We start from the raw sequence: 53,831 nt of genomic DNA, 5'->3' as shown, positions 1-53,831 counted from the left end.
GGCAGCACCAAAGCCGCCACGCACACGAACTGCGCCCCGCGCCGCTCGTCGGGCACGTCGGAAAGCTGCCCCAGCACCAGGTCCAGGTTCGCCTCGTCGTCCCCGTGCTTGCCGGACCACCGGGCCGACAACACCCCGGGCATCCCGTTCAGCGCGTCGACCGCGATCCCCGAGTCGTCCGCAATGGCAGGCAGCCCCGTGGCCGCAACAGCGTCACGCGCCTTCGCCACGGCGTTGCCCTCGAAGTCCGGTGCCGTCTCCGGCGCCTCCGGGAACGAAGGCACGTCGGCGAGACCGATCACTTCGAGGCCCGAAAGCCCTTCCGCGGCAACGATCCGCCGCAGCTCACCCAGCTTCTTCGCGTTGCGCGTGGCCAGCAGCAGCTTCGTCACTTCGAGCCCTTCTTCTTGTCCGGGCGCGGCTCCGGCAGCTCGCCCGGGTACGGCAGGGCCAGCGCCTCGTTCTGCAAGCGGGTCAGCTCCGCGCACCCCGCCAGCGCCATGTCCAGCATCGTGTCCAAAGTGGACCTCGCGAACGTCGCGCCCTCGCCGGTGCCCTGGACCTCGATCAGCGTGCCCGCGTCGGTGGCCACCACGTTCATGTCGACCTCGGCGCGCGAGTCCTCTTCGTACGGCAGGTCCAGCCGGACGCGGCCGTCGACCACGCCCACGCTGACCGCCGCCACCGAGGACGACAGCGGCTGCGGGTCGTTGAGCCGGTTCGCCGCGCCCAGCCAGGTGATCGCGTCCGCCAGGGCCACGTAACCGCCGGTCACCGCCGCCGTGCGGGTGCCGCCGTCGGCCTGGATGACGTCGCAGTCGATGACGATCGTGTTCTCGCCCAGGGCCGCCAGGTCGATGCACGCCCGCAGCGACCGGCCGATCAGCCGGGAGATCTCGTGCGTGCGGCCGCCGATCCGGCCCTTCACCGACTCGCGGTCACCCCGGGTGTTGGTCGCGGACGGCAGCATCGCGTATTCCGCCGTCACCCAGCCGAGGCCGGAGCCGGCCCGCCAGCGCGGCACCCCTTCGGTGACGCTCGCCGCGCACAGCACCCGCGTGTTGCCGAATTCGATCAGCACCGACCCCGCCGGCCACTGCTGGAACCCCCGGGTGATCTTGATGTCACGGAGCTGGTCGTCGTTCCTGCCATCTTTACGAGCCACAGGTGCACTCTATGACCGCCCCGTCAGACGTCGTAGACGGCACCCTGCTTGACGACCTCCGCGCCGGGGAACCCAGCCGACGCCTCGGCCAGCACCGCCCCGGCGTCGGTCCACGGCGCGATGTGCGTCAGCAGCAGCCGCCCGACACCGGCGTCGCGCGCCAGCTCACCCGCCTGCTTGCCCGACAGGTGCACCCCGGCCGGCCGCTCCGCCGAGTCCGTCCAGGACGCCTCGGCGAGCAGCAGGTCGACGCCGTCGGCGAGCTCGTTCAGCGCCGCGCACGGCCCGGTGTCGCCGGTGAACGCCAGGATCCGGCCGCCGTAGGAGATGCGCAGGCCGTACGCCGGGGTCGGGTGGTCGACCTCGACCGCGACCACCTCGAACGGCCCGATCCGGAACGGCTCGGGCCGCAGCGGCCGGAAGTCGTAGACGTCGGAGAGGTCCGTGACGGCCCGCTCGGTCTCGTTGGGCGCGTACGCGTTGGCCAGCCGGACCGGCGCGTCCGGCGGGGCGTACAGCGGCAACAGCCGCGGCCGCGCCGGGTACGGCGGCGCCGGGTGGTAGCGCCGCAGGACGGTGAGCGCGCTGACGTCGGCGCAGTGGTCGGGGTGCAGGTGCGTGAGCACGAGCGCGTCCAGGTCGAACGGGTCGGCCACGGCCTGCAGCTGCGCGAGCGTGCCGTTGCCGAGTTCGAGGCCGAGCAGGAAGCCCTCGGCCTCGACCAGGTAACCGGACGCGGCGGCGTTCGGCCCGGGGATGCTGCCGGAGCACCCGAGGATGGTCAGTCGCACTTCGACACCCTAAGCGTCCACCGCCGCGATCACGCGGTGGTGGGAGCGAGGACACCCGGAGCGAATCCCATGAACCGCTGGGCGAGCCGGGTGAACGGCTCAGCGGAGCCGGTGGCGAGGAACTCGTGCCGCGGCGGGGTGTCCCGCGTGGTCAGCAGCTCCCCCTCGGTGAGCACGCGGACCAGGTCCTTCGCCGTCTCGTCGGCACTCGAGACCAGGGTCACTTCCTGGCCCATCACGATCTGCAGCACGCCCTGCAGCAGCGGGTAGTGCGTGCAGCCGAGCACGAGCGTGTCGACCTGCGCGTCGAGCAGCGGCTGCAGGTAGCCCTGCGCCAGGCCGAGCACCTGGCGCCCGGTCGTGATGCCGCGCTCGACGAAGTCGACGAACCGCGGGCAGGCGACGCTGGTCAGCGTGATGTCCGGCGCCGCGGCGAAGGCGTCCTCGTAGGCCCGCGACCGCACGGTGCCCTCGGTGCCGATCACGCCCACCCGGCCGGTGTGGGTCGCCACGACGGCGCGGCGCGCGGCGGGCAGGACGACCTCGATCACCGGGACGTCGTAGCGCTCCCGGGCGTCGCGAAGGCAGGCCGCGGACGCCGTGTTGCAGGCGATCACCAGTGCCTTGACGCCGCTTTCGACCAGCTCGTCGAGGGCCGCGAGGGCGTAGCTGCGGGCGGTGGCGATCGGGAGCGGGCCGTACGGGTTGTGCGCCGTGTCGCCGACGTAGCGGAGCTGCTCGGCGGGCAGCTGCTCGAGGATCGCCCTCGCGACCGTCAGCCCGCCGACGCCGGAATCGAACACGCCGATCGGGGCATCAGCGGGCGGAGACGTCACCCTTCGAGGTTACCCGGGGCGGCCTTGCGGGACCGCCGGGTGGTCAGCCACGCCGCGAGGACGCCGGCCAGCGCGCCGAACACGTGGCCCTGCCAGGAGACGCCGGGGTTGCCCGGCAGCAGCCCGGCCAGCATGCCGCTCCACACGCCGAGCAGGACGACGGCGACCAGGATCTGCCCGGCCGCGCGGTTGAACAGGCCGCGGACCAGCAGGTAGGCGAGCCAGCCGAAGGCCAGGCCGGACGCGCCGACGGTGACGCCGTCCGTGGGCCCGATCAGCCACACGCCGAGCCCGGAGACCACCCAGATGATGGCCGTGACCAGCGCGAACCGGCCGATGCCCGCCGCCATCGCGAGGAACGAGAACAGCAGCACCGGCACGGTGTTCGCGAACAGGTGCGACCAGCCGGCGTGCAGGACCGGCGCGAACAGCACGCCGTCCAGCCCGGACAGCGATCGCGAGTGGATGCCGCCCTGGTCGAGGTCACCGGGAAGGATGACGTCGACCAGCTCGACCAGGTACAGGAGCAGGGTGAACGACAGCGCGACGATCGCGGCCGCCATCGGTTTCGGCGGCAGCACGCGCTTGGCGGCGTCGGTTTCCGGGGCGGGTTGCAGAGTGCTCACGCCTTCGAGGCTACGTCCGGCCACGGCCCCTTCACCTCGGGTGAAATCCCTGATCCCGCGGTTTTGTCGGTGGTCGCCGCTAGCTTGTCGGGCATGGACGTCATCGGTTACCTCGCGCGGCTCGGCCTCGATCCCGAGCCGCCGAGCTTCGGTGCGCTGCGGCGGCTGCACGCGGCGCACGTCGAACGCGTGCCGTACGAGGCGCTGGAGGTGCAGCTCGGGCGGCCCACCCCGCTGGAGCCGTCGGCGTCGCTGGCGCGGATCCTGCGGGGCCGCGGCGGGTACTGCTATCACCTGAACGGGGCATTCTCGGCCCTGCTGGCGGCGCTCGGCTACCAGGTCACCCGGCACCTGGGCGGGGTGCAGGGCAGCCCGGCGGACGAGCCGAACGTCGGCCGCAACCACCTGGCGCTGACCGTCACCGGGCTGCCGGACGCCCCGGGAACGGCGTGGCTGGTCGACGTGGGGCTCGGGGACGGCCCGCACGAGCCGCTCCCCCTCCGGGAAGGCACCTACGTGCAGGGCCCGCACACCTACCGGCTGCGGCCGTCGGAGGTGGCGCCGGGCGGCTGGCGGTTCGACCACGACCCGTCGGGCAGCTTCACCGGCATGGACTTCGCGCCCGGCGTCGCGGAGATGGCGGACTTCGCGGAGAAGCACGCCTGGCTGTCGACGGCACCCGAGTCCGGGTTCGTGCGGGTGTGCGTGGTGCAGCGGCGGGACGAGGCGGGTGTCGACACCCTGCGTGCGCTCACCCTGGACCGCCACGGCGCCAAGGAGGTGGTCGAGTCACCCGGCGACTGGTGGGCGGCCGCGGGTGACGTGTTCGGCATCCCGGCGGCGCTGTTCACGGCGGAGGAGCGCGAGCGGCTGTGGCGGCAGTGCGTCGCCCAGCACGAGGCTCACGCCGGCGGCCGGGGCAGTGAGGTGGTGCCGAGCGCGTAGTCCACCGCTGCTTCGGCGTGCAGGCGGGTCGTGGGGAACGTCGGCACCGGGCTGTCCTCCGGGCCGACGAGCAGCTCGATCTCGGTGCAGCCGTAGATGACACCCTCGGCGCCCGCGTCGGCCAGCCGGGCGATCACGCCGCGGTAGGCCTCTCGCGAGCTGTCTTCGACGACGCCGAGCACCAGTTCGTCGTAGATGATCCGGTGCACGAGGTCGCGGTCTTCGGCGGCCGGCACAAGCACGTCGAGGCCGTGCGCGGCGAGGCGCTCGCGGTAGAAGGGCTGCCCCATGGTGAAACCGGTCCCGAGCAGCCCGACGCGGCGGACGCCGGCGGCTTCGACTGCCGCGGCGGTCGCGTCGGCGAGGTGCAGCAGCGGGATGCCGAGGCCGTCCTCGAGCCGGTCGGCGACCTTGTGCATGGTGTTGGTGCAGAGCACCACGAAGTCGGCCCCGGCCGCTTCGAGGGCCTTGGCGGCCCGGTTGAGCTCGGCACCGGCGTCGTCCCAGCGGCCGTCGGCCTGCATCCGCTCGATCGCGGCGAAGTCGACGGAGTAGAGCACGGTGTGCGCCGAGTGGAACCCGCCGAGGAGGGCCTTCACCCGTTCGTTGACGAGCCGGTAGTACTCGCTCGACGATTCCCAGCTCATCCCGCCGAGCAGTCCGATGACCTTCATGATGTCCAGCATGCCCCCACTGCGCACGGCGTTCGCCGGAGTGGCGAACGTCCTGGTCACCGACGGCACCTCGGCCGTCCTGGTCGACGGCTTCTTCTCGCGGCCGTGCCTGCTGAGGATGGCGACGCGCGTGGCGCCGGACCGCGCCCGGATCGAGGCGGCCCTGCGGCGCCTCGGTGTCACGGCGCTGGATGCGGTCCTGGTCGCGCATTCTCACGTCGATCACGTGCTGGACGCCCCGGTCGTCGCCGAGCTGACCGGCGCCACGCTCGCCGGCTCGCCGTCGACCCGGAAGGTCCAGGAGGGGTACGGCCTGGCCGCGGAGCCGTTCGCGGAACTGGTGCCGGGCAGGCCCGTCGAGTTCGGCGCCTTCACCGTGACGCCGGTCGGCGCCGTCCACAGCGCCGGCGACCGGGTGCCCGGCGAGATCACCGAGCCGGTCCGGCTGCCGGCCAGGGCGAAGGCGTTCAAGACCGGGCGGTGTTACTCGTTCCACATCGCGCACCCGGCCGGGAACGTGCTGGTGCACGCGTCGGCGAACTTCGTGCCCGGCGCGCTGGCCGGCTACCGGGCGGACACCGTCTACCTGGGCGCCGGAGCGGCCGGCAAGCAGACCGAAGAGTGGCGCGAGCGGTACTGGCGGGAGACCGTCGGCGCGCTCGGCGCCCGCGTCGTCCGCCCGATCCACTGGGACGCCTTCTGGCGCCCGCTGTCCAAGCCGCTCAAGCTGCTGCCCAAGCTCTTCGACGACTTCGGCGCGACGATGGCGACCTTCGAGCGGCTGGCCGAGGCCGACGGCGTCGACCTCGCCCTCCCCGAACTCTGGCGGCGGGAGTGACTCAGGCCCAGAGCTGCCCGTCGAGCCGTTCGGCGGCCTCGTCGAGCGACCCGGCGTAAGCCCCGGTGGACAGGTACTTCCACCCGGCGTCGGCGACGACGAACGCGACGTCCGCCTGCTCGCCCCGGGCCGCGGCCTTCTCGGCCACGGCCAGCGCCGCGTGCAGCACCGCGCCCGTCGAGATGCCCGCGAAGATGCCTTCGTGCTCCAGCAGCTCCCGGGTGCGCCGCAACGCGTCGTACGCCCCCACGGAGTAGCGCCCGTTGAGCACCGAAGCGTCGTACAGCTCCGGCACGAACCCCTCGTCGAGGTTGCGCAGGCCGTACACCAGCTCGCCGTAGCGCGGCTCGGCCGCGATGATCTGGACGTCCGGCTTGGCCTCGTGCAGGTAGCGCCCGACGCCCACCAGCGTGCCGGTCGTGCCGAGGCCGCCGACGAAGTGCGTCAGCGTCGGCAGGTCCTTGAGCAGCTCCGGGCCGGTGCCGCGGTAGTGCGCGTCGGCGTTGGCCGGGTTGCCGTACTGGTAGAGCATCACCCAGTCCGGGTTCGCCTCGGCCAGTTCTTTCGCCCGCCGGACGGCCTCGTTCGAGCCGCCCGCGGCCGGCGAGAAGACGATCCGCGCGCCGTAGGCCTGCAGCAGCTGCTTGCGCTCGGTGGAGGTGTTCTCCGGCATCACGCAGACCAGCCCGTAGCCCTTGAGCTTGGCGGCCATGGCCAGCGAGATGCCGGTGTTGCCCGAGGTCGGTTCCAGGATCGTGGAGCCGCGCCGGAGCTTGCCTTCACGCTCGGCGGCTTCGATCATGGCCAGCGCGGGCCGGTCCTTGATCGAGCCGGTCGGGTTGCGGTCCTCCAGCTTCGCCCACAGGCGCACGTCGTGCGTCGGGGAGAGCCGGGGCAGCCCGACCAGCGGGGTGCCGCCGAGCGCGTCGAGCAGGGACTCGAAGCGAGCCATCGATCAGCCACCGGCCACGGCGGGGAGGATGGTCAGGGTGTCGCCGTCCTTGACCTCGGCCTCGAGCCCGCCGGCGAAGCGCACGTCCTCGTCGTTGACGTAGACGTTGATGAAGCGGTGCAGCTTCTCCTCCTTGACCAGGCGCGCCTTGATGCCGGCGTGCCGGGCCTCGACGTCGTCGATGACCTCGAGGACGGTCGCGCCCTTCGCCTCGACGGACTTCTCGCCGCCGGTGTGGGTGCGCAGGATCGTCGGGATGGAGACGGTCACGGCCATGGGTTCTTACCTCCGGTGGGTTCTTACACGCAGACGCCGGTGGCGCGGCGGTTTATTCCGAGGGCTCAGTCGACGATCTCGACCGGCTCCTCGGTGATCTCGGCGTCCACGATCCGGTACGACCGGAACTCGTGCACTTCGGGGTCGCGGGTGGAGACGAGCACGTAGTGCGCGTCCGGCTCGGCGGCGATGTTCGCGTCGGTCCGCGACGGGTAGGCCTCGGTCGCGGTGTGCGAGTGGTAGATGACCACCGGCACCTCGTCGTTCGCGGCCATCTCGCGGTAGAGCTTCAGCAGGTCGCCGGAGTCGAACTCGTAGAACGTCGGTGACCGGGCCGCGTTCAGCATGGGGATGAACCGCTCGGGGGAATCCGAGCCTTCGGGCCCGGCGATCACCCCGCACGCCTCGTCGGGGTGGTCACGACGGGCGTGGGCGACGATCTCGTCGACGAGTTCACGGCGGATCCGGAGCACACCGCCATCTTAGGGGGTGGACAAGTCTCGTCCAGATGATGAGATACAGCCCTCACCAGGGCGTTTCAGGCGAAGGCCTCCGGCCAGACGTCCCGGTAGGCCGGCACGCCACCGGCCGTGGTCGCCGCCAGGAGCCCGTGCACCATCGCCCGCGCGAACACCTGCGCCGCCGCCGAGCACAGGGCGTCCAGCGCCGCCGGCCGGGCCGCCGCGCCGAACGGGCCGCTCGCGCCCGGCAGCTCGTGCGCCCCCGTGGCCAGCGCGAACACCGTGTCGCCGTCGAACATCGTGTGCGCCGGCCGCACCGCGCGCGCCAGCCCGTCCTGCGCCGCGACCGCGAGCCGCCGCGCTTCGGCCTTCGACAGCGCCGCGTCGACCGCGACCACGCCGATCGTCGTGTTGAGGTCCGTTCGCCGGGACGGCAGGTCGGCAGGACGCGAAGGCCACGTCACGCCGAAGTCGCCGTGGTCGGCCGCGTACGCCCGGCCGGTCGACAGGTCCACCGCCTCGCCGGCCGCGTTCACCGCCGCCAGCGCCCCGACCGTGAACTCGCCCACGACTTCGCTCGCCGACCCGATCCCGCCCTTCAGCGACCCGACGGCCGCCCCCGCGCCCGCCCCGACCGTTCCCTGCGGCACCGGACCGGCAGACGCCGTCGAGCAGGCCGCGTAGCCGAAGGACGCATCGGGCCGGTTGCCCCACTCGCTCCGCGGCAGGTCGAACAGCACGGCCGCGGGCACGATCGGCACCACCTCGTGCGGCTGCGCGCCCACCGGAAAGCCCAGGTTGCGCTCCGAAAGCCACCGCATCACGCCGTCGGCCGCGGCGAGGCCGTACGCCGAGCCGCCCGACAGGCACACCGCGTTGACCCGCTGGACCAGGTTCTCCGGTTCCAGGAGGTTCGTCTCCCGCGTGCCGGGCGCGCCGCCGCGCTGGTCCACCGCGCCCACCGCGCCCTCGGGCACCAGCACCACCGTCGTCCCGGTGGCCCAGCCGTCGCCGACCCGTTCGTGGTGCCCGACCAGGACACCCGGCACGTCGGTGATCATCCCGTGAGCGCCTGGATCAGCGTCTCCTGCACCCAGGTCAGCCAGTGGTAGACGCCGAGGTGCGGCGCCCGCGGGTCGTCCTCGGGCAGCTCGTCCGGCATGTCCTCGGTGACGTCGAGCGCGGTGCCGAGCGCCAGCCGGACGTCGTTGAGCGCGCCCAGCCAGGCGTCGGCCTGCTCCTCGGTCAGCCGGACGTGGCCGCCGTCGCGGGGCAGCGTGTCGAGCACGATCTTGGCCACGCCGACCTTGATGTCGAGCAGCTCCGGCTCGTGCAGCGAGCGCATCGCCGCGACCGAGTCGATGTCCTCGCGGGACGGGTTGTCCGGGTCGAGCTTGTGGAAGTCCGGGAGCAGCCGTGAGAGCACCGGGTCGTCCGGGGACTCCGTCGGCCCGGTCCGGATGCCGGTGAGCTCGGCGAGCTCGTCCTGGGGCGCCTCTTCGGCCCGCGCGGTGAGCATGTCCTCGAGCTGGCTGACCAGCCCGCGCAGCACGGCCGCCTCCTGCTGCTCGAACCCCGCGTGGATCACCGCGCCCTTGCGCCGCCAACCGTTCACGAGGGCTGCTCCATGGTGGCCCAGAGGCCCGCCGCGTGGAGTTTCGCCACGTCCGTCTCCACCTTCTCCTTGCTGCCGGACGAGACGATCGCCTTGCCCTTGTGGTGCACGTCCAGCATCAGCTTGGTGGCGTGGTCCCGGCTGTAGCCGAACAGCTTCTGGAAGACGTACGTCACGTACGACATCAGGTTGACCGGGTCGTTCCACACCACGGTCCGCCACGGTGTGTCCGACTCGGCGACCTCGGCACCGGCCGGTTCGACCTGCGTCTGTTCGGATGCGACAGGCGTGGACATGCACCCCATGGTGTCACGGAGGTCACCGGGTACGCCGCGCCAGGTCCGGCCATGTGGGTGAATAGGCTTACCCCATGGGTTCACCGGAGCCGGTCACGGCCAGCACTGCGCTGCTCACCGACCACTACGAGCTGACCATGCTGGGCAGCGCGCTCGCCGACGGGACCGCACAGCGGCCCTGCGTGTTCGAGGTCTTCGCCAGGAGGCTGCCGGACGGGCGGCGCTACGGCGTCGTCGCGGGCACCGCCCGGGTGCTCGACGCGATCGCGGACTTCCGGTTCACCGACGCCGAACTGGCGCAGCTGGAGGCCACCGCGGTCGTCGACGACGCGACGCTCGCCTGGCTGGCCGACTACGAGTTCTCCGGCGACATCGACGGCTATCCCGAGGGCGAGCTGTACTTCCCGGGCTCGCCGATCCTCACGGTCACCGGTTCGTTCGGCGAATGCGTGCTGCTGGAGACGCTGGTGCTGTCGATCCTCAACCACGACAGCGCCATCGCGTCGGCGGCGGCCCGGATGTCCGGCGCCGCGCACGGCCGCCCGATCATCGAGATGGGCGGCCGCCGCACGCACGAGTACGCCGCCGTCGCGGCCGCGCGCGCCGCCTACCTGGCCGGGTTCGCGACGACGTCCAACCTGGAAGCCGGGCGCCGCTACGGCATCCCGACCCGCGGCACCGTCGCGCACGCCTTCATGCTGCTGCACGACAGCGAGGAAGCCGCCTTCCGCGCCCAGGTGGACAAGATGGGCGCGGACACCACGCTGCTGGTCGACACCTACGACATCACCGCGGGCATCGAGACGGCCGTCCGCGTGGCCGGCCCCGAGCTCGGCGCGATCCGGATCGACTCCGGCGACGTCGGCCCGCTCGCCCGCCGCGCCCGCGAGCAGCTGGACTCCCTGGGCGCCAAGGACACCCGGATCGTGGTGTCCGGCGACCTGGACGAGCACGCCATCGCGGCGCTGCGCGCGGAGCCGGTGGACGCGTACGGCGTCGGCACCTCGGTCGTGACCGGTTCCGGCGCACCGACCGCCGGCATGGTCTACAAGCTGGTCGAAGTGGACGGCAAGCCGGTCGCCAAGCGCAGCGCGCACAAGGAGTCCCGCGGCGGCCGCAAGTCCGCGCTGCGGCGCCACCGCGGCACCGGCACGGCGGTCGAAGAAGTCGTCTGGGCGTCCGGTACGAGCGCGCCCGAGCCCGAGGCGAACGACCGGCCGCTGCAGATCCCCCTGATCCGCGGTGGCCGCCCGGAGCCGGACCTGCCTACGCTCGACGACGCGAGGCAGCGGCTGCGCCGCGGCCTGGTCAGCCTGCCGTGGGAGGGCCTCAAGCTCTCGCACGGCGAGCCCGCAATTCCCACGCTGTTTCTCTGAACGGAGTTCGACCATGGGGACCGCGCTGATCGTGGTGGACGTGCAGAACGACTTCTGCGAAGGGGGCTCACTCGGCCTGCCGGGCGGGGCCGCCGCGGCCGCCGCCATCTCCAAGCAGGCCGCCGAGGGCGGGTACAGCCACGTCGTGGCCACCCGCGACAACCACATCGACCCCGGCGACCACTTCAGCGAGACGCCGGACTTCAAGGACAGCTGGCCGGTGCACTGCGTCGCCGGTACCGCGGGCGCGTCGTTCCACGCCGCGCTCGACGTCGTCCCGATCGGCGAGGTGTTCTCCAAGGGCGAGTACAGCGCCGCGTACTCCGGCTTCGAAGGCGCGGCCCGCGACGGGAAGTCCCTCGAAGCCTGGCTGCGCGAGCACGACGTAACCGACGTCGACGTCGTCGGCATCGCGACGGACTTCTGCGTCCGGGCGACGGCCCTCGACGCGAAGAAGGCCGGCTTCGGCGTGCGGGTGCTGCTGGACCTCACCGTCGGCGGCTCGCAGCCCACGGTCGAGGCGACGCTGAAGGACTTCGACGAGGCGGGCGTCAGTTACACCGGCACCGCCGCCGTCGGCCCGGCCGCGTGAAGGACCTGCAGGCCGCGCTGGCGGAACACCGGCTCGTCGCGATCCTGCGTGCTTCGGACGCTTCCCGGTTCGCCGACGCGGCGATGGTGCTGCACGCGGCGGGCGTCCGCCTGCTCGAAGCGACGCTGACGACGCCGGGCGCGCCCGCGGCCATCACCGCGCTGCGGCTGGCGCTCGGCGAAGACGCGCTGATCGGTGCGGGCAGCGTCCGCGAGCCGTCCGATGTGGACGTCGCGGTCGACGCCGGTGCCGCGTACCTGATCACGCCGACGGTCAACCCCGCGGTCCTCGAGCGCGCCGCGGCGCTGGACACCCCGGTGATCTGCGGCGCGCTGACGCCGACGGAGATCGACCAGGCCTGGCGGCTCGGCGCGGCCGCGGTGAAGGTGTTCCCGGTCGCGGCCGTCGGCGGGGTCGCGTACCTGCGCGCGGTGCGGGCGCCGCTGCCGGACGTCCCCCTGGTGCCGACCGGCGGCGTCCACCTGGCCGACGTCGAGGGCTACCTGCGGGCGGGCGCGATCGCGGTCGCCGCGGCGACGCCGTTGCTGGGTGACGCGCTGTCCTCCGGCGGCAGCCTGCCGGACCTGGCCACCCGCGCGGGCGAGTTCGTCGCGGCGGCTTCCCGCCTGGGCTACTTCCCGAAGGGGTCGCAGGCGGCCGTGCCCAGGTAGAGGTCGCCGCCGGCCGGCCCGCCCTGCGGGAACAGCTTGATGTGCACCGCGTGCGTCACCAGGCTGCCGTCCGGTGGCTGGGGCGTCACGGTCTCGTTGAGCACGACCGTCGCCAGCGCGGTGCCGGCGGCCCCGCCGGGGATGACGATCCGGTAGTTGGGCGGGATCTCCTCCGGCACGGTGACGCCCTCGACGGCGCCGACCGTCACCTCGCCGAGGCTGCCGGTGGCGGTCGTCGCGCACTTCGCCGAGAACGTCCGGACGGTGAGTTCCGGGCCGCCGTAGCGCTTCAGCACGGTCGCCTTGAAGCGGCGCCCGGCCGCCTGGGCGATCGCCACCTCGCCGGACCGCCCGCACCCGGTGTCCCCGGCCCCGAACACGGCGATGTCGCCCGTGGCACCTCCCTGCGTCCAGCCCTTGTACGGGCCGTCGACGGTGCATTTCGCCAGTTCACCGGTGACGACGTGCTCGTTGTCGATCGTCACGTCCACCGAGCCGGACGACGCCCATCCGGTGGACGTCACGGGGGCCGCCGCGCCGAGGAGCGGAACGACCAGCGTCGTCACCGCCAGCAACCGATATGTCCTCTTCCTGGCGTTCCGCATGCTCCGGCCTCCTCGGTCCCGTGACAGATCGCAGCTGTGCCCTTCGTCATCGGCCGGTCCGGCGCCCGCCCTGATCGGGTCCACCCGGACGAGTGGCCGGTGAGGAACGCAACTCGGCGGGTCCACGGGACGGTAACGAGCGTTAACCTCGGGCGTCGCCTGTTCACCTCGGGAGGTTTCGTGTCTTCGCTGTCCTTCGCCGGCAAGCGGCCCGTGCTGGCCGACCTCGTGCCCGGCTCGCTCGTGCGGGACATCGCGCTGGTCGCCGGCGGTGCCGTGCTCACCGGCGCCGCCGCGCAGCTGACGATCCCGGTGCCGGGCAGCCCGGTGCCGATGACCGGCCAGACGTTCGCCGCGCTGCTCGTCGGCGCGTCGCTGGGCATGTCGCGCGGCGCCGCTTCGATGCTGGTGTACCTGCTGGTCGGCGCCGTGGGCGTGCCCTGGTTCCAGCACGGCACCGCGGGCCTGTCCGGCGCGAGCGCCGGCTACATCGTCGGGTTCGTCTTCGCCGGTGCCCTGGTCGGCGCGCTCGCCGGCCGCGGCGGCGACCGGACGCCGGTGCGCACCGCGGGCACCATGGTGCTCGGCAACCTGGTCATCTACGCGTTCGGCGTGCCGTGGCTGATGGCCTCGACCGGCTTCGACCTGTCGACGGCGTTCGCCAAGGGCGTCACGCCGTTCCTGGCCGGGGACGCGATCAAGATCGTCGTGGCCGCCGGCCTGCTGCCGCTGACCTGGAAGCTGGTCTCCGGCCGCGAGCAGGAGTGACCACTCGTCGCGGGGCCTCCCACCCGGGAGGTCCCGCGACGCGAGTGGCCCGTTCGCGACGGAGCACCGATCTCTGTCGGTGGTGGCGGCTAATGTGTCGCTGTGCCCGCCCGAACCGATTTCCCCGGCGTCCTCGAACTCCTCACCCACGCGGTGGAGTCCGTCGGCGGTGCCGAACGCCCAGGGCAGGTCCAGATGGCCGATGCCGTCGGCCGCGCCATCCGCACCGGTGAGCACCTGGCCGTGCAGGCCGGCACCGGCACCGGCAAGTCACTGGCGTACCTCGTGCCCGCTATCCGCCACGCCGTCGAGAAGGAAGCGACGGTCGTGGTCTCGACGGCGACGATCGCGCTGCAGCGCCAGCTCGTCGACCGTGACCTGCCGCGCCTGGCGAGGGCGTTGAAGAAGCCGCTCGGCCGCGAGCCGACCTTCGCCATCCTCAAGGGCCGCCGCAACTACATGTGCCTGCACCGGCTGGATTCCGGCGCGCCGGACGAGCCGGAGGACGCCCAGCTCTTCGACCCGTTCGCGGTGTCCCGGCTGGGCAAGGAGGTCACCCGGCTGCGGGAGTGGGCCTCGGACACCGAAACCGGCGATCGCGACGAGCTCGTCCCCGGCGTCTCCGACCAGGCGTGGCGCCAGGTTTCGGTGACGGCGAAGGAATGTCTCGGCGCTTCGCGCTGTCCGATCGGCACGGACTGCTTCGCCGAGCGCGCCCGCGCCGAGGCCGGCCGCGCCGACGTCATCGTCACCAACCACGCGCTGCTGGCGATCGACGCGCTGCAGGGCTACCAGGTTCTGCCGGACCACGACGTGGTGATCATCGACGAGGCCCACGACCTGGTCGACCGGGTCACCTCGGTCGCCACCGGCGAGCTGACCAGCGCGATGTGCGCGTCGGCCGCGCGCCGCTGCGGCAAGCTCATCGACGCCGACGTCGCGGATCGCCTGCTGGAGGCGGGTGACGGGCTGGCGCTGATCGTCGACGACCTGCCCGCGGGCCGGATGGACGAGCTGCCGCGGCCGTTGCAGGGCGCGATCCCGGCGGTCCGCGACGCCGCGCACGCGTGCATCACGGCGCTGGGCAGCGATCGCAAGGAGGACGTCGAGGGGGCCACCGCGCGGAAGCTGGCGCGGTCGCTGCTCGACGAGGTGCACGACACCGCGGTCCGGCTGCTGGAGGCGTTCGACGAGGACCAGGCGCACCAGCGCGACGTCGTCTGGCTCTCCGGCGACAAGTATTCGTCGAACCCGCGGCCGCCGGCGCTGAAGGTGGCGCCGCTGGGTGTTGCCGGCCTGCTGCGCGAGCGCGTGTTCAACCAGCACACGACGATCCTGACGTCGGCGACGCTGACCCTGGGCGGCACGTTCGACACGATGGCGCGGCAATGGGGTCTCCCGCCGGGCGCGGCCCGCGTGGAGCAGGCACCGGGCGCGGCGACGGAGAAGGAAGCGCCGTCGGACGAGTCGGGCCCGAAGTGGACCGGCTTGGACGTCGGCTCGCCGTTCGACCACCGGCGCAACGGCATCCTGTACCTGGCCAAGCACCTGCCGCCGCCGGGCCGCGACGGCCTGACTTCGTCCACAATGGACGAGCTGGCCGAGCTGATCGAGGCGGCGGGCGGCCGCACGCTCGGGCTGTTCTCGTCGATGCGCGCGGCCAAGCAGGCCACCGAGGAGATGCGCGAGCGGCTGGACTTCCCGATCCTGTGCCAGGGCGACGACGCGACCTCACTGCTGGTCCAGAAGTTCTCCGAGGACGTCCGCACGTGCCTGTTCGGCACGCTCTCGCTGTGGCAGGGCGTGGACGTGCCCGGGCCGTCGCTGCAGCTGGTGGTGGTCGACCGGATCCCGTTCCCGCGCCCGGACGACCCGGTGTCCTCGGCCCGCCAGCGCGCGGTCGAAGCCCGCGGCGGCAACGGGTTCCTGACGGTGGCGGCCACGCACGCCGCTTTGCTGCTGGCGCAGGGCACCGGGCGGCTGCACCGGGCGGTGAGCGACCGCGGGGTGGTGGCGGTGCTGGATTCGCGGCTGGCGAACGCCCGGTACGGCGGCTTCCTGCGGGCGTCGCTGCCGCCGTTCTGGCCCACGATGGACCCGAAGGTGGTGCGGGAGGCGCTGCGCCGGCTGGACGCAGCCGCGCCCGCGTGACGCGGTCCACAGCCGCGCCCGGTACGGTGAAGCCACCGAAGCAACAAGGGAGCACCGGTTGACCCAGGATTCGTCCAGCGCCCAGTCCCGGACCGTCAGCGTCGACGACACCGGCGTGCGGCGGCGGCTCGCGGACGGCAGCGAAGAAGCTGTCACGTGGGCCGGCCTGTCGTCGGTGATGGTGCGGGTCATCCCCGACGGCCCGTGGAACGAGGACGTCTTCTTCATGCTGGTGGGCACCGACGGCAAGGGAACGGCAGTCCCCAGCGGCGACCCGGCGGCCGACGCGCTCATCGAACGCCTGCAGGCGTTGCCGGGCTTCGACAACGAAAAGTTCATCGAGGCCATGACGACCGACGCCGACCAGGCCTACGTCGTCTGGGAATCCGGCCGGAACTAGGCCTGCGGGAAGGTCTCCGTCACCGGGATCCCCTTCTTGAGGGTCCGGCTCACCGTGCAGAGCCGGTCGATCGCACGGTCCACGGCACCGGCCAGGGCGTCCCGCTGATCCGCCGACAAAGTCGACACGTCGACATCGAACGCGACGTGCACGGCGTCCAGTTCCGAAGCGCCTTCACGCCGATCGGCTGAGACACCGACGCGGAATTTCGCGTCCTCGCCGATCCGCCGGGTGATCAGCTCCTCGGCCGTCACCGCGCTGCAGCCCGCCGCCGCGATCTGCAGCAGTTCGGCGGGCGAGAACGCCCCTTCGGCGCCCTTGCGGCCGATCCGGACCTCGGCACCCCGCTCGTTCCGCCCGACGAACGCGTGCTCGCCGGTGCGCTCCACTTCCAGTGTCATGCCCGCTCCAACCGGCTCAGCCGGCCGCTTGTTCCGGCGCCCACTGGGCGAGAACCGTGATCGTGCCGGGGTCGACCTCGGTGAACCCGGCGTCCCGCACGGCGATCACCCGGTCGCGCCGCCACGCGCCCTCCGGGTCGTCGCCCGGGTGCAGTTCCTTCCACTGCGCCGGGCTCGCCGTGCGCACGGCGACCCGGAACCCCTGGGCGGCCCAGGCGGCTCGGTCCGCGTCGTCCAGCAGCGCGGCCAGGATCATCGTCGCGTGGCCGACCTGGGCGGCGCCCTTGCCGACGGTCATCGGCACGTGCGGGTTGAGCAGCAGCAGCGGGACGCCCTCCGGAGGCGGGCCCGGCTCGTCCGCCGGCAGTTCGCTGCCGGAGATCTGCAGCCGCGCGACCTCCTTGGGGGTCTCGGTGACCAGCCCCGGCACGAGCGCCCGCGCCTCGGCGCCGTCGACCTCGACGGTGACGCCCGGCAGGTCCTGGACGGCCGCCCAGTGCGCGCCCCGCGCCCGCCGTGCGACCTTCCGGATCCGGTTGTCGAGCCACGCTTGCATCGGCTCGGCCCACTCGCCGCCGGGCTGCGCGCGCTCGTCGAGGCACACCGCCAGCGCCGCCGCGGCCGCCGCCTCCAGCAGCGGCGTGCGGCCCGGCGGCTCGGCCCGTTCGATGCGCAGGATGACCGGCATCGCGCGGACTTCCTCCGGGAGCTCGTCGGAGGTGTCCGAAGTGTCTTCGGCCGGAAGCCCCAGCCAGAAGGCGTAGCGGGCGCCCAGGGGGTCGAGAACGCTGCTCACGGACGCATCAGCTCGAGCCCGTCGGCGGCGTCGGCCGCTTCGACCTCGGCGCGGGTGAGGCCGAGCATGAACAACACGGCGTCGAGGTACGGGTGCGACAGCGCGGCGTCGGCCACCTCGCGCAACGCGGGCTTCGCGTTGAACGCGACCCCCATGCCCGCGGCCGACAGCATGTCGATGTCGTTGGCGCCGTCCCCGACGGCGACGCACTGCTCGAGCGGGATGTCGTACTCCGCGGCGAAGCGGCGAAGCACCTTCGCCTTGCCGGCACGGTCGACGACGTCGCCGACGACCTTCCCGGTGAGCTTGCCGTCCACGATCTCGAGCTCGTTCGCCACCGCGAAGTCGAGCCCGAGCTCGTCGACCAGGCCCTCGATGACCTGCATGAAGCCGCCCGAGACGACGCCGGCGCGGAAGCCCATCCGCTTGAGCGTCCGGATCGTGGTGCGAGCACCCGGCGTGAGTTCGATCGACGCGGCGACCTGGTCGATCGCCGTCGCCGGCAGGCCGGCCAGCAGCGCGACCCGCCGTTCCAGCGACTCGGTGAAGTTCAGTTCGCCGCGCATGGCCGCTTCGGTGATCTCGCGGATCTCCGGCTCGACCCCGGCGTGCGCGCCCAGCATCTCGATGACTTCGCCCTGGATCAGGGTCGAGTCGACGTCGAACACGACGAGCCGCTTCGCCCGGCGCATGATGCCCGCCCGCTCCACGGCGATGTCGACCCCCGCTTGGACAGCGGCGTCGGCGAGCTCGGAACGCAGCGCGGCGTCGGCTCCGGCGGTGTCTTCGTCGACCGAGACGTACAGCTCGAGCCCGGTCACCGGGTAGTCGGCGACGCTGCGGATCGCGTCGATGTTGGCCCCCAGCGAGGCCAGCCGGCGGGCGACCTCGGAGAAGCCCCGCGCGGTCACCGGGCGGCCCAGCACCACCAGGACGTGGGTCGAGTCGCGGCGGCCGAGCGCGAACGGGTCCTCGCCGATCGCCGTGCCGATCTTGACGTCGACCTGCATGCCGACGGACGCCATCGCCTGCTCGACCGTCTCCTGTAGCCCCTCCGGGTCGCGGTAGACCCCGGCGAGTACCCCGAGCACGAGCTGCCCGCGGATGACCACCTGCTCGACGTCGAGCACATCGACGTCGTGCCGGGTCAGCACGGCGAACAGCACGGACGAGACACCCGGCTTGTCGGGGCCGGTCGTCGTGATCAGGACGGGGGTCTGGGTCACTGGTCATCCCTCGTTCGGCAACGCTGCCCGGCCAGTCTGCCGGTCCGGAGCCGGACATAAGTAGAGCGCGTGCCCGGCTTCACATCAGCCGGGCACGCGCTCACTCGTTCAGGTACCGGAGAACCTTATTCAGCCGTCGGTCGGCGCGAGCGTCACGGTGGGTGCACCGCCTACGGTGCGTAGCGCCGACCTAACCAGAATAAGGTTCTACTTATCGCCCTGCTCGCTCGCGTTGTCCTTGGAGTGGTCTCCCGGGATCACCGCTTCGGTGAGCAGCTGCGACGGCGCCGCGTGGCTGTTGACCTTCTGCTTCCCGAAGAAGCCGATCTCGCCTTCCTTGTGGATGCGCTCGATCATGTGCGGGTAGTGCAGCTCGAACGCCGGCCGCTCGGAGCGGATCCGGGGCAGCTCGGTGAAGTTGTGCCGCGGCGGCGGGCAGGAGGTCGCCCACTCGAGCGAGTTGCCGTAGCCCCACGGGTCGTCCACCGTGACGATCTCGCCGTACCGGTAGCTCTTGAAGACGTTCCAGATGAACGGCAGCGTCGAGGCACCGAGGATGTACGCGCCGATCGTCGAGATCGTGTTCAGCGTGGTGAAGCCGTCACTGGTCAGGTAGTCCGCGTACCGGCGGGGCATGCCCTCCGCGCCCAGCCAGTGCTGGACGAGGAACGTGCCGTGGAAGCCGATGAACGTGGTCCAGAAGTGCCACTTGCCGAGCTTCTCGTCCATCATCCGGCCGGTGATCTTCGGGAACCAGAAGTAGATGCCGGCGAAGGTGGCGAACACGATCGTTCCGTAGAGCACGTAGTGGAAGTGCGCGACGACGAAGTAGCTGTCCGACACGTGGAAGTCGATCGCCGGCGCGGCCAGCAGGATGCCGGTCAGACCGCCGAAGAGGAACGTGACGATGAAGCCCATCGAGAAGATCATCGGCGTCTCGAAGGACAGCTGGCCCTTCCACATCGTGCCGATCCAGTTGAAGAACTTGATGCCGGTCGGGACGGCGATCAGGAACGTCATGAAGGAGAAGAACGGCAGCAGCACGGCGCCGGTGGCGTACATGTGGTGCGCCCACACCGCGACCGACAGGGCCGCGATGGCCAGCGTCGCCCAGACCAGGCTCTTGTAGCCGAACAGCGGCTTGCGGCTGAACACCGGGAAGATCTCCGAAACGATGCCGAAGAACGGCAGCGCGACGATGTACACCTCGGGATGGCCGAAGAACCAGAACAGGTGCTGCCAGAGGATCACGCCGCCGTTTTCGGGGTCGAACACGTGCGCCCCGAGGTGCCGGTCCGCCAGCAGGCCCATCAGGGCCGCGGTCAGGATCGGGAAGGCGAGCAGGACCAGGATGCTGGTGACCAGGATGTTCCAGGTGAAGATCGGCATCCGGTACATCGTCATGCCCGGCGCGCGCAGGCAGACCACCGTGGTGACCATGTTGACCGCGCCGAGGATGGTGCCGAGACCGGAGACCACCAGGCCGGAGATCCACAGGTCCGCGCCGACGCCCGGCGAGTGGATGGCGTCCGACAGCGGGGTGTAGGCGAACCAGCCGAAGTCGGCGGCGCCACCCGGGGTCAGGAAGCCGGAGATCACGATCAGGCCGCCGAAGAGGTACAGCCAGTACGAGAACGCGTTCAGCCGCGGGAAGGCGACGTCGGGCGAGCCGATCTGCAGCGGGAGCACGAAGTTCGCGAAGCCGAAGAGGATCGGGGTCGCGTACAGCAGCAGCATCACCGTGCCGTGCATGGTGAAGAGCTGGTTGTACTGCTCCTGCGACAGGAACTGCTGCCCGGGCCGCGCCAGCTCGGTGCGGATCAGCATGGCCATCGCGCCGCCCGCCATGAAGAAGGCGAACGACGTGACCAGGTACATGATCCCGATCTGCTTGTGGTCCGTCGTGCGGAACAACCGCAGCAGGTACGAACCCTTAACCGACTCGCGCGCGGGGTACGGGCGCGTGGCGATCGGCTTGGGGGCTACGGCCGTCACTCCTGCCTCCAACACTGAAACCTTGTGGTGGTCATCGTCCCGCCACCGGGTCGGACGAGGCCCGATCCGGCGGCTTAGGGGGATCGTAGCCCTCGCTACCGACAGTCGCGCGCACCGGCTGGCAAGATCGGGGCGTGGCCGACGACTACACCCGCGCGGCGGTGCGCGCGGCCCGCGCCGTGACCGCCCGGCTGGGCCTGCCCGGCCACGAACCCGAAGTGCTCCACGAACGCTCGAACGTGCTGGTGAGGCTGGGTCCGCTGGTCGCCAGGGTGCCCGCCACCACCCGCCTGGCGCGGACCGGGCCGGCCTGGCAGGAGCGGGACGTGGCGGTGTCGCGGTTCCTCACCGAACGTGGTGTGCGCGTCGTCTCACCCAGCACGGATCCCCCGGCCGGACCCCATTTCGCCGACGGGCTGCCGGTCACGCTCTGGCACCACACCCCGCACGACCCGGGCCACCGGTACGCACCGGAGGTCGTCGCCCGGTCGCTCGCCGAGGTGCACGCGGCGCTGCGCGAGTACCCGGGCGAGCTGCCCCGCCGCGGCCCGCTGGACGACCTCGGCCACGTCTTCGACCGCCACGACCTGGACCCCCGGTTGCGCGGGGAAGCGGCCCGCCTCGCGGCGGCGTTGCCGGAGGTCGCCGTGCAGCCGCTGCACGGCGACGCCCACCCCGGGAACCTGATCGCCACGCCCGCGGGTCCCTGCTGGCTGGACTTCGAGGACACCTGGCGCGGGCCGCTCGCGTGGGACCTGGGCATCCTGGCCCGGCAGGGCGGCCCGGAATTCCTGGCCGCCTACCCGGGCTCCGTGGACGAAGAGGCGCTTCGCGTGTGTACGCGGCTACGCGAGCTGTACTCGGTTGTGTGGCGATTCGTCATCGCCATCCGATTCCCGCACCGGCTGCCCGAAGCCCGCTCGGCGCTCGACGCCTACTTCGCGTGAGTGGCCGGGTACCAGGAGAGGATCGCCTCGACCACGCCGGCGGGGTCTTCGAGCGGGGTGAGGTGCCCGGCGTCCGGCAGCACGACGAGCGTCGCGCCGTCCATGGCCTCGGCCATCTCGCTCGCCGCCGCGACCGGGGTGATCGGGTCCTCTTCGCCGACGATCACCAGCGCCGGGACGCCCGAGTCCCGCAGCAGGTCCAGTGAATCGGGCCGGGTCCGCAGCGCCAGCGCGGTCCAGGAGATCCCGGACGGCGGCTGCGATTCGATGATCCCCCGGACCGTCTCGACGAGTTCGGGACGCTGTTCCCGCGTCGATCCGGCCAGGAGGTTGGGCAGGTTCGCCTCGGCGAGCCAGGTCTCGGTGCCCTCGCGCTCGACGCGGGCCGCGACGTCCAGCCGCGTCTGCGCGGCCTCGGGCGTGTCGGGCGCGGCCTTGGTGTCGATGAGCACGAGCCCGCCGACCCGCTCCGGGGCGAGCCGCAGCACGGCCATGGCGAGGTAGCCGCCCATCGAGCAGCCCCCGAGCACGACGCGGTCCAGGTCCAGCCGGTCGAGCAGGGCGACGACGTCCCGCGCGGCGTCTTCGAGGCTCGGCTCGCGATCGGTCTGCGGCAGCGGCGAGCGGCCGAGCCCGCGCTGGTCCGGGGTGATCACCCGAAGGTGTGAAGCGAGGGGCGCGCGCACCGCGTTCCACATGCGGGAATCCAAGGGGAAGGCGTGGAGGAGGACCAGCGGCAGTTCGGTCATGCGCGCCATTTTGTCGGACCCCCTCGCTAGCTTCGCCGATGTGTTCACCGACATCGAAACCGACCGGCTCCGGCTGCGTCCGCTCCACGAGGCGGACAGGCAGGCGATGGTCGACATCCACACGGACCCGCGCACCAACCGCTTCCACCCCGACCCACCCGACGTGCCACGAGCGTCGGCGATGTTCTCGGAGTGGCTGGCGCACTGGTCGGAGCACGGCTTCGGCTACCCGGCAGTCCTCGAGCGCGGCGGAACGGAGGTCTTGGGCATGTGCGGCGTGCGGTTGCGCGAGTTCCACGGCGAAAAGGTCCTCAACCTCGGCTACCGCTTCCGCCCGTCGGCGTGGGGCAAGGGTTACGCGGTGGAGGCGGGCCAGGCGGTCTTGGCGTGGTGCGCCCGCGAGCTGCCGTCCGTGCCGGTGCTGGCGAGCGTGAGCACCGCGAACAAGCCCTCGCTCAGGGTGGCCGAGCGCCTGGGCTTCACGGAGTACACGGAGGAGGTGTACGAGGGCGCGATGTCGAGGCACTACCGGCGCTGACCCCGCCGTCGTTGTTTGACAACTCCAGAGTGAATCCGGCCGCCCACCTCACCAGCGGCGGGACGGCCGCCGCCGGGCCCGAGCTTCCCAGCAGGCCCGGTGCCAGTGCCGCCGGTCGGCGACCGACCCGGTCTCGTCGGCGGGCCAGACGACGAGGTGCGGCGTCCCCGGCCAGATCTCGTGGTCGCACCCGGGGCAGCGGTAGACCTTCGTGGCCTGGCTCCCGGGCACGGTCCGCACGAGCCAGTCCCCGTCCACCCCGGACTCGGCCCGCGCCCACCCGGTGGCGGCCCCGAGGTCACGCTCGGGCGGCCCGCCCTCCGAACGGCGGCCGGGGCGGTTGCGTCGTGGCACGCCCAAACGGTAACCGCCACCCACCCGACCCAACCCCCCAGGCACACGAGTCGACCCCCCAATCACGCGTGATGACCCTCCAATCACGCGAGATGACCCTCCAGACACACGTGATGCCCGCCCAAGCACCGCCGAGCCCGCCCGCGTGTCGTCCACCCAGGTACGCGTGTCGTCCATCCAGGTACGCGTGTCGTCCGCCCGGGTACGGCCTACCCCTGGGCCAACGCCAGCGGCACCAGCTGTTCGGCGCTGGTGAGCGACCCGTGCTGCCCGACCAGCGACGTCTCGACGGCCTCCGCGAGCCCCCGCACCATCCCGAACCGGTCCCGGGCCGCGGCCACCACGTCGCCGATCCGCGGCAGCACCCGGTCGCTCACCGTGTGCCCGAACCAACCCTCCGCGACGGCCTCTTCGCGCGAGCGCACCCAGGCCCGCTCGCCCAGCACCTCCCGCCAGGCCGCGAGGACGTCGGCGGCCGCCCCCGGCTCGGTGTAGACGTGCCGGGCCCGCACCTCGCCCCCGAACGTCCGGACGCCGGCCAGCAGTTCCGGGACGTCTTCGAGGTCGAGCTTGTCCTCGACGGTCACCATCCCGTGGTCGGCCACCACCGCGAGCAGCGCGCCGGGCGGCAGACCGTCCACAAGAGACTCGACGAGCCGGTCGATCTGCCGCAGCTGCATCCGCCAGGCGGTCGAACCGGGCCCGTAGACGTGCCCCAGCAGGTCGAGTTCGCTGTGGTAGGCGTAGCAGAACGCGCGCCCGCCGAGCACCGACAACGTCCGCGCGGCGAGGTCGCCCAGCGCGTGGACCCCGGCGTACTGCGCGCCGCTCTGGGTGGCCAGGGTCAACGCCGTGTCGCGGAACTTGGCCGACGACACCACGGCCGCTTCGATGCCCGCCGCGGCGGCGCGCTCGAACGTCGTCGGCAGCGGCTGCACCTCGCGGGGCGGGAGGGCGCCCCGCAGGTCGCTGCCGTCTTCGTGGCTGCACCAGCGCAACGCGTTGAGCACGCCGGTGCCCGGCATTTCGAAGGTGTAGCCGACCATCCCGTGCTCGCCCGAAGCGAGCCCGGTGCCGATCGCGGCCACCCCGGCGGCCGTCGTCGACGGGAAGCCCACGCGCAGCGATTCGCGGGCGAGTTCGGTCAGCACCGGGGCGTCCGCCGCGTGCTCGGCGAGCAGCTCCCAGCCGAGCCCGTCGACGAGCAGCACGCCGGCGCTGCGGGCCTCCGGCAACGCCAGTGCGTTCCCGCAACCGGGCACCCCGAGCGCGGCGAGCAGGGACGGGACGACCTGGCCGAGGTGCGGGACGTCGGCGAGCGAGGGCGGCTGCACGCGCCCAGCTTCCCATCCCCGGGCGCCTCCGGCGATAATCGCGGCATGCCGACCTACGCCTACCGCTGCCGCGAGTGCACCGAGACGTTCGAGCTCCTGCGCCCGATGAGCGAATCCGGCGCGCCGGCGACCTGCCCGGAGGGCCACGCCGACACCGTCAAGCTGCTCACCACGGTCGCCCTCACCGGGGCCGCGAGCGGTCCCGCGGCCCCGGCCGGCGGTGGCGGTGGCTGCTGTGGTGGCGGCTGCTGCGGCTAGACCGCCTTCAGCGCCTGCTCCAGGTCGGCCCACAGGTCCTCGACGTCCTCGAGGCCGGCGGACAGCCGGATCAGCTGGTCTGAGACCCCGGCGCCGTGGCGGTCGCCCTCGTCGACGATCCGGTGGCTGATCGAGCCCGGGTGCTGGATCAGCGTGTCGACGCTGCCCAGGCTGACGGCCGGCGTGATCAGCCGGACGGCCCCGATCAGGGCGTGCGGGTCGCCGTCGACCTCGAACGCCACCAGCGGCCCGCCGATCCGCGGGTAGTGGACGGCGGTCACGGCCGGGTGCTCGCCGAGCCGTGCCGCCAGGGTCGCCGCGGTCGCCGAGGCCGCGTTGACGCGCAACGGCAGCGTGGAAAGCCCGCGCAGCAACAGGTATCCGGCGAGCGGGTGCAGCACGCCGCCGGTCGCGAAGCGGATCTGCCGCAGCCGGGCGGCCTCCGCCGCGTCGCACGCGACGATCCCGCCCATCACGTCACCGTGGCCGCCGAGGAACTTCGTCGCGCTGTGCACCACGATCCGCGCGCCGTGGCGGCCCGGACGCTGGAGCACCGGGGTCGCGAACGTGTTGTCCACCAACAGCGGCACCTCTCCGCACGCGCGGGCCAGCTCGGCGATGTCGGCCTCGGCCAGGGTCGGGTTCGCCGGCGTCTCGACGAACACGAGCCCGGTGTCCGGCCGCAGCGCGGCGGCGACGGCATCCGGCGCGGCCCAGGTGACCTCCGTGCCGAGCAGCCCGGACTCGAGCAGGTGGTCGCTGCAGCCGTACAGCGGGCGCACCGCGACGACGTGGCGTTTCCCTTGCGCCACCGCGGAAAGCAGGCAGGCCGAGACGGCGGCCATGCCACTGGCGAACGCGACGCCGTGCTCGAACCCCTCCAGCTCGGCGAGCGCCCGCTCGAACCGCTCGACGGTCGGGTTGCCCACCCGGCCGTAGATCGGCGGCCCGTCGAGTTCGGCGCCGGCGGCGAAGGCGTCGATCCGGGCGGCTTCGGCGGCACTGTCGCGGGACGGGTAGGTCGTGGACAGGTCGAGCGGAGCGGCGTGCACGCCGAGGTCCGTGAGATCGTCACGGCCGGCGTGGACGGCTCGCGTGCGCAGCGAGGAAGTCATGGCAGCATGGTCGAGCTTTCCCCGGGCCGGGGGCAACACTCTCGGATATCATTCGGTGATGTCCGCTTCCGTCGAACTGAGTCCGGTCGATCTCGCAATCCTGCGCCTGCTGCAGAACGATGCCCGGATCACCAACAAGGACCTCGCGGCCGCGGTCGGCATCGCGCCGTCGACGTGCCTGGACCGGGTCGCCCGGCTGCGGGACACCGGGGTGATCACCGGGCAGCACGCGTCGGTCGACGCGGCCAAGCTGGGCCGGCCGCTGGAGGCGTTCCTGTTCGTCCAGGTCCGCCCGCACCGGCGGCCGCTGGTGGACCCGTTCATCGAGCACCTGCTCTCGCTGCCGGAGGTGCGCGCGGTCTACCACCTGACCGGGCCGGACGACTTCCTCGCGCACGTGGCGACCAGCTCGGCCGGGGAGCTGCAGCGGCTGGTCCTCGACGAGCTGACCGCGCGGGACGAGGTCGCCCGCGTGCACACCAACCTGGTGTTCCAGCACTGGAGCGGCGGCCCGCTGCTGCCGCCGGGGGCCTGAGGTCAGAGCGTCTCGAGCCAGCGGCGGGTCTCGCGCGGGGACGTCAACCGGACGACGGCCGGGCCGGGTGGCTCGGCGGCCCACGCCCGGATGCGGGCCCGCTTGCGCGCGAACGACGTGAAGTGCCAGCGGATGATCGAGTCCGCGGAGAACATCTGGCGGAACGACTCGACGTTGCCGTTGCAGATCCGCCGCCGGGTCGCCGCCCGCACGAACGTCCGGCGCACCAGGCGGCTCAGCGAAAGCCAGCGCGGGTAGTCGAGGCCCACCACCAGCTGGGTGCGCGGCAGGACGATGTCCTGCCACTTGCTGTAGACGGCGTCGAGGACCCAGCGTTCCTGCGCGCACACCTCGGCGATCCGGCGGCGCTGTTCGTCGTCGGGGGTGCCGACCCAGCCCGGCTGCCAGCAGATGTCGTCCGCGGAGTGGCAGGGCAGGCCGGTCCGCTCGGCGATCCGGGCCGCGAGCGTCGACTTGCCCGAGCCGGTCACGCCGACGACGACGATCCGGTCAGGCCTCGAGGTCACGGGCGGGCTCCCGCGGTCCGCGGTAGGGCAGGGTCTGGCGGTAGACGAGGTTCGTGGTCGTGCTGCCGAACTGGCACAGCTCGTCGACCGTGCGCTCGAGGTGGGCCATCGAGGCCGCGGCGATCTTGAGCGTGTAGCAGTCGTCGCCGGTGGTGCGGAGGCATTCGAGGATCTCCGAACGCTCGCCGAGCAGCTTGTGCAACGGCTCGTGGCGGCTGCCCGGGTACTTGAGGCGGACCACGGCGAGCACCGGGTAGCCGACCTTGCCGAGGTCGATTTCCGCGCGGTAGCCGCTGATCACGCCGACGGTCTCGAGCCGCCGGAGCCGCTCGGTCGCCGCGGACGCGCTGAGGTTCACGCGGCGGCCGAGCTCGGTGAGCGGCAGCCGGGCGTCGCGCTGGAGCTCGGCCAGGATGGCCCAGTCCGTCGGGTCGAGACTCTCGGTCATCCGCCGAACATACCGTGGGATCCACGGCGGAACGGGGCGAACGCCGTGATCGTTCCCTTCCGGATCCGGGCAAAACGTCGATAGCCTTTCCGGGTGAAGATCGGCGTGAACGTCCCCAATTTCGGCCCCGGCACGAACCCGGGTGTGCTGCGCGCCTGGGCGCAGACGGTCGAAGGCCTCGGCTACGACCTGCTGATGGTGTCCGACCACGTCGCCATCACGCCGGACGTCGCCGGCCAGTACCCGGCGCCGTTCTACGAGCCGTTCACGACGTTGTCGTGGCTGGCCGGGGTGACGCAGCGGGTGCGTCTGGGCACCACGGTGCTCGTGGTGCCGTACCGGCATCCCCTGCTGGTGGCGCGGATGGCGGCGAACCTCGACGAGCTCAGCGGTGGCGGCCGACTGGTGCTCGGCGCCGGGATCGGCTGGGCGAAGCAGGAGTTCGACGCGCTGGGCGTGCCGTTCGAACAGCGCGGCAAGCTCACCACCGAGCACCTGCGGGCGATCCGTGCCGCGTGGGCCGACACGGACGACTACCGCGCGGGGTCGATCCCGCTGTGGCTCGGCGGGCACAGCGACGCCGGGCTGCGCCGGGCGATCGAGCTCGGCGACGCCTGGCACCCGCTGCGGCTGACGATGGCCGGGTTCCGGGAAACGCTGGGGCGTCTGGAAAAGCTGGCCGGGGACGGACCGGTGCCGGCCTTCGCGCCGCGGATCCTGTTGCGGGTGACGGCGGCGCCGGTGACCGGGCCGGACCGGCGCGCCGGCGAGGGCACGCTCGAGCAGGTCGTCGACGACCTGGCGCAGCTGCGGGCGATGGGGGCGGACACCGTCGTGCTCGACCCGTTCGACTCGGACCCGGCCGAAACGCTGCGCCCGGAGGTGGCGTGGCGTGATCTCGCGGCGGTGGCCGCATCCTGGAGGGAGAACCTGTGAAGGACACCGAAGAAGCCCTGCTGCGGCGGGCGATCGAGCTCGCCCGCGAGGCGCGCGAGGAGCACGGCAACCCGCCGTTCGGCTCCCTGCTGGCCGACGCCGACGGGAAGATCCTGGTCGAGGACCGCAACACCTCGCTGACCGACAACGACATCACGGCCCACCCGGAACTGAAGCTGGCGCGCTGGGCGGTCCAGAACCTGGACCCGGAAACCGCGGCGGCCACGACGATGTTCACCAGCACGCAGCCGTGCGGCATGTGCACCGGGGCGATCGAGCGGTCCGGGCTCGGCCGCGTCGTCTTCGCGTTGTCGACGGAGCAGTTCCTCACGCTGCGGCCGCCGCTCACGTGGGGCAAGCACAAGATGGAGGGTCCCGCCCTGTTCGACGAGGCCCGCGTGCCGGTCGAGGGCTATTACCAGTGACGGCTTACCAGGTGCGCCCGGTGGCGCGCATCGAGTCATCCCTGACGGACCGTGCGTCGGCTCCGAAGCAGGGTGACGAGGGCGCGCCACCGTCCCGGGTGGTGTTCGAACCGGAATTCGCCCGTGCAGCGGCCGATCTCCGCCCGGGCGACCGCCTGGTCCTGCTGACCTGGCTGCACGAAGCAGACCGCGGCGTCCAGGCGGTCCACCCGCGCAGCGATCCGGACCGTCCGCTGCAGGGCGTGTTCTCGACGCGCTCACCGGACCGCCCGAACCCGATCGGCCTCCACACGGTGACGGTGACGGCCGTCGAGGGCAGCACGCTCACCGTCGCCGGCCTGGAAGCCATCGACGGAACGCCGGTGCTCGACGTCAAGCCCGTCCTCGGCGAGGTGGCCGAGCGCTGATCAGTAGTCCTTGAAGCCCTTCCCGGTCTTCCGCCCCAGCCGGCCGGCCGTCACGAGGTGCTCCAGCAGCGGTGCCGGCGCGAAGCCCTCCTCGCGGAACTCGTTGTAGAGCGTCCGCTGGATGGCCAGGGAGACGTCGAGGCCGACGACGTCCAGCAGCTCGAACGGGCCCATCGGCAGGCCACAGCCGACCTTCATGGCCGTGTCGATGTCGTCCGCGCCCGCGTAGTGGGCCTCCAGCATCTTCACCGCGTCGTTCAAGTACGGGAACAGCAACGCGTTGACGATGAAGCCCGCGCGGTCGCCGCAGTGCACCGCGTGCTTGCCGACCGCGGCGCAGACCGCGCTCGCCGTCGCCACCACGTCCGGGGCGGTCGCGATCGTCGAGACCACCTCGACCAGCTTCATCACCGGGGCCGGGTTGAAGAAGTGGAGACCGACCACATCGGACGGCCGGGACGTCGCGGCCGCGCACTCGATCACCGGCAGCGAGGACGTCGTCGTGGCCAGGACCGCGCCGGGGCGGACCACCTCGTCCAGCGCCGAGAACACCGCCTGCTTGACCGCCAGCTCCTCGGCCACCGCCTCGACGACCAGGTCGACGTCGGCCAGCGCCTCGAAGTCGGTGACCGGGGTGATGCGGGCCAGCGCCACCGCGGCGTCCTCTTCGGACAGCTTGCCCTTGACCACGGCCTTGTCGAGCGACTTCTTGACGCGCGCCACCGACGCCTGCGCCTTCTCCAGGCTCCGGGCGCGCAGCACGACGTCGAGGCCGCGCTTGGCGAACACCTCCGCGATGCCGGTGGCCATCGTGCCCGTCCCGACCACGCCCACCCGCGCCACCGGGCGCGACGGCACACCCTCCACAGTGGACACGCTCGCCGAGGACACCACGTTGGGCGAGTCCGGGCCGTCGTAGGTGTAGAAGCCCCGGCCGGTCTTGCGACCCAGCAGGCCCGCCGTGATCATCTGCTTGAGCAGCGGCGCGGGCGCGTGCAGGCGGTTGCGGGACTGGTGGTACATCGTGTCGAGGATTTCGTTCGCGGTGTCCAGCCCGATCAGGTCGAGCAGCGCGAGCGGGCCCATCGGGTAGCCGCAGCCGAAGCGCATCGCGGCGTCGAGGTCCTCGCGGGTGGCGTAACGCTGCTCGTACATCCGCACCGCGTGGTTGAGGTAACCGAACAGCAGCGCGTTGGCGATGAAGCCGGCCCGGTCGCCGATCACCACCGGCACCTTGCCGAGCCGCTCGGCGAACTCGACGACCTCGGCGACCACGTCCGGCTCGGTCACCACGGTCTTGACGATCTCGACGAGCTTCAGCACCGGCGCCGGGTTGAAGAAGTGCATGCCGACGACCTTGCCGGGCCGCGCGGTGTGCACGCCGATCTCGGTGATCGACAGCGACGACGTGTTGGACGCGAAGACCACTTCGGGCCGGGTGATCTTGTCCAGCTCGGCGAAGACCTCGGCCTTCAGCTCGAGGCTCTCCGGGATCGCCTCGATCACCAGGTCCACTTCGGACAGATCCGACAGGGACGTGCCGTACCGGATCCGGCCCAGCAGCGCCTCGCGCCCGGGGGCGTCCAGCTTGCCGCCGGCGAGCGCCCGTTCGGTCGAGTGCTCGAGGTGCCCGCGGCCGCGGGCGACGCCGGCTTCGTCGACTTCGACCGTGACGACGTCGAGCCCGCTGCGCGCGAGCACTTCGGCGATGCCGGCCCCCATGGTGCCCAGGCCGACCACACCGACCGTCGAAATGTCCCGCGCCATCGAGGCCTCCAGAGATGTTACTCGCTGGTAATTGGCCTCGATACTGCCACGGGCCACCGCCGGAGCCCAGACGGAATCGAGTCAGTACGGCTCAAGTCACCCGGTCGGCGACGACGGCTTCACTCGCCGAAATTGCCGTCCACCAGCTCTTTCGCCTTCTCCAGCGCGGCGGACGCCTGTGGCCCGCGCGCCCGGACGCGGATCCGGTCACCCTGGCGCGCGCCGAGCGACATCAGGGCGAGGACGCTGTGGCCGTCGGCCTCCTGGTCGCCGAGCCGCACGGTCACCTCGGCGTCGAACTCGCTGAGCGTGCGCACCAGCACCGCGGCGGGCCGGGCGTGCAGCCCGACGTCGTTGTGCAGCTCCAGCTCGACTTCGGCGGCGTCGGCCGGAGCCTCCTCGGCGGGCGCCAGGTCATCGGGGATCCCGGCCGCCGCGGCGGCCTCGGCCACCGCCTTGCGGTCCTGCCCGGCCTGGGCCGCGACCGCCGCCGCGATCGCGCCCTCGACCAGCGGGCCGTCCGCCACGATCGCGGCCGAGGGGTCGGCCAGTGACTCGACGGCGAGCTCCGCCGTCATCTGCGCGCTGCCCAGGTCGTAGAGCAGCACGACGCCGTCGCCGGAGTCGGCGCGCTGGGTGGCGGCGACGACCTCGTCGTAGTCCGTGCCGATCGAGCCGTCGGAGAGGCCGCCGGCCGGGAGGATGGTGACGTCCGGCGCCATCTGGGCGGCCAGTTCGGCCAGCCCTTCGGCGAGCTTCGCACTGTGCGACACGAGCACGATTCCCACACTCACCGGGCGGCCTCCGCGAACGCCCGCAGCAGCAGCGCCGACGACCGCGCGCCGGGGTCCATGTGCCCCACGGCCCGCTCGCCGAGGTAGGACGCCCGGCCCTTCCGCGGCACCAGGTCCACTGTGGACTCCGCGCCGGTGTCGGCCGCGTCGGCCGCCGCGGTCAGCACCGCGGCGACGTCCCCGCCGCCCTCGGCCGCCTTCTCCGCGGCCGCCACCGCGGGGATCAGGGCGTCGACCATGGTCGCGTCGCCGCCCACGGCCTTGCCGCGGGCCTGGACGCCTTCGAGGCCGGCGCGCAAGGCGTCCAGCAACGCCGGGACGTCGACGGCCTCGACAGTGCCCAGCTTGGCCGAAGCACGCAGGAAAGCCGTGCCGTACAACGGGCCCGCGGCCCCGCCGACCTTCGAGATCAACATCGTCGCGACGAGCTTGAGCACCCCGCCCGGCGTGTCCGGAACCGCCGAATCGAGTGCCGCCACGACGGCCGCGAAGCCGCGGTTCATGTTCTCGCCGTGGTCGCCGTCGCCGATCGCGCGGTCGAGGTCGATCAGTTCCACCCGGTGCTCGGCGACCACCGCCGCGGCGGCGCGCACCGCCGCCGCGACCCCCGCGGCCTCACACGCCATCAGAGCCCCCACCGCAGGGCCGCGGTGTTGACCGGGGCGTCCCACAACTCGGTCAGCTCGTCGTCCAATTTGAGCAACGTCAGGCTCATCCCCTGCATCTCGAGGCTGGTGATGTACGGGCCGACCAGCCGGCGTTCGACCACGATCCCACGGTCGGCCAGCAGCCGCTCGGCGATGCCGTGGGCCAGGTAGAGCTCGACGAGCGGGGTGCCGCCCATCGAGTTGGTGAACAGCAGCACGCGGTCGCCCGAGGCGAACGGCAGGTCCGACACGACCGCCTCGACCATCCGGGCCACCAGCGCGTCGGCCGGCTCGGCCGGGAGCCGCTCGCGGCCGGGCTCGCCGTGGATGCCGATGCCGAACTCGATCTCGTCGTCGGCGAGGTCGAAGCTGGGGGTGCCGGCGTGCGGCACGGTCGGCGCGGTGAGCGCGACGCCGATCGACCGGACCTGGCCGATCACCTTCTGTGCCAGCGCGGTGACGGCGTCGAGCGAGTCGCCGCGCTCGGCGGCGGCGCCGGTGATCTTCTCCAGCAGCACGGTCCCGCCGACCCCGCGGCGGCCCGCGGTGTACGTCGAGTCCTTGACCGCGACGTCGTCGTCGATCACGACGCTGCGCACCTCGAGGCCCTCGGCGGCGGCCAGCTCGGCGGCCGTCTCGAAGTTCAGCACGTCGCCGGTGTAGTTCTTGACGATGAGCAGCGCGCCCGCGTCGCCGGTGGTCGCGGTGACGGCGGCCTGCACCGCGTCCGGCGTCGGCGAGGTGAACACCGCGCCGGGCACGGCCGCGGCGAGCATGCCGTGGCCGACGAACCCGCCGTGCAGCGGTTCGTGCCCGGACCCGCCGCCGGAGATGACGGCGACCTTGCCCGCGACCGGGGCGTCGGCTCTGATCACGACGTCCGGGTCGTACTGGACCCGGAGGACGTCGGCGTGCGCGGCGGCGAGGCCCCGCAGCGACTCGGCGACCACGTTCGCCGGATCGTTGATGATCTTCTTCACGGCAGCCTCCGGCACATCGGCGGGTGGGGTGTCCCCTTCCTACCTCTCCGCGCGGCCCGCCGCCAGATCAGGGTTTGGGGAGCTTGGTGACCACGTTCTTCGCGACGGTCACCGCCTTGCCGCACGGGTCGGTGTCGTTGTCGGCATACCCCTGGTAGTCCACCTGGGCCAGTTCGACGTCGTCGCCCTGCCACGGCCGATGCTGCCACTCGACCTTGCACCGCGCCGAACCCCCGGTCGCCTGCTTCTGGAAGCCGGTCACGCCGTTGCCGAGGTCCACCTTGGAGTTGCCGTCACCGACGAGCGGGGGCAGCCCCGGCCGGAACCCGACCGTCACCGCCGGGCCCCGGTCCCGCCACTCGCACGAGTGCAGCCCCGAGGGAGCGGGCTTCGCCGACGGCACGACGGCGGTCACCGCCGCGGCGTCGGCCATCGCGCACGGCTCGGCGGTCAGCACGGTGCCCGCGGGTGTCGAGTACTTCTCCGGCGAGTTGTGCACCTTTTGGACGACGGCTTCGGCGAGCGCCTGCCCGGGGCGGCAGGGATCACCCGCGTAGGTGACCGACACCTGGAGCGCCACATCCGGGTTCAGCGCCGTCATCACCGCGACGGTGCAGTCGGTGTCGCCGGTCTTGTTCACGCGCAACGGCAGCCCGCCGGCCACTCCGGTCGTCTTGTCCGCCCGCGGCACGACGGTGCTGCCGATCTCGAGTTCGAGCCGGATCTCCTTGCCACCGGGGTCCTTCACCTTGTTGCTGCAGGTGTCGAAGGCGATGGACGACGGCGACGGGTCGTCCTCGACCGTGCCGAGGCCGAGTGCGCCCAGTGCGTCCTTGGTCAGGAACTGGCACGGCTGGATCGTGCGGAGCACGCCGGCCGCCACGGCGGCGTCGGTGATCGGGCCGTCGGGGACCTGGCCGGACCCGGCCGCCGCGGGCACCGTCGTCCGGGCGAAGTTGGACTTGCCGAGGTCCGGCCCGCACGCCGTCAGCGGCAGGGCGAGCGCGGTGACCAGCAGGAACAGCTTCGGGAGACGGCGGTGCCGAACGTCTGGGAACACGCGATGCACGGTAGCGGCAGCCGAACGCCGCTGTCCGGACAACCCGGCTATTCGCCCGCCGCCGCCGGTGTGTCGCCGGTCTCCGGCTCGGCCGGCACGACGAGCGGGCGCACCAGGGCCCAGGTGACGAACAGCGCGGCGACCACCAGCATGCCGATCCCGGCCCACAGGTTGATGTTGACGTCGGCCGCCTTCTTGATCTCCTCGTCGGAGGTGAAGCCGATACCCATCACGGTGAGGATGACGCCGTAGACGCCGATCAGCAGGGCGATGATCAGGCGGATGTCGAAGGCGCCTGCCTTGTGCGCGCGCGGCTGCGACTCGGTAGCCATTCCGACCTCCTAGAAGATGATGTTCAGGGCGATGGTCAGGACGAGCACGATGCCGGCGAGCAGGCCCGGCTTGCGGTACCAGCCCGCGTTCTCGCCGGTCGCGTCGTGCTGGCGCGTCTCCTTCGGCGTCAGCGAGTAGACCAGGCCCACCAGTTCTTCGTCCGGCTTCGGCTTGGTCGCCAGCGAGACCACGACACTCACCACGATGTCCACCACGAAGGCGACACCGGCGGCCACGAAGCTGGTGCCCTGGCCCTCCAGGCCGATCACCCCGGCCTGGGACAGGCCCCAGATCGTGATCGCGGAGGCGGTACCGAGCACCAGGCCGCTCCAGCCGGCGTGCGGGGTCATCCGCTTCCAGAACATGCCCAGGATGAACGTCGCGAACAGCGGCGCGTTGAAGAAGGAGAACAGGTCCTGCAGGTAGTTCAGGATGTTGCCGGAGTTCGACGCGATGAACGCCGTGCCGATCGCGAGGATCGTGCCGCCCGACGTCACGATGCGGCCGAGGTTGAGGTAGTAGTGGTCCGGCTTGTCCTTCTTCACGTACGTCTGCCAGATGTCGTACGTGAAGACCGTGTTGAACGAGCTCAGGTTCGCCGCCATGCCGGCCATGAACGAGGCCAGCAGACCGGCGATGGCGATGCCGAGCATGCCGTTCGGCAGCAGGTCGCGCATCAGCAGCAGGAGCGCGTTGTTGAAGGTGACGCCGCTTTCGGCCTTGCCGCCGTCGAGCAGCACCTGCTTGTCCTTGACGTACTCGGACACGGTGACCGCGGCGATCATGCCGGGGATGATCACGATGAACGGGACCAGCATCTTCGGGAAGGCGCCGATGATCGGGGTCCGCCGCGCGGCCGACATGCTCTTCGACGCCATCGCGCGCTGGACCTCGACGAAGTTCGTCGTCCAGTAACCGAAAGAGAGCACGAACCCGAGGCCGAAGACGATGCCCAGCACCGAAAGGAAGCTGTTGCCGAAGCCGGTCAGGTTGTCACCGGGCCAGGAGTGCAGCTGCGCGGTGCCGCCCGGGCTGTTGGTCACCTTGTCGACCAGGCCCTGCCAGCCGCCGACCTTGACCAGGCCGATGATCGTCAGCGGCACCAGGGCGATGACGATGACGAAGAACTGCAGGACCTCGTTGTAGATGGCGGCGGAGAGGCCGCCGAGCGCGGTGTAGGAGAGCACGATCGCGGCGGCGACGATGATCGACACCCACAGCGGCCAGCCCAGCAGCAGGTTCACCACGCTGGCCAGCAGGAAGAGGTTCGCGCCCGCGATGAGGATCTGGGCCGCGGCGAAGCTGACGCCGTTGACCAGGTGGGCCGGCTTGCCGAAGCGCCGCCGCATGAACTCCGGGACGCTGCGGACCTTGGAGCCGTAGTAGAAGGGCATCATCACGATGCCGAGGAACAGCATCGCCGGGATCGCGCCGATCCAGAAGTAGTGGACGGTCGGCAGGCCGTACTGGGCGCCGTTGGCGGACATGCCCATCACCTCGACCGCGCCGAGGTTCGCCGAGATGAACGCCAGGCCGGTGACCCAGGCGGGCAGCGACCGGCCCGACAGGAAGAAGTCGAGGCTGCTCGACACCTGCCGCCGCGCCAGATAACCGATGCCCAGCACGAGCGCGAAGTAAAACGCCAACTCGATGTAGTCGATCGCGCTCGCGTCGAGTCGCAGGTTCGCATCGGCTAGGACGAGCACCCGACCCACCTCCGGCAGTTCCCTATTTCAAACAGGACAAGATCCGACAGGAATCACCAGCATCCCGTCGGATCCGGACAGTACTGCATGGATTCAGGGTCGGCACGCCGACGTGTCCAAAATGGTCAGAGGGCGCGCTTTCCCGGCCTTGACCAGGGAAAACGCGCCCTCGTTCCGCGCGCCGCGGGAGTGGCGGGGATCAGCGGTCGGTCGGAACGGCGATCTCGCCGTCCTCGGCGATCAGGTGGGCCAGCACGTCGTCGGGCAGGTAGGTCCGGTGCGGGTAGCCCGGGCCCCACGAGTTGAGGATCGGCACGGCGCCGAGCTCGTCGGCCCGCGGGTTGGCGAGCACCGAGTGCACGTCGTCGACCGACTTCGCCCAGCGGAACGCCTTGATGCCCTGCTTGGCCTCGGCGGTGTACTTCTCGCGGGCGTGCCAGTCGTCGTTGCCGTAGGAGTCGTCCCACAGGACGTGCCCGGTGTCCTTGAGCACCTCGGCCGCGGCCCGCACCGACGTGCCGTTCTCGTCGCCGGGGTTGGTCTCGGGCCACTCGTCGCGCTTCTTGGCCGAGTCCCAGAGCCAGCGGGCCGCGTACTCGCTGCCATTGAAGATCGACATGCACCGCGACCAGCCGAAGCCGACGCAGGCGCCTTCGTGGCCCTGGTCGTAGAACGCGTACCAGGCGTCGGTGTCCGGGGTGCCGCCCGGCTCGAGGCACACGCAGTGGCCACCGCGGATCCGGCCGAGCTTCTTGACGCCGGCCTTCGCGATGAAGAACTCGCCGGACTTCTCGTCCTGCTCGGGCTGGTCGAACGCCGAGTACCAGTTGACGCCGATCACGACCGGCGCCCGGGTGGGCCGGTCTTCGTCGGCCAGCGCGCCGAGCGGATACCTTTCCACGTGCCGCCAGTCGTCCGGAATGAACCGGCCCAGGCGCGGGTCGGCCGGATCGGAACCGAGTGGGCGATAACGCATGACTTCCTCCTTGCGTGCAGGCGAAAATGCGCACACGCCGGCCGGATGGCATGCGCACCCCGAGCTCGAAGGCGGACTGAAACGTTGGCACGACGAAGAAAGACGGCCGAGCGCACCACCCTCCGGCCACGCCGGACGCACCGGCGGAACCCCTCGAATCGAGTGTCGCACGAAAACACCGAATAAGATCCCGAACTCACCCGAACAGCGCACGAATCACGGTGAAAAAGTTTCCGCTGACCACACGCGCACCTATCGGGTCAAAGATTTCCTGGCGGAGTAATAATCACCGAATCAGATACACCGATTTCGGCATCGATTCGGTATCGGCACCGAGATACGCCCCTTCGGGCGGCCGCGGGGTCGATTTTTCAACGACCCGCGGCCAGTCCGCCACCCGCCAGAAGGTGCCTCGACGCCGCAGCGCCGGTCACTCAGGTGAGCGCGGTCTCGGGGATGTGCACCAGCAGACGTTCGTCGCCGGCGCTTTCCGAGCCGGCCAGGACTTCGACACCTTCGTCCGGCACCGGACGGCGCTGCCGTCGAGGTTGGTCGAGCAGGTCACCGACCGACCATTCACCCTCTTGCCCGCCTTCGAGCACGAGCAACCGTCCGGGCCGGCCGCTCCGACCGGAGACCGTGCGCCACCGGACACCGTCGTCCGGCCCGCACCGGGTCACCAACTTCCAGAAGTGCGCCCACTTCGGTGGCCGCCGGGCCAGGGCCTTGCCGAACATGCCGACCCAGTCCAGCGGCGCGCCATGGTGACCAGAACCGGCCAGGGTGAACAACTTCTCGTTCTTCCGGCCTGACGAGCGCCAACCGGACGGCAAAGCAGCGGCCACCGAGCGCGCCGGCAGCACGTAGAGCCATTCGCCGAACCACGCTGGACCGGCTTGCCGCCGCCACCATGCCGGTGGGGCCCCCGACCTGCCCGGAGCGGGTGGCGAAAACCCGGAGCGGGAGGTGAGCGCGCCGGTCCAGCGCGGGGACGGGGAACACGTAGTACACCGGCAACGGGGGCCCGGACCACGGGTTCAGGTAGCTCTCCAGCTGATGGGTGTCGATTTCCAGGACGTGGTCGTCACCGCGCGCTTCGGTCGTCTTGAGTTCCAACGCCAGTGTCTTCCCCGGCGCGGAGGCCGCGAGCTGGGGCAACTCGGTCAGGACGTCCTCGCCTGAGGCCGGCCACCACAGAGCGGCGTCGGGAAACCGGTTGGCCAGGTAGATGCTGGCCCAGTGCTCCAGCGTCTTCTCCGGGATCGATCGCACTCGCCCATGATGTCGGCTTCCGGTGTCGAGGCCCAGCCGAACGATCTACCCGTCTCCCCGACGCCGGGCGGTCAGTCCGCCACCCGCCGGAACCGCGGCACCCGGCCGTCCGGTGTCTCGACCGTCTCCGCGAACATCGCCGCCGGGCGCACCCACAGTCCCCGCTCGCCGTAGAGCGCGCGGTACACCACGAGTTCCTCTTCCGTTTCGCTGTGCCGGGCCACGCCCAGCACCTCGTACTCGCCGCCCTTGTAGTGGACGTACCGGCCCGGCTCCACCTCAGAACAGCCGGAACTCGTCGGACTCGATGCCGCGGAGCTCGTCGTAGTCCAGGGTCAGGCAGCGGATGCCGCGGTCCTCGGCCAGCGTGCGGGCCTGGGGCTTGATGATCTGGGCCGCGAACACGCCCTGGACCGGCGCCAGGAGCGGGTCGCGGTTGAGCAGCTCGAGGTAGCGCGTCAGCTGCTCGACGCCGTCGATTTCGCCGCGGCGCTTGATCTCGACCGCCACCGAACGGCCGTCCGCGTCGCGGGCCATGATGTCGACCGGGCCGATGGCCGTCGGAAACTCGCGGCGGACCAGCGTGTAGCCGTCGCCGAGGGTCTTGATGTGCTCGGCCAGCAGTTCCTGCAGGTGCGCTTCCACGCCGTCCTTCTGCAGGCCCGGTTCCGCGCCCAGGGCCTGGGAGTGGTCGTGGAAGACCTCGTCGATCGAGATCACCAGTTTCTCGCCCTGCTTGTTTTCGACGATCCAGAGCTTGCCGTCCTCGATCAGCCAGCACGGCGGGCTCATCCAGTTCAACGGCTTGTACGCACGGTCGTCGGAGTGCACCGACACCGAGCCGTCGGACTTGACGAGCAGCAGGCGGGTGGCCATCGGCAGGTGGGCGGTGAGCCGGCCGGCGTAGTCGACCTGGCACCGCGCGATCACGAGACGCACCCGAGGAGGGTAGGACAGGGTCGGCGATACTGGGCGCGTGGACCCCATTCAGCGTGTCGCGTCCCGCGAGGTGTACCGGAACAACTGGATGACCGTGCGGGAGGACGAAATCCGTCGCCCCGACGGCTCGCCGGGCATCTACGGCGTGATCGACAAGCCGTCGTACGCGCTGGTCATCGCCCAGGACGGCGACCGGTTCCGGCTGGTCGAGCAGTTCCGCTACCCGCTCGGCGAGCGGCGCTGGGAGTTCCCGCAGGGCACCGCACCGGACCTGGCGGACGTGCCGCCGGCCGAACTCGCCGTGCGGGAGCTGCGCGAAGAGACCGGCCTGCGGGCAGGCTCGATGGTCCCGCTCGGCAAGCTCGACGTCGCCGCCGGCATGAGCAGCCAGCGCGGCTGGGTGTTCCTCGCCACGGACATCAGCGAGGGCGAGCCGGAGCGCGAGCACGAGGAACAGGACATGCGCAGCGCGTGGTTCGCGCGCGCCGACGTCGAGAAGATGATCCTCGCCGGGGACATCACCGACGCGCAGTCGATCGCCGCGTGGGCGCAGCTCATGCTGTTCGAGCGGCACCGGCCTTGAGCATCCCGCGGATCATCAGGTGGTGGAACGGCTTGATCAGCGCGAAGTAGGCCGGGCCGACGCGGTTGTGGAAGTGCACGATCGTGCCGAGCCGGAAGCCGCGTGACACCGCTTCGACCGTCAGGTACCCGGTCAGGTGACTGTCGTCCACGCCCGCGATCAGGTACCGCTCCGGATCCCCGGCGCGGACGGTGAAGAACGCGACCCGGTCGCCGGGCGCGAACCCGATGTCCTCGGGCCGCAGCCGGCCGGTCCGCGGGACCGACGCGGTCTCCAGCCGCAGCGCCTTGGCGAGCACGTACCGGACGCCGAAGAGGGCTTTCACCCAGGCCGGCGACCAGCCGAAGACGCCGGCGACGAACTCGCGCAGGCTGTTCTCGCTCTCGATTTCCTTGAACTCGACGTAGTCGGCGCCGTCGACGTAAGGCTCGGTCATTTCCGTCTCCCCAGTACCAGTTCCAACGCGCTCTTCAGCTGCCGGCCGGTCAGCGGCGGCACGACCTGTCCGGCACCGACGACGACCAGGTACAACGCCCGCGCGAGGTCGGCGTCGCCGCCGATCTCGGTCAGGTAGGCGACGCGGGTGGCGTCCACGCGCTCCTGCACCGCCCGGGCTTCGGCGTCCTGCAGGGCCCACGCCCGGACGGCGATCTCCAGCTCCGGCCCCGGTCCCGGCGCCAGGACCAGCTTCAGCAACGCGCTCAGCCGGTCGCCGTCCGCCGCTTCGGCCTGCTCCACGAACCGCGTGGTGCGTTCGGCTTCGAAGTGCTCCAGCAGCGCGGTGCGGTAGCCGCCCATGCCCTTGAAGTGGTGGTAGAAGGAGCCTTTCGACAGCCCGAGGCGTTCGGTGAGCCGCTCGATGGTCACCGACGGCGCGCCCTGCTCCGCCAGCAGCACCAGTCCCGCGTCCAGCCAATCCCGCTTGCCCGCCATGGCCATACCATACCGTATGGTATGGACGGCGGCCACGACGAAGCCCGGCCGGACCGTCTCGCCGATCAGTCGGGCCAGGAGGGCTTGCGCTTCTCCAGGAACGCCGCCATGCCCTCGCGGGCGCCGGGCAGCTGGGACGCCGCCGCCATGACTTCGAGCGCGATCGCGTAGGCGTCGGCCTCGGGCCGGTCGAGCTGGGCGTAGAGCGTCACCTTGCCCATCGACTTGCTGGCGCGGCTGCCGCGGGTGGCCCGGGCCAGCAGCTCCGCGACGGCGTCGTCGAGCTGCTCGTCGGGGACGACCCGGTTGACCAGGCCCCAGTCCAGCGCCGTCGCCGCGTCGATGACATCGCCGGTCAGGGCCAGCTCCATCAGGCGCTTGCGGCCGATCGACCGCGCCACCGGGACGGCCGGCGTGTGGCAGAACCAGCCGCCCTTGCCCCCCGGCAGCGCGAAGCCCGCCGACTCGGCGGCCACGGCCAGGTCGCACGACGCCACCAGCTGGCAGCCCGCCGCCGTGGCCAGGCCGTGCACCCGCGCGATGACGACCTGCGGGATCGACTGCATCGTCTTCATGACGTCGGTGCACAACGTGAGCAGCTCGCGCACGCCCGCCAGGTCACGCGCGGCGACGTCGGCGAAGTCGTGGCCGGCGGAGAACACCGGGCCGTCGGCGGCCAGCACGACGCCGGTCGCGTCGGTCGTCCCCGCCTCGCGGAACGCCGCGAGCAGCTCGGCGAGGTGGTCCGCGGAGAGCGAATTGCGCCGCGCCGCCCGGTTCATGGTGATCGTGACGGTGTCGCCGTCGCGCTTGACCAGGATGTGCTCGTACTCGGTCATGCCCCGACGGTAGTACTTCCCGAGCGGAATGTGCGCCGGTAGCTGTCCGGCGCGACGCCGACTTCGGCGCGCATCCGGCGCCGCAGGTTGGCCGCCGTGCCCAGCCCGGACCGCTCGGCGACGCGCTCGACCGGCAGCGACGTCGTCTCCAGCAGCCGCTGCGCGTAGCGGACGCGCTGGACGCGCAGCCAGCGTCCCGGCGTCACGCCGGTCGCCGCGGCGAACTCGCGGTGGAACGTCCGCTCGCTCATCCGCGCGTGCCCGACCAGGTCCTCGACGCCGATGCCCTCCCCGAGCCGCGCCAGCGCCCAGTCCATTGTGGACGCCATCCCGGGCTGGGCCGCCTTCGGCGGCAGCGGGTTGTCGACGTACTGGCGTTGCCCGCCTTCACGCGCCGGCGGCATCACCAGGCGGCGTGCCAGCATGGCGGCGATGTCGGCGCCGTGGTCGCGCCGGACCAGGTACAGGCAGAGGTCGAGGCCGCCGACCACGCCCGCGGACGTCAGAACGCCGCCGTCGTCGGTGTAGAGCACGTCACGCTGCAGGTCCGCGCGCGGGGCGACCTCGGCGAGGGCGTCGAGGTCGCGCCAGTGCGTGGTCGCGGGGCGGCCGTCGAGCAGGCCCGCGGCGGCGAGGGTGAACGCGCCGGAGCACAACCCGGCGACGGTCGCGCCGGCCCGGTGGGTGCGGCGCAGCGCCGTGACGGCCGACGGCGGCACCGGCGCGAGAGGGTCGTCGCGGCCCGGCGCGAGGACGAGGTCGCAGCCGTCGAGCCCGGCGAGGCCGTGCGTGGCCGCGACGTCACCGAACGGCGAGACGGCTGTCCGCACCCGGCCGGCGCTGCACAGCCGCACGGTGAACGGACCGATGCCGCTGTCGGTCCGGTCCTGGCCCCAGACCTCGCCGATCACCGCGAGGTCGAACATCCTGGTGCCCGGCAGCAGGAGGACGCCGATGGTGCGCATGGCAGGAAAGTACCGCATCGCGCGTCTTCTGCCACTCCCCTCGCGCACCGCACTCCCGCGAAACTCGACGGCATGACCGAAACGGCACTCATCCTGATCGACGTCCAGCGCGGGTTCGACGACCCGGAGTTCTGGGGCCCGCGCGACAACCCGGGCGCCGAAGCGAACATGAAGGCCCTGCTCGACGCGTGGCAGGAGCGGCGGCTCCCGGTGGTCCTGGTGCACCACGACTCGCCGAAGCCCGGCTCGCCGCTGCGTCCCGGCCAGCCGGGCAACGACTTCAAGCCTGAACTCGACGGCGCCCGGCCGGACCTCGTGTTCGGCAAGAAGGTCAATTCGGCGTTCCTCGGCGACGTCGACCTCGACGCATGGCTGCGCAAGCGCGGCATCACGAGCTTCGTCGTGGCCGGCATCCAGACGAACTTCTGCTGCGAAACCACCGCGCGGATGGGCGGGAACCTCGGCTACGACGTCACTTTCGCCCTCGACGCCACGTTCACCTTCGACCTCCCGGGCGTGACCGCGGACGAGCTCTACCGCGTCACGGCGGCGAACCTGGCGAACCAGTTCGCCACCGTGAAGTCCACGAAGGACGTCCTGGCCGAGCTCAGCTGAGGCCGTGCCGTTCGCGGATCAGGCTGACGATGCCGTCCATGATCCCGGTGAGCTCGTAGTCCTTGGGCGTGAACACCCGGGCGATGCCGCGTTCGGTGAGCAGCGCGGCATCGTCGGGCGGGATGATGCCGCCGACGATCACCGGCACATCTCCCGCCCCCGCGGCGCGCAGGCCGTCGACGACGTGCGGGACGACCTCGAGGTGCGAGCCGGAGAGCACGGAGAGCCCGACGACGTGCACGCCTTCCTGCACCGCGGCCGCGACGATCTGCTCGGGCGTCAGCCGGATGCCCTGGTAGACGACCTCGAAGCCGACGTCGCGCGCCCGGACCGCGACCTGCTCGGCGCCGTTGGAGTGCCCGTCGAGACCCGGCTTGCCGACCAGGATCCGCAGCCGCTCGCCCAGCTCCGCCTCGGTTTCCCGGACCCGCGTGCGCACCCGCTCCAGCTCGGGGTCACCGGCACCGGCGACCGCGGAAGCGGAAACGCCGGTGGGCGCCCGGTATTCGCCGAACACCTCGCGCAGCGCGCCGGCCCACTCGCCGGTGGTCACGCCGGCCCGCGCACAGTCCACAGTGGCCTCGAACAGGTTTTCCGTGGTCTGCGCGCGTTCCTTCAGCGCGGCCAGCGACCGTTCGACGGCCTCGTTGTCGCGCTGGGTGCGCCACTCCTCGATCGCGGTGACGGCGGCCTTCTCGACGGCGGGGTCGATCGTCTCGATCGCCTTCGCACCCTCGGCCTGCAGCGGTGACGGCTCGGTCGTGCCGAACTTGTTGACCCCGACCAGGATCCGCTCGCCGTTCTCCATCTCGCGGCGGTACTCGGCCAGCGAGGCGACCAGCTGCGACTTCATGTACCCGCTCTCGACCGCGGCGACCGCGCCGCCGAGGTCCTGCACGCGGGCGATCTCCTCGCGGGCGCCGGCCATGATCTCGTCGACCTTGGCCTGGATGACGTGCGAGCCGTCGAAGATGTCCTCGTACTCCAGCAGGTCCGTCTCGAACGCGAGGACCTGCTGCATCCGCAGTGCCCACTGCTGGTCCCACGGCCGCGGGAGGCCGAGGGCCTCGTTCCACGCGGGCAGCTGGATCGCGCGGGCGCGGGCGCCGCGGGAGAGCGACACCGCGAGCATCTCCAGCACGATCCGCTGGACGTTGTTCTCCGGCTGGGCTTCGGTCAGCCCGAGCGAGTTGACCTGCACGCCGTAGCGCAGCCGGCGGGCCTTGGGATCCGTTACGCCGTAACGGTCGCGCGTGAGCTCGTCCCAGAGCGCGGTGAACGCGCGCATCTTGGACATCTCCTCGACGAACCGGACGCCGGCGTTGACGAAGAAGGAGATCCGCGCGACGACCTTCGCCATGTCGGCCGCGTCGACCTGGCCCGAGTCGCGGACGGCGTCGAGGACGGCGATCGCGGTGCACAGCGCGTAGGCGACCTCCTGCGTCGGCGTCGCCCCGGCTTCCTGCAGGTGGTAGCTGCAGATGTTGATCGGGTTCCACTTGGGGACGTGGTGCACGGTCCAGGCGATCACGTCGGTGATCAGCCGCAGGCTCGGCCCGGGCGGGAAGATGTAGGTCCCGCGGGACAGGTACTCCTTGATGATGTCGTTCTGCGTGGTGCCGGCGAGCTTCGCGAGCACCTCGTCGACGTCGCGCCCCTCGGCCTCGGCCTGCTCGCGCGCCACGGAGACGTACAACGCGAGCAGCCACATGGCCGGCGCGTTGATGGTCATCGACGTGTTCGCTTCGGCGAGCGGGATGCCGTCGAAGAGCCGCCGCATGTCGCCGAGGTGCGACACCGGGACGCCGACCTTGCCGACCTCACCGCGGGAGAGCTGGTGGTCCGGGTCGTAACCGGTCTGGGTGGGCAGGTCGAAGGCCACCGAAAGGCCGGTCTGCCCCTTCGCGAGGTTGCGCCGGTAGAGCTCGTTCGACGCGGCGGCGGAGGAGTGCCCCGCGTACGTGCGCATCACCCAGGGGCGATCCCGCTCGTTGTCGGATGGGTACGGCACTGGGCACCTCCGGCGGTGGACGTTTCGTCGAGTGTACCGACCGGTAACTTATGGTGGCAGTGCAATGGGACACGTCCGGGTGACGTCAGCCGGCCGCCTGCTCGTGCACGATCAGGTCGCGCAACCCGTCGACGTCCGGCACGTCGAACAGCTCGATCGGGGCCGGTTGCCCCTTCTTCGGCAGGGAATATCCGAGCAGGTACACGGACCCGTCACGTCTCGTGAGCGTGAGCCGGCCGCCGCCGTCCTGATCGCGCCGGACGACCGGCGACTCCAGGTCACTCAGGTACTCGCACGTACGGATGCGGCCCGAAACGCGGTCGGCCACCACGACCCGCTGGTCGGTCACCGCGTACACCGCGCGGCGCGTCGTGCGGAGCCGCCAGAGCACCGGCGCCCAGACGATGGCGAGCCCGATGCTCCCGAAGGTCACGGCCGCCCCGGGGGCCGGCAGCCCGATGGCGACGGCGAACCCCGACACCATGACCGAGCCGAAGACGAGGCGGTACCACTCGAGCCCCGTCGGGGCGATCCGCCGCGGCCGTCCCGACCACAGCAGCCGCTCACCCGGTTCCAGGGCGATCAGCGGTTCGTCCACGGCGACCTCCTCGGTTGCCGGGGTGACGCACCGGGAGGCCGCGCGGGTTGCCCCGATCAGGCAGCCGGGCTGTCGGCTTCCGGCGGGGCCTGGCGGGCGCGGGCTTCGTCGATCGCCTTGGTGAGCAGGTCGCGGACGCGCTTGGGCTCGCCGATGCCGATCAGCGTCACCGTTCCCGCACCGCCGAAGGTGATGGTGCCGGTGCGGGACGGGCCCGTCTTGAGCACCGGGGCGGGCAGGCCGGCCAGCTCGCTGGAGCGTTCCTTCTGCCGGAACAGCCCCGAGCGCGCGATGATCCGGCTGTCGGTGACGGCGTAGGTGGTGCGCCCGAGCGCGAGGTACCGGACGATCGACCGGCCGACGGCGCCGTAGAGACCGATCACGAGCGCAACGACGGCCGCGGCCATGGTGAGCCCGCTGGGTTCGCGGGTGAGCAGCAGCCAGAGCGCGGCGGCGGCGAGGAGAAGCCCAACGGAGGCAACCACCCCATCCGCGGCGACGTAGAGCGGGCGCTGGACCGGCTCCCCCGCCCAGAGCACGCGTTCACCGGGCAAAAGCTCGATTTCCCCTGCTGACATGGCCGAACACTACTCTGCCGGAGGTTGTTCCGCCGAGTCCCGCGCGCGCTGGATGTGGTCGTGCACCCTCTGTGCGTGGCCGATCGCGCGGAGCACCAGATCGCCCTCCGGATGCCGTTCGAAGTGGACGATCAGCCGCCTGCGCCGGTCTTCGGCGGCGCACCTCCGGCCGCTGCATCTCCGACCCTAACGGCACAAAGACGCCAAAACCGGCACCCCGCCCAGACCTCCCCCGCCACCCCGATCCGAAGCCCAAACACGGCCGGTGGTGCCGGGTCAAGGCACGCTTTCCCGCCTTGACGCGGTACCACCGGCCGTAGTGACAATCCGGCTTCGGGGTGGTGGGCACCAACCCATGACCTCCTGCCCAAGCCAGCGGATAGCCCTCCACCCGGCCGGCTTGTCCACACCCTGCGCGACTTGTGGACTGTGTGACCGAAATCCGCGAGACCAGCCCCAGCCTCTCGATTAGCGTGGGGAGCCGTGACGTGGAGTACCTACGGGAGTTACCTGGTCATCGTGGTTCTGATCGTCCTCGCGCCGGGGCCGGACACGATGGTGATGCTCAAGAACGCGCTGTCCGGCGGGTTCCGGGGCGGGCTGCTCGCGTCGGTGGGCATCTTCGCCGGCAATGTCGTGCAGGGCAGCGCGGCGGCTCTCGGGCTCGGCGTCCTCATCGCCCGGTCGCAGCCGGTGTTCCTCGCGCTCAAGTGGGCCGGCGCCGCCTATCTCGTCTTCCTCGGGTTCCAGGCGCTGCGGGGCGCCTTCCGCGGCAACTACCACGCCGTCGAAGAGGGCCGGCAGCGGCGGGGCGGGGGCTTCCGGCGGTTCCGTGAGGGCTTCCTCTCCAACATCACCAACCCGAAGGTGCTGGTGCTGTACCTGTCCGTCCTTCCCCAGTTCCTCGACCCGGTCCGCACCACGACGTGGGACGCGCTCGCCCTCGCCTACACCGTCGCCGTGCTCGGCATGCTGTGGTTGCTGGTGCTGCTGGTGTTCGTGCACCGCGTGCGGGCGTGGCTGGAGCGCCGCCGGGTGCGTCGCGCGCTGGACGGCGTCACCGGTACCGCCCTGCTCGGCTTCGGCGCCGCCCTCGCCCTGGAGGCCTGATGACCTGGCACACCTACGCGGCCTTCGCCGGGATGATGGCCTTCCTGGCGATGATGCCGGGCCCGGACACCATGGTCGTGCTGAAGAACGCCCTGACCGGCGGGGCGCGGGGCGGCGGCTGGGCGTGCGCCGGGATCACGCTCGCGAACTTCCTCCAGGGGACGGCGGCGGCATTCGGCCTGGGCACGGTGATCACCCGCTACCAGCCGGTGTTCGAGACGGTGAAATGGCTCGGCGCGACCTACCTGGTCTTCCTCGGCATCCAAGCCCTCCGCGGCGCCTGGCGCGGGAACTACGCCGCCCTCGACGACGTCCGGAAAGCCCGCGCCTCCCGCGGACGGCGGTTCCGCGAAGGGTTCCTGTCCAACATCACCAACCCGAAGGTGATCGTGCTGTACCTGTCGGTGCTGCCGCAGTTCCTGACGCCGGGAGTCACCGACCAGGGCGATGCGCTGCTGCTGGCGTACACGGTCGCGGCCCTGGGCGTGGTGTGGCAGGTGGTGCTGTTGTTCTTCGTGCACCGGGTGCGGGGCTGGTTGCAGGAGCGCAAGGTCCGCCGGGCGATGGACGGCGCGACGGGCGCCGCGCTGGTCGGGTTCGGCGCGGCGCTCGCCCTCGAAGGCTAGAGCGTCCGGTCCAGCCAGTCGTAGATGCGGCCCGTCGCCAGGCGCTGGGCTCCGACGTGGCAGTGCGCGTCCGCGCCCTCCTCCGCCGTGAACGTCAGCAGCGTCTTCGGCGCCTCGAGGTGCGCATACAGCCGCCTCGGCTCGGTCTCCTGGTCGCCGCCGAAGAACAGGTCGTCCGCCGCTTCGCAGACCAGAACCGGGCACTCGATCTTCTCCGCGACGCCGTCCTCGAGCGTGTACTCCAGGTACTTCGCGATGAACTCGCGGTCGGTCGCCGCGCCCAGGACGTAACGGCCGTGGTCGCACGCCCAGCGCAGCGTCGGGCTCGCCTCGCGGCCCGCCGCGAGCAGTGCGTCGAACTCCTCGTCCTCCGCGGCCCGGGCCCGGCGCACGATCTCCTCGCGCGGCCAGGGCAGCAGACCCGTCACCGCCGCGCCCGCGTCGTACACGCCGTCCACCGCGACCACGGCCGCCAGCCGGTGTTCGAACGCCGCCGCGCGCGGGGCCAGCTCGCCGCCCAGGCTCACCCCCAGCAGCGCGATGCGTTCCGGGTCGACTCCGTCGAGGGCCAGGGCGAAGTCGACCACCGGCGTCACCACGTGCTCCCAGTCCGGGCGGAACACGAGCTTCTCGTGCCGGATCGCGCTCGGCTGGCCCGGGCCGTCGAACGTCAGGACGTGGTAACCGTGCGCGGCCCCCGCGGCCGCGCCCATGAAGTGGCATTCCTCGGCGCTGCCGTCGAAACCGTTGTGCATGATCAGCAACGGCTTCGGCCCGGCACCCGGCGCGCGGTAGAAGTACCCGCGCAGAGTCGTGCCCTCGTACGGGATTTCGACCGGCTCGGCCACCTCCGCGCGGCGGAAGCACTCGACGCTGCGGTCGTAGGCCGCCGCGATGCGCGGGTCCGCCGGGTCGCCGTGGAGGAAGAACTCCGCCGAGAAGTAGTACGTCGACGCGCGCAGCAGCAGGTCCCGCGCGGTGACCGGGCCGGCGTCGGCCGCTTCGGCGTACAGGCGGTCGGCCAGCGCGCGGTAGGCGTCGTGCCAGCTGTCGTAGTCGCCCGGCGTCACCGTCGACGCCGCCGCGAGGACCTCGCCGAAGTCCGAGCCGCCGTAGGCCGCGTGGCCGAACAGGCGGAGGGTCTCGAACCAGAACTGCCGGTCTTCTTCGAACATCAGCTGCTTCATCGGATTTCCTCCTGCACAAAGGTTTCGAACGAACGGGGCGGCCGCCCGGTGACCTGCTCGACGGCCGGGGTGACGCGGTCTTCGGCGCCGCGCCGGATGTCCTCGTCCAGGGCGGCGAGCACGCGGGCGAACTCCGCGGGGATCCCGGACGTCGTCAGTGAAGCCGCGAAGGCCTCGGTGCCGACCGCGCGGTGCCGCACCGGGCGGCCGAGGCGCGCGGACACGATCGCCGCCGCTTCGGCGTAGCTCAACGCGGCCGGCCCGGTCAGGACGTGGTCGGTGTTGTGCGGTACCGGATCGGTCAGCGCGCGGACGGCGACCGCCGCGATGTCGCCGGCGTCGACGAACGCGACCCGCGCGTCGCCGGTGGCCGTGACGATCTCGCCGTCCCGCACCCCCTGGGCGACCAGGTGCTCGCCGGTGAAGTTCTGCATGAACCAGGACGGCTTCAGCACGGCCCACTCCGGTGCCGCGCGCACCAGCCGCTGCAGGTCGCCGAGGCCCGGGGTGTCGGGCGTGACCGCCGAAGAGCTGAGCAGCACGACCCGCCGGACGCCCGCCGCCAGCGCGTCGTCCAGGAAGGGCGCCACCAGGCCGGCCGGCGAAGCCTCGCCGATCGGCGCCAGCAGGTAGACCGCGGAGACTCCGCGCAGCGCGTCGGCGTGGGTCGACCGATCCGCCCAGTCGAACCGGACCTGCCCGGCCTCGCCCGGCTTCCGCGTGGCCGCCCGGGCCGCGAAGCCCCCGGCACGCAGGCCGGCGACGACCCGGCGGCCGGTGGTGCCGGTGCCGCCGAGGACCAGGACGTCAGCCACCGAACGCCGCCGTCAGCTCGCCGGCGCCGCCGAGGATCTCCGCCGCCGCGAGCGGGCTCCAGTAGTCGCGGTAGTGGCGGATGAGACCGTCCGAAACGGTGATCACGGCGATGTACGACAGCTCGTACGGCTTCTGCGTGGCCACCACGACTCCGGCAACGGTGAATTCGACGACGACCACGGCCGGGTCGGTCGTTTCGTGCACGGTCTTCGCGGTGACCTCGCGGATGTCCAGCAGGTTCGGGTAGTCGCGCAGGTACTCGCGGATCGCCTCGCGCCCTTCGACGTGGTTCGGGTAGCCCGGACCGGCGAACGGGAACTCGAGGACGCCGTCCTCGGCCCACAGCCCGGCGAACCCGTTCATGTCGTGCTTCAGCAGCAGATCGAGCGCGTGCTCGACGAAGTCGCGCATCGCAGCCTCCTTCGACGTTCGGACGAGACGGTACCGTCCCGACGTCAACCACGATAGACGGGACGGTACCGTCTCGTCCACCCGTTAGACTGCGATCCATGGCACGCACCCCGACCGGCGCCGCGGTCCTCCAGCACCAAGTCACGTCGGCGATCACCAACGCCGTCCTGAACGAGCTCGCCGAGCAGGGCTACGGCCGGCTCTCGATGGAGGCCGTCGCCAAGCGCGCCGGTGTCGGCAAGAGCGCGCTCTACCGGCGCTGGCGGTCGAAGGACGAGATGATCGCCGCGGTCGTCACGGAGTTCAGCGTGACGCGGGCGGTGGAGGCGGACACCGGCTCACTGCGCGGCGACCTCCGCGAGACGATGCAGGCCCTGATCGACTGGCTGACCCACCCGCTGTTCTCGCGGATCCTGCCGGACCTGGTCGCGGAGGACGCGCGGAACCCGGAGCGCGGCCGCCGCACGCGCGAGAACATCGGCGGGCCGCGGCGCGAGGTCGGCGAGGCGATGCTGCGCCGGGCCATCGCACGCGGCGAACTGCCCGAGGACCTCGACCTGGAGATGGCGCTGGACGTCCTGGCCGCGCCGATCTACTGGCGCCTGGTCGTCCGGCAGGCCGAGGCGGAGCCGGATTACGTGGACCGGCTCGTGGAGTACGCCCTGCGCGCGCTGGGCGCGCAGGGCGGCTGATTCAGCTCCGGTCCGGCTCGCCCGCGACGCGCTTGATGTTCGCGCCCAGGCGGTTCAGGTTCTCGACGAAGTGCGGGTAGCCGCGGTCGATGTGGAAGACGTCCCAGACCTCGGTGACGCCGTCCGCGCACAGGCCCGCCAGTACCAGCCCGGCGCCCGCGCGGATGTCCGACGCCCAGACCGGCGCGCTCGAGAGCTTCTCGACGCCGCGGACCACCGCGTGGTGGCCGTCCGTGCGCGCGTCACCCGACAGCCGGACCATCTCCTCGATGAACCGGAAGCGCGCCTCGTAGACGTTCTCCGTGATCATCGACGTGCCTTCCGACACCGCCGACAGCGCCACCGCGAACGGCTGCAGGTCGGTCGCGAAGCCGGGGTACGGCAGCGTCACCCAGTCGACCGCCTTCGGGCGCTCCGGTTGGACCACGCGGAAACCCTTGTCGCCGAACGTCTCGACGTCCGCACCGGCCAGCTGCAGCTTGTTCAGCACCAGGTCGAGGTGGTGCGGGTTGACCCCGCGGACGGTGATGTCGCCGCGGGTCATCGAGGCGGCGAACGCCCAGGTCGCGCCCACGATCCGGTCGCCGATCACGCTGTGCGTCGTCGGGTGCAGCTGCTCGACGCCGTGCACGGTCAGCGTCGACGTCCCGGCGCCTTCGATCTTCGCGCCCATCTCGGTCAGCATCGTGCAGATGTCGACGATCTCCGGCTCGCGCGCGCAGTTGTCGATGACCGTGGTGCCCTCGGCCAGCACGGCCGCCATCAGGATGTTCTCGGTCGCGCCGACGCTCGGGAAGTCCAGCCAGATCTGCGCGCCGACCAGTGTCTCGGCCTTCGCGACGACGCAGCCGTGCTCGATCGTGCTCGTCGCGCCCAGCTTGCGCAGGCCGTTCTGGTGCATGTCCAGCGGCCGCGAACCGATCGCGTCCCCACCCGGCAGCGCCACGACGGCCTGCTTGAGCCGGCCGACCAGCGGCCCCAGCACGCAGACGGACGCGCGCAGCTTGCCCATCGCCGCCGAGTCGGCTCGGTGCGACAGCTCGGCCGGCGTCGTGATGGTGGCCGTGTCGCCCTCGATGACGACCTCGCAGCCGACGCTCCGCAGCACGTCGCCCATCAGCGGGACGTCGAGGATCTGCGGGCAGTTCGTGATGGTCGTGGTCCCCTCCGCGAGGAGGGCGGCGGCCATCAGCTTCAGCACGCTGTTCTTGGCGCCGACCACGTCGACCTCGCCGACCAGCCGGGCTCCGCCATGCACGTCGAAGTGCTCGCTCATGGCCGCCAATCATGCCCTCTCGCCCGGATTCGGCCCGGGCGGGGGCCGCTATGGTGGGTTCATGGTCGTTCGCATCAACCGCGTGTACACCAAGGTCGGCGACAACGGCACGACCGCGCTCGGCGACGGCTCCCGCGTGCCGAAGACGTCGCCGCGGCTGGGCGCGTACGCGGACACCGACGAGACGAACTCGGTGCTGGGCCTGGCGATCGCGGTCGGCGCACTGCCCGCCGAAGTGACGGACGTGCTGCGTGCGGTCCAGAACGATCTGTTCGACGTCGGCGCGGACCTCTGCCTGCCGATCTCGGACGACCCGCCGTACCCGCCGCTGCGAATCACCGAGAAGTACGTCGAGCGCCTCGAAGGCTGGTGCGACGAGTTCAACGAGCGCCTGCCGAAGCTGACGTCGTTCATCCTGCCGGGCGGCACACCGGGAGCCGCGTTCCTGCACCAGGCGCGCACGGTGGCCCGCCGGGCGGAGCGGTCGGCCTGGGCCCTGCACGAGGCGGAGCCCGAGGCGACCAACCCGATCGCGGTGAAGTACCTGAACCGGCTGTCGGACCTGCTGTTCATCCTGGCCCGGCTGGCCAACCCCGAGGGTGACGTGCTGTGGCAGCCGGGCGGGCAGCCCTAGGTGTGATGTCCGGGGACGTTGTCCCGAGTTGAGGTGACCGGTGACGGCCTGCCGTGTGTTCGACGATTGGGCAGGCGAGTTGCAGTCGGGTGCGTGGGGTCACGGCCGGACCTGCGCCGCTACGAACACGACCATCCCGGCTCGCTGCTCCACGTCGATGTCACCAAGTTCGGCAACACCCCCGACGGCGGCGGACACCGCTACGTCGGCCGGGCCCTAGCGAGATCAACAAACGCGCCCCCAGCGTCCACACGGTCAGCGAAACCCACCCCGACGAAACCGCCGCCACCGCCACCGCGGTCCTGCGCCGGGCGATGGCCTGGTTCACCGACCGCTGACCGACCTCCCCGAACATCACACCTAGCCCAGCCGGCCCTGCTCCTGCGCCGCCCAGTAGCGCTCCAGGTCGACGTCCGGGGTCCCGTCGAACGCCGGGTCCACGGCCTGGGTGGTG

Annotated in this window: 67 protein-coding genes and 1 pseudogene (2 of these 68 running past the window's edge); 22 read left to right on the top strand and 46 right to left on the bottom strand. The window is 71.6% G+C overall.

Annotated elements, in window-relative coordinates:
* The 5 genes in view from rdgB to H5965_RS00610 are tightly spaced (at most 29 nt apart) and all read right to left on the bottom strand, a layout consistent with a single transcriptional unit that may run on beyond the window.
* On the bottom strand, positions 1–392 hold the 5' portion of the coding sequence (gene rdgB / locus H5965_RS00630) for an RdgB/HAM1 family non-canonical purine NTP pyrophosphatase (protein WP_310967100.1). It extends 211 nt beyond the left edge of the window; 392 of the gene's 603 nt are visible here — the first part of the coding sequence; it begins with the start codon at positions 390–392; the stop codon falls past the left edge of the window.
* Positions 389–1,165 (bottom strand): ribonuclease PH, encoded by a 777-nt coding sequence (rph, locus tag H5965_RS00625; protein WP_093948149.1) that lies wholly within the window; start codon positions 1,163–1,165, stop codon positions 389–391. Before rph ends, rdgB begins: the two co-directional genes overlap by 4 nt.
* A gap of 23 nt (positions 1,166–1,188) precedes the next feature.
* A complete protein-coding gene (locus H5965_RS00620; RefSeq protein WP_310967099.1) occupies positions 1,189–1,956 on the bottom strand; it encodes an MBL fold metallo-hydrolase in 768 nt (255 codons plus the stop codon).
* Positions 1,957–1,985: 29 nt separating this feature from the next.
* Complete coding sequence (gene murI / locus H5965_RS00615) at positions 1,986–2,792, bottom strand: glutamate racemase (RefSeq protein ID WP_310967098.1); 807 nt, start codon at positions 2,790–2,792, stop codon at positions 1,986–1,988.
* A complete protein-coding gene (locus H5965_RS00610) occupies positions 2,789–3,418 on the bottom strand; it encodes a rhomboid family intramembrane serine protease (protein ID WP_310967097.1) in 630 nt (209 codons plus the stop codon). The genes murI and H5965_RS00610 overlap by 4 nt, the downstream gene beginning before the upstream one ends.
* 93 nt (positions 3,419–3,511) lie before the next feature.
* Between H5965_RS00610 and H5965_RS00605 the strand changes: the two genes are divergently transcribed.
* The gene (locus tag H5965_RS00605) at positions 3,512–4,363 is read left to right on the top strand and encodes an arylamine N-acetyltransferase (protein ID WP_396136848.1); all 852 of its coding nucleotides are present in this window, start codon (positions 3,512–3,514) and stop codon (positions 4,361–4,363) included.
* Here the strand turns inward: H5965_RS00605 and H5965_RS00600 are convergent.
* Positions 4,321–5,037 (bottom strand): aspartate/glutamate racemase family protein, encoded by a 717-nt coding sequence (locus tag H5965_RS00600; protein ID WP_310967096.1) that lies wholly within the window; start codon positions 5,035–5,037, stop codon positions 4,321–4,323. The genes H5965_RS00605 and H5965_RS00600 overlap by 43 nt on opposite strands.
* Before the next feature lie 10 nt (positions 5,038–5,047).
* Between H5965_RS00600 and H5965_RS00595 the strand changes: the two genes are divergently transcribed.
* Entirely contained in the window at positions 5,048–5,875 is an 828-nt protein-coding gene (locus H5965_RS00595; protein ID WP_310967095.1) for an MBL fold metallo-hydrolase, read from the top strand.
* Between the two features lies 1 nt (position 5,876).
* Here the strand turns inward: H5965_RS00595 and H5965_RS00590 are convergent, their stop codons facing one another.
* The 6 genes from H5965_RS00590 to clpS all read right to left on the bottom strand — a co-directional run bounded on the left by H5965_RS00590 (position 5,877) and on the right by clpS (position 9,475).
* On the bottom strand, positions 5,877–6,827 hold the full coding sequence (locus tag H5965_RS00590) for a PLP-dependent cysteine synthase family protein (RefSeq protein ID WP_176175261.1): 951 nt from the start codon (positions 6,825–6,827) through the stop codon (positions 5,877–5,879).
* Positions 6,828–6,830: 3 nt separating this feature from the next.
* The gene (locus H5965_RS00585) at positions 6,831–7,103 is read right to left on the bottom strand and encodes a MoaD/ThiS family protein (RefSeq protein WP_004559268.1); all 273 of its coding nucleotides are present in this window, start codon (positions 7,101–7,103) and stop codon (positions 6,831–6,833) included.
* A gap of 65 nt (positions 7,104–7,168) precedes the next feature.
* Positions 7,169–7,576 (bottom strand): Mov34/MPN/PAD-1 family protein, encoded by a 408-nt coding sequence (locus tag H5965_RS00580; protein WP_043776741.1) that lies wholly within the window; start codon positions 7,574–7,576, stop codon positions 7,169–7,171.
* A gap of 65 nt (positions 7,577–7,641) precedes the next feature.
* Positions 7,642–8,625, bottom strand: a complete 984-nt coding sequence (locus tag H5965_RS00575; protein ID WP_310967094.1) for a P1 family peptidase — start codon at positions 8,623–8,625, stop codon at positions 7,642–7,644.
* Positions 8,622–9,179, bottom strand: coding sequence for a DUF2017 domain-containing protein (locus H5965_RS00570; protein ID WP_043776746.1), 558 nt, complete (start codon positions 9,177–9,179; stop codon positions 8,622–8,624). Before H5965_RS00570 ends, H5965_RS00575 begins: the two co-directional genes overlap by 4 nt.
* On the bottom strand, positions 9,176–9,475 hold the full coding sequence (gene clpS / locus H5965_RS00565; RefSeq protein WP_004560461.1) for an ATP-dependent Clp protease adapter ClpS: 300 nt from the start codon (positions 9,473–9,475) through the stop codon (positions 9,176–9,178). The genes H5965_RS00570 and clpS overlap by 4 nt, the downstream gene beginning before the upstream one ends.
* A 74-nt stretch (positions 9,476–9,549) precedes the next feature.
* On the opposite strand from clpS, the gene H5965_RS00560 reads away from it, so the two are divergent.
* Genes H5965_RS00560 through H5965_RS00550 form a run of 3 tightly spaced genes read left to right on the top strand, consistent with a single transcriptional unit; the run spans position 9,550 to position 12,114 of the window.
* On the top strand, positions 9,550–10,851 hold the full coding sequence (locus H5965_RS00560) for a nicotinate phosphoribosyltransferase (protein WP_310967093.1): 1,302 nt from the start codon (positions 9,550–9,552) through the stop codon (positions 10,849–10,851).
* A 13-nt stretch (positions 10,852–10,864) separates the two neighbouring features.
* Positions 10,865–11,443 carry an isochorismatase family protein gene (locus H5965_RS00555; protein WP_310967092.1) on the top strand — a complete coding sequence of 193 codons (579 nt, stop codon included), beginning with the start codon at positions 10,865–10,867 and terminating at the stop codon, positions 11,441–11,443.
* Positions 11,440–12,114, top strand: coding sequence for a bifunctional 4-hydroxy-2-oxoglutarate aldolase/2-dehydro-3-deoxy-phosphogluconate aldolase (locus H5965_RS00550; protein WP_310967091.1), 675 nt, complete (start codon positions 11,440–11,442; stop codon positions 12,112–12,114). Before H5965_RS00555 ends, H5965_RS00550 begins: the two co-directional genes overlap by 4 nt.
* Here the strand turns inward: H5965_RS00550 and H5965_RS00545 are convergent.
* Positions 12,075–12,689, bottom strand: a complete 615-nt coding sequence (locus H5965_RS00545) for a choice-of-anchor P family protein (RefSeq protein WP_310968455.1) — start codon at positions 12,687–12,689, stop codon at positions 12,075–12,077. The two genes, H5965_RS00550 and H5965_RS00545, sit on opposite strands and share 40 nt — an antisense overlap.
* Positions 12,690–12,899: 210 nt before the next feature.
* On the opposite strand from H5965_RS00545, the gene H5965_RS00540 reads away from it, so the two are divergent.
* The 3 genes from H5965_RS00540 (at position 12,900) to H5965_RS00530 (ending at position 16,038) form a co-directional block, all read left to right on the top strand.
* Entirely contained in the window at positions 12,900–13,487 is a 588-nt protein-coding gene (locus H5965_RS00540) for a biotin transporter BioY (RefSeq protein ID WP_310967090.1), read from the top strand.
* A gap of 102 nt (positions 13,488–13,589) precedes the next feature.
* Positions 13,590–15,638, top strand: a complete 2,049-nt coding sequence (locus H5965_RS00535; RefSeq protein WP_310967089.1) for an ATP-dependent DNA helicase — start codon at positions 13,590–13,592, stop codon at positions 15,636–15,638.
* Between the two features lie 58 nt (positions 15,639–15,696).
* Positions 15,697–16,038, top strand: a complete 342-nt coding sequence (locus tag H5965_RS00530) for a hypothetical protein (protein WP_310967088.1) — start codon at positions 15,697–15,699, stop codon at positions 16,036–16,038.
* Here H5965_RS00530 and H5965_RS00525 read toward each other — a convergent pair.
* The 4 genes from H5965_RS00525 to ctaD all read right to left on the bottom strand — a co-directional run bounded on the left by H5965_RS00525 (position 16,035) and on the right by ctaD (position 20,456).
* Complete coding sequence (locus H5965_RS00525) at positions 16,035–16,439, bottom strand: OsmC family protein (RefSeq protein ID WP_310967087.1); 405 nt, start codon at positions 16,437–16,439, stop codon at positions 16,035–16,037. The genes H5965_RS00530 and H5965_RS00525 overlap by 4 nt on opposite strands.
* Positions 16,440–16,455: 16 nt before the next feature.
* On the bottom strand, positions 16,456–17,235 hold the full coding sequence (locus H5965_RS00520; RefSeq protein ID WP_310967086.1) for a peptidyl-tRNA hydrolase: 780 nt from the start codon (positions 17,233–17,235) through the stop codon (positions 16,456–16,458).
* Positions 17,232–18,461, bottom strand: coding sequence for a phosphoserine phosphatase SerB (gene serB, locus H5965_RS00515; RefSeq protein WP_310967085.1), 1,230 nt, complete (start codon positions 18,459–18,461; stop codon positions 17,232–17,234). Before serB ends, H5965_RS00520 begins: the two co-directional genes overlap by 4 nt.
* Before the next feature lie 207 nt (positions 18,462–18,668).
* Positions 18,669–20,456 carry a cytochrome c oxidase subunit I gene (ctaD, locus tag H5965_RS00510; RefSeq protein ID WP_310967084.1) on the bottom strand — a complete coding sequence of 596 codons (1,788 nt, stop codon included), beginning with the start codon at positions 20,454–20,456 and terminating at the stop codon, positions 18,669–18,671.
* A gap of 134 nt (positions 20,457–20,590) precedes the next feature.
* Between ctaD and H5965_RS00505 the strand changes: the two genes are divergently transcribed.
* Positions 20,591–21,403 carry a phosphotransferase gene (locus H5965_RS00505; RefSeq protein ID WP_310967083.1) on the top strand — a complete coding sequence of 271 codons (813 nt, stop codon included), beginning with the start codon at positions 20,591–20,593 and terminating at the stop codon, positions 21,401–21,403.
* Here the strand turns inward: H5965_RS00505 and H5965_RS00500 are convergent.
* Positions 21,391–22,152 (bottom strand): alpha/beta hydrolase, encoded by a 762-nt coding sequence (locus H5965_RS00500; RefSeq protein ID WP_310967082.1) that lies wholly within the window; start codon positions 22,150–22,152, stop codon positions 21,391–21,393. The genes H5965_RS00505 and H5965_RS00500 overlap by 13 nt on opposite strands.
* Between H5965_RS00500 and H5965_RS00495 the strand changes: the two genes are divergently transcribed.
* A complete protein-coding gene (locus tag H5965_RS00495; protein WP_310967081.1) occupies positions 22,151–22,690 on the top strand; it encodes a GNAT family N-acetyltransferase in 540 nt (179 codons plus the stop codon). The two genes, H5965_RS00500 and H5965_RS00495, sit on opposite strands and share 2 nt — an antisense overlap.
* A 48-nt stretch (positions 22,691–22,738) precedes the next feature.
* Here the strand turns inward: H5965_RS00495 and H5965_RS00490 are convergent, their stop codons facing one another.
* Both H5965_RS00490 and H5965_RS00485 read right to left on the bottom strand, forming a co-directional pair.
* The gene (locus tag H5965_RS00490; protein WP_310967080.1) at positions 22,739–23,044 is read right to left on the bottom strand and encodes a hypothetical protein; all 306 of its coding nucleotides are present in this window, start codon (positions 23,042–23,044) and stop codon (positions 22,739–22,741) included.
* A 209-nt stretch (positions 23,045–23,253) separates the two neighbouring features.
* Positions 23,254–24,378: an alkaline phosphatase family protein gene (locus H5965_RS00485; RefSeq protein ID WP_310967079.1), complete on the bottom strand. Its 1,125-nt coding sequence runs from the start codon at positions 24,376–24,378 to the stop codon at positions 23,254–23,256.
* A 45-nt stretch (positions 24,379–24,423) separates the two neighbouring features.
* On the opposite strand from H5965_RS00485, the gene H5965_RS00480 reads away from it, so the two are divergent.
* Positions 24,424–24,636 (top strand): zinc ribbon domain-containing protein, encoded by a 213-nt coding sequence (locus tag H5965_RS00480; protein ID WP_310967078.1) that lies wholly within the window; start codon positions 24,424–24,426, stop codon positions 24,634–24,636.
* On the opposite strand, the gene H5965_RS00475 is transcribed toward H5965_RS00480, so the two are convergent.
* The gene (locus H5965_RS00475; protein WP_310967077.1) at positions 24,633–25,751 is read right to left on the bottom strand and encodes an aminotransferase class I/II-fold pyridoxal phosphate-dependent enzyme; all 1,119 of its coding nucleotides are present in this window, start codon (positions 25,749–25,751) and stop codon (positions 24,633–24,635) included. The two genes, H5965_RS00480 and H5965_RS00475, sit on opposite strands and share 4 nt — an antisense overlap.
* A 58-nt stretch (positions 25,752–25,809) precedes the next feature.
* Between H5965_RS00475 and H5965_RS00470 the strand changes: the two genes are divergently transcribed.
* Positions 25,810–26,286: an Lrp/AsnC family transcriptional regulator gene (locus H5965_RS00470; RefSeq protein WP_310967076.1), complete on the top strand. Its 477-nt coding sequence runs from the start codon at positions 25,810–25,812 to the stop codon at positions 26,284–26,286.
* Positions 26,287–26,288: 2 nt separating this feature from the next.
* Here the strand turns inward: H5965_RS00470 and H5965_RS00465 are convergent, their stop codons facing one another.
* Positions 26,289–26,813, bottom strand: a complete 525-nt coding sequence (locus H5965_RS00465) for an adenylate kinase (protein ID WP_310967075.1) — start codon at positions 26,811–26,813, stop codon at positions 26,289–26,291.
* On the bottom strand, positions 26,797–27,261 hold the full coding sequence (locus tag H5965_RS00460) for an Lrp/AsnC family transcriptional regulator (RefSeq protein WP_310967074.1): 465 nt from the start codon (positions 27,259–27,261) through the stop codon (positions 26,797–26,799). Before H5965_RS00460 ends, H5965_RS00465 begins: the two co-directional genes overlap by 17 nt.
* A gap of 93 nt (positions 27,262–27,354) precedes the next feature.
* Between H5965_RS00460 and H5965_RS00455 the strand changes: the two genes are divergently transcribed.
* From H5965_RS00455 to tsaA, 3 genes are read left to right on the top strand one after another with little or no spacing between them, the layout of a single operon-like run.
* The gene (locus H5965_RS00455; RefSeq protein ID WP_310967073.1) at positions 27,355–28,197 is read left to right on the top strand and encodes an LLM class flavin-dependent oxidoreductase; all 843 of its coding nucleotides are present in this window, start codon (positions 27,355–27,357) and stop codon (positions 28,195–28,197) included.
* Positions 28,194–28,622 carry a nucleoside deaminase gene (locus H5965_RS00450; protein ID WP_310967072.1) on the top strand — a complete coding sequence of 143 codons (429 nt, stop codon included), beginning with the start codon at positions 28,194–28,196 and terminating at the stop codon, positions 28,620–28,622. Before H5965_RS00455 ends, H5965_RS00450 begins: the two co-directional genes overlap by 4 nt.
* Positions 28,623–28,633: 11 nt before the next feature.
* Positions 28,634–29,029 carry a tRNA (N6-threonylcarbamoyladenosine(37)-N6)-methyltransferase TrmO gene (gene tsaA, locus H5965_RS00445; protein WP_310968454.1) on the top strand — a complete coding sequence of 132 codons (396 nt, stop codon included), beginning with the start codon at positions 28,634–28,636 and terminating at the stop codon, positions 29,027–29,029.
* Here tsaA and H5965_RS00440 read toward each other — a convergent pair whose 3' ends face one another.
* The 11 genes from H5965_RS00440 to nucS form a co-directional block, all read right to left on the bottom strand.
* A complete protein-coding gene (locus tag H5965_RS00440; protein WP_310967071.1) occupies positions 29,030–30,796 on the bottom strand; it encodes a 3-hydroxybutyryl-CoA dehydrogenase in 1,767 nt (588 codons plus the stop codon).
* Positions 30,797–30,915: 119 nt separating this feature from the next.
* Positions 30,916–31,590, bottom strand: a complete 675-nt coding sequence (gene dhaM, locus H5965_RS00435; RefSeq protein WP_310967070.1) for a dihydroxyacetone kinase phosphoryl donor subunit DhaM — start codon at positions 31,588–31,590, stop codon at positions 30,916–30,918.
* On the bottom strand, positions 31,587–32,216 hold the full coding sequence (gene dhaL, locus H5965_RS00430; protein ID WP_310967069.1) for a dihydroxyacetone kinase subunit DhaL: 630 nt from the start codon (positions 32,214–32,216) through the stop codon (positions 31,587–31,589). The genes dhaM and dhaL overlap by 4 nt, the downstream gene beginning before the upstream one ends.
* On the bottom strand, positions 32,216–33,217 hold the full coding sequence (gene dhaK, locus H5965_RS00425) for a dihydroxyacetone kinase subunit DhaK (protein ID WP_310967068.1): 1,002 nt from the start codon (positions 33,215–33,217) through the stop codon (positions 32,216–32,218). The genes dhaL and dhaK overlap by 1 nt, the downstream gene beginning before the upstream one ends.
* 67 nt (positions 33,218–33,284) lie before the next feature.
* Positions 33,285–34,277, bottom strand: a complete 993-nt coding sequence (locus H5965_RS00420) for a DUF3558 domain-containing protein (protein WP_310967067.1) — start codon at positions 34,275–34,277, stop codon at positions 33,285–33,287.
* A gap of 47 nt (positions 34,278–34,324) precedes the next feature.
* A complete protein-coding gene (locus H5965_RS00415) occupies positions 34,325–34,609 on the bottom strand; it encodes a hypothetical protein (RefSeq protein ID WP_310967066.1) in 285 nt (94 codons plus the stop codon).
* Positions 34,610–34,618: 9 nt separating this feature from the next.
* Positions 34,619–36,316 (bottom strand): sodium:solute symporter family protein, encoded by a 1,698-nt coding sequence (locus H5965_RS00410; protein WP_310967065.1) that lies wholly within the window; start codon positions 36,314–36,316, stop codon positions 34,619–34,621.
* 199 nt (positions 36,317–36,515) lie between these two features.
* A complete protein-coding gene (locus H5965_RS00405) occupies positions 36,516–37,292 on the bottom strand; it encodes a hypothetical protein (protein WP_310967064.1) in 777 nt (258 codons plus the stop codon).
* Between the two features lie 434 nt (positions 37,293–37,726).
* Positions 37,727–38,083, bottom strand: a complete 357-nt coding sequence (locus H5965_RS00400; protein WP_310967063.1) for a hypothetical protein — start codon at positions 38,081–38,083, stop codon at positions 37,727–37,729.
* Positions 38,084–38,635: 552 nt separating this feature from the next.
* Complete coding sequence (locus H5965_RS00395) at positions 38,636–38,842, bottom strand: DUF1653 domain-containing protein (protein ID WP_310967062.1); 207 nt, start codon at positions 38,840–38,842, stop codon at positions 38,636–38,638.
* 1 nt (position 38,843) lies between these two features.
* Complete coding sequence (gene nucS, locus H5965_RS00390) at positions 38,844–39,503, bottom strand: endonuclease NucS (protein WP_191316401.1); 660 nt, start codon at positions 39,501–39,503, stop codon at positions 38,844–38,846.
* 37 nt (positions 39,504–39,540) lie between these two features.
* Here nucS and H5965_RS00385 point away from each other — a divergent pair, with 37 nt between their 5' ends.
* Positions 39,541–40,086: an NUDIX hydrolase gene (locus H5965_RS00385; RefSeq protein WP_310967061.1), complete on the top strand. Its 546-nt coding sequence runs from the start codon at positions 39,541–39,543 to the stop codon at positions 40,084–40,086.
* Here the strand turns inward: H5965_RS00385 and H5965_RS00380 are convergent.
* From H5965_RS00380 to H5965_RS00365, 4 genes are all read right to left on the bottom strand, one after another.
* Complete coding sequence (locus H5965_RS00380; protein WP_310967060.1) at positions 40,058–40,522, bottom strand: DUF2867 domain-containing protein; 465 nt, start codon at positions 40,520–40,522, stop codon at positions 40,058–40,060. The genes H5965_RS00385 and H5965_RS00380 overlap by 29 nt on opposite strands.
* A complete protein-coding gene (locus tag H5965_RS00375) occupies positions 40,519–41,019 on the bottom strand; it encodes a TetR/AcrR family transcriptional regulator (RefSeq protein ID WP_310967059.1) in 501 nt (166 codons plus the stop codon). Before H5965_RS00375 ends, H5965_RS00380 begins: the two co-directional genes overlap by 4 nt.
* A 65-nt stretch (positions 41,020–41,084) precedes the next feature.
* Complete coding sequence (locus tag H5965_RS00370) at positions 41,085–41,858, bottom strand: enoyl-CoA hydratase-related protein (protein ID WP_310967058.1); 774 nt, start codon at positions 41,856–41,858, stop codon at positions 41,085–41,087.
* Complete coding sequence (locus H5965_RS00365; RefSeq protein WP_310967057.1) at positions 41,855–42,823, bottom strand: helix-turn-helix domain-containing protein; 969 nt, start codon at positions 42,821–42,823, stop codon at positions 41,855–41,857. Before H5965_RS00365 ends, H5965_RS00370 begins: the two co-directional genes overlap by 4 nt.
* A gap of 72 nt (positions 42,824–42,895) precedes the next feature.
* Between H5965_RS00365 and H5965_RS00360 the strand changes: the two genes are divergently transcribed.
* Positions 42,896–43,438 carry a cysteine hydrolase family protein gene (locus tag H5965_RS00360; protein WP_310967056.1) on the top strand — a complete coding sequence of 181 codons (543 nt, stop codon included), beginning with the start codon at positions 42,896–42,898 and terminating at the stop codon, positions 43,436–43,438.
* Here the strand turns inward: H5965_RS00360 and H5965_RS00355 are convergent.
* From H5965_RS00355 to H5965_RS00345, 3 genes are all read right to left on the bottom strand, one after another.
* On the bottom strand, positions 43,431–45,449 hold the full coding sequence (locus H5965_RS00355; protein ID WP_310967055.1) for a protein meaA: 2,019 nt from the start codon (positions 45,447–45,449) through the stop codon (positions 43,431–43,433). The genes H5965_RS00360 and H5965_RS00355 overlap by 8 nt on opposite strands.
* 85 nt (positions 45,450–45,534) lie before the next feature.
* Complete coding sequence (locus H5965_RS00350; protein ID WP_310967054.1) at positions 45,535–46,047, bottom strand: hypothetical protein; 513 nt, start codon at positions 46,045–46,047, stop codon at positions 45,535–45,537.
* Between the two features lie 56 nt (positions 46,048–46,103).
* Complete coding sequence (locus H5965_RS00345) at positions 46,104–46,625, bottom strand: PH domain-containing protein (protein ID WP_310967053.1); 522 nt, start codon at positions 46,623–46,625, stop codon at positions 46,104–46,106.
* 483 nt (positions 46,626–47,108) lie between these two features.
* Here H5965_RS00345 and H5965_RS00340 point away from each other — a divergent pair, with 483 nt between their 5' ends.
* Both H5965_RS00340 and H5965_RS00335 read left to right on the top strand, forming a co-directional pair.
* Complete coding sequence (locus H5965_RS00340; RefSeq protein WP_310967052.1) at positions 47,109–47,735, top strand: LysE family translocator; 627 nt, start codon at positions 47,109–47,111, stop codon at positions 47,733–47,735.
* Complete coding sequence (locus H5965_RS00335; RefSeq protein WP_310967051.1) at positions 47,735–48,361, top strand: LysE family translocator; 627 nt, start codon at positions 47,735–47,737, stop codon at positions 48,359–48,361. Before H5965_RS00340 ends, H5965_RS00335 begins: the two co-directional genes overlap by 1 nt.
* Here the strand turns inward: H5965_RS00335 and H5965_RS00330 are convergent.
* The 3 genes from H5965_RS00330 to H5965_RS00320 are packed head-to-tail and all read right to left on the bottom strand — an operon-like array spanning position 48,358 to position 50,823.
* Complete coding sequence (locus tag H5965_RS00330) at positions 48,358–49,548, bottom strand: alpha/beta fold hydrolase (protein ID WP_310967050.1); 1,191 nt, start codon at positions 49,546–49,548, stop codon at positions 48,358–48,360. The two genes, H5965_RS00335 and H5965_RS00330, sit on opposite strands and share 4 nt — an antisense overlap.
* On the bottom strand, positions 49,545–50,363 hold the full coding sequence (locus tag H5965_RS00325) for an NAD(P)H-binding protein (protein WP_310967049.1): 819 nt from the start codon (positions 50,361–50,363) through the stop codon (positions 49,545–49,547). The genes H5965_RS00330 and H5965_RS00325 overlap by 4 nt, the downstream gene beginning before the upstream one ends.
* Positions 50,356–50,823: a nuclear transport factor 2 family protein gene (locus H5965_RS00320; RefSeq protein ID WP_310967048.1), complete on the bottom strand. Its 468-nt coding sequence runs from the start codon at positions 50,821–50,823 to the stop codon at positions 50,356–50,358. The genes H5965_RS00325 and H5965_RS00320 overlap by 8 nt, the downstream gene beginning before the upstream one ends.
* 50 nt (positions 50,824–50,873) lie before the next feature.
* Between H5965_RS00320 and H5965_RS00315 the strand changes: the two genes are divergently transcribed.
* Entirely contained in the window at positions 50,874–51,467 is a 594-nt protein-coding gene (locus H5965_RS00315) for a TetR/AcrR family transcriptional regulator (RefSeq protein ID WP_310967047.1), read from the top strand.
* Position 51,468: 1 nt separating this feature from the next.
* Here H5965_RS00315 and murA read toward each other — a convergent pair whose 3' ends face one another.
* On the bottom strand, positions 51,469–52,743 hold the full coding sequence (gene murA, locus H5965_RS00310; protein ID WP_310967046.1) for a UDP-N-acetylglucosamine 1-carboxyvinyltransferase: 1,275 nt from the start codon (positions 52,741–52,743) through the stop codon (positions 51,469–51,471).
* Positions 52,744–52,804: 61 nt separating this feature from the next.
* Here murA and H5965_RS00305 point away from each other — a divergent pair, with 61 nt between their 5' ends.
* The gene (locus H5965_RS00305) at positions 52,805–53,377 is read left to right on the top strand and encodes a cob(I)yrinic acid a,c-diamide adenosyltransferase (protein ID WP_310967045.1); all 573 of its coding nucleotides are present in this window, start codon (positions 52,805–52,807) and stop codon (positions 53,375–53,377) included.
* 111 nt (positions 53,378–53,488) lie between these two features.
* Positions 53,489–53,712: pseudogene (locus H5965_RS00300) on the top strand (IS481 family transposase); the annotation flags it as partial.
* Positions 53,713–53,737: 25 nt separating this feature from the next.
* Here the strand turns inward: H5965_RS00300 and H5965_RS00295 are convergent.
* On the bottom strand, positions 53,738–53,831 hold the 3' portion of the coding sequence (locus H5965_RS00295) for a hypothetical protein (protein WP_310967044.1). 59 nt of this gene lie beyond the right edge of the window; the window shows 94 of its 153 coding nt (coding positions 60–153); its start codon lies beyond the right edge, outside the window — the gene reads right to left on this strand; it ends in the stop codon at positions 53,738–53,740.

It is taken from the genome of Amycolatopsis sp. 505, from assembly GCF_031625235.1.
GTDB lineage: Bacteria > Actinomycetota > Actinomycetes > Mycobacteriales > Pseudonocardiaceae > Amycolatopsis.
This window is presented reverse-complemented; position numbering and strand designations above follow the sequence as displayed.

What these genes read in the sequence shown, in the direction of transcription:
- H5965_RS00330 (WP_310967050.1), bottom strand. Translation starts at nt 49,548, where the DNA reads ATGAAGCAGCTGATGTTCGAAGAAGACCGGCAGTTCTGGTTCGAGACC.
- H5965_RS00575 (WP_310967094.1), bottom strand. Translation starts at nt 8,625, where the DNA reads ATGATCACCGACGTGCCGGGTGTCCTGGTCGGGCACCACGAACGGGTC.
- H5965_RS00605 (WP_396136848.1), top strand. Translation starts at nt 3,512, where the DNA reads ATGGACGTCATCGGTTACCTCGCGCGGCTCGGCCTCGATCCCGAGCCG.
- H5965_RS00495 (WP_310967081.1), top strand. Translation starts at nt 22,151, where the DNA reads ATGCGCGCCATTTTGTCGGACCCCCTCGCTAGCTTCGCCGATGTGTTC.
- H5965_RS00405 (WP_310967064.1), bottom strand. Translation starts at nt 37,292, where the DNA reads ATGCGTTATCGCCCACTCGGTTCCGATCCGGCCGACCCGCGCCTGGGC.
- H5965_RS00480 (WP_310967078.1), top strand. Translation starts at nt 24,424, where the DNA reads ATGCCGACCTACGCCTACCGCTGCCGCGAGTGCACCGAGACGTTCGAG.
- H5965_RS00560 (WP_310967093.1), top strand. Translation starts at nt 9,550, where the DNA reads ATGGGTTCACCGGAGCCGGTCACGGCCAGCACTGCGCTGCTCACCGAC.
- H5965_RS00360 (WP_310967056.1), top strand. Translation starts at nt 42,896, where the DNA reads ATGACCGAAACGGCACTCATCCTGATCGACGTCCAGCGCGGGTTCGAC.
- H5965_RS00335 (WP_310967051.1), top strand. Translation starts at nt 47,735, where the DNA reads ATGACCTGGCACACCTACGCGGCCTTCGCCGGGATGATGGCCTTCCTG.
- H5965_RS00415 (WP_310967066.1), bottom strand. Translation starts at nt 34,609, where the DNA reads ATGGCTACCGAGTCGCAGCCGCGCGCGCACAAGGCAGGCGCCTTCGAC.
- H5965_RS00525 (WP_310967087.1), bottom strand. Translation starts at nt 16,439, where the DNA reads ATGACACTGGAAGTGGAGCGCACCGGCGAGCACGCGTTCGTCGGGCGG.
- murA (WP_310967046.1), bottom strand. Translation starts at nt 52,743, where the DNA reads ATGAGCGAGCACTTCGACGTGCATGGCGGAGCCCGGCTGGTCGGCGAG.
- H5965_RS00345 (WP_310967053.1), bottom strand. Translation starts at nt 46,625, where the DNA reads ATGTCAGCAGGGGAAATCGAGCTTTTGCCCGGTGAACGCGTGCTCTGG.
- H5965_RS00375 (WP_310967059.1), bottom strand. Translation starts at nt 41,019, where the DNA reads ATGGCGGGCAAGCGGGATTGGCTGGACGCGGGACTGGTGCTGCTGGCG.
- H5965_RS00475 (WP_310967077.1), bottom strand. Translation starts at nt 25,751, where the DNA reads ATGACTTCCTCGCTGCGCACGCGAGCCGTCCACGCCGGCCGTGACGAT.
- H5965_RS00590 (WP_176175261.1), bottom strand. Translation starts at nt 6,827, where the DNA reads ATGGCTCGCTTCGAGTCCCTGCTCGACGCGCTCGGCGGCACCCCGCTG.
- H5965_RS00460 (WP_310967074.1), bottom strand. Translation starts at nt 27,261, where the DNA reads ATGACCGAGAGTCTCGACCCGACGGACTGGGCCATCCTGGCCGAGCTC.
- H5965_RS00380 (WP_310967060.1), bottom strand. Translation starts at nt 40,522, where the DNA reads ATGACCGAGCCTTACGTCGACGGCGCCGACTACGTCGAGTTCAAGGAA.
- H5965_RS00470 (WP_310967076.1), top strand. Translation starts at nt 25,810, where the DNA reads ATGTCCGCTTCCGTCGAACTGAGTCCGGTCGATCTCGCAATCCTGCGC.
- H5965_RS00600 (WP_310967096.1), bottom strand. Translation starts at nt 5,037, where the DNA reads ATGAAGGTCATCGGACTGCTCGGCGGGATGAGCTGGGAATCGTCGAGC.
- H5965_RS00370 (WP_310967058.1), bottom strand. Translation starts at nt 41,858, where the DNA reads ATGACCGAGTACGAGCACATCCTGGTCAAGCGCGACGGCGACACCGTC.
- H5965_RS00595 (WP_310967095.1), top strand. Translation starts at nt 5,048, where the DNA reads ATGCCCCCACTGCGCACGGCGTTCGCCGGAGTGGCGAACGTCCTGGTC.
- H5965_RS00555 (WP_310967092.1), top strand. Translation starts at nt 10,865, where the DNA reads ATGGGGACCGCGCTGATCGTGGTGGACGTGCAGAACGACTTCTGCGAA.
- H5965_RS00585 (WP_004559268.1), bottom strand. Translation starts at nt 7,103, where the DNA reads ATGGCCGTGACCGTCTCCATCCCGACGATCCTGCGCACCCACACCGGC.
- H5965_RS00440 (WP_310967071.1), bottom strand. Translation starts at nt 30,796, where the DNA reads ATGGCGCGGGACATTTCGACGGTCGGTGTGGTCGGCCTGGGCACCATG.
- H5965_RS00365 (WP_310967057.1), bottom strand. Translation starts at nt 42,823, where the DNA reads ATGCGCACCATCGGCGTCCTCCTGCTGCCGGGCACCAGGATGTTCGAC.
- clpS (WP_004560461.1), bottom strand. Translation starts at nt 9,475, where the DNA reads ATGTCCACGCCTGTCGCATCCGAACAGACGCAGGTCGAACCGGCCGGT.
- H5965_RS00305 (WP_310967045.1), top strand. Translation starts at nt 52,805, where the DNA reads ATGGTCGTTCGCATCAACCGCGTGTACACCAAGGTCGGCGACAACGGC.
- H5965_RS00315 (WP_310967047.1), top strand. Translation starts at nt 50,874, where the DNA reads ATGGCACGCACCCCGACCGGCGCCGCGGTCCTCCAGCACCAAGTCACG.
- H5965_RS00500 (WP_310967082.1), bottom strand. Translation starts at nt 22,152, where the DNA reads ATGACCGAACTGCCGCTGGTCCTCCTCCACGCCTTCCCCTTGGATTCC.
- dhaL (WP_310967069.1), bottom strand. Translation starts at nt 32,216, where the DNA reads ATGGCGTGTGAGGCCGCGGGGGTCGCGGCGGCGGTGCGCGCCGCCGCG.